This is a genomic window from Bradyrhizobium sp. UFLA06-06 (assembly GCF_054820065.1).
In genome coordinates this window covers 1-54,562 of record NZ_JADFUD010000021.1, presented here as the reverse complement: position 1 = coordinate 54,562, position 54,562 = coordinate 1, and the positions used below count along the sequence as shown (strand labels likewise).

Here is a 54,562-nt window from a genome sequence, read left to right as displayed (position 1 = left end):
ACATCCGCCACGAGGCCTCGATGATCAAGGTGTTCGCGACCGAGATGGCCTATGACGCCTGCGACCACGCCATGCAGACGCTCGGCGCGCTCGGCGTGACGCTGGAATTGCCGCTCAACGCGCTATGGCAGAAGGCGCGCCTGATGCGGGTGTACGAAGGGCCGAGCGAGGTGCATCGCCAGGCGATTGCCCGCCGCGTGCTCGGGTTGCGCGGCGGCTAGACGGTTCGTCAGGTCTCAAACCAACACCGTCATTGCGAGGAGCGACAGCGACGAAGCAATCCATGCCTCCACATGCGGCATGATGGATTGCTTCGCTTCGCTCGCAATGACGTAGCCAGTACCGTGGCCGTTCCGCGATCGCGGCGTGCCCTCGGCTACGCAGCCCGCACGTCGGACAGGAAGCGGTTGACCTGGCCGGCGAGGTCCTTGGACTGCGTCGAGAGCTGTTCGGCCGCGCCCAGCACCTGGTTCGCGGCGCCGCCGGTGTCGTCGGCGGCGCGCTGCACGCCGGAGATGTTGGAATTGACCTCCTGCGTGCCGCGCGCGGCTTCCTGAACGCTGCGCGAGATCTCCTTGGTCGCCGAGCCCTGTTCCTCGATCGCGGCGGCAATCGCGGTGCCGATCTGGTCGATCTCGGTGATGACGTCGATGACGCTCCGGATCGCCGTCACGGTCTCGTCGCTCGCGGTCTGGATCGCGGTGATTTGCTCGGAGATCTCCGTGGTTGCCTTCGCGGTCTGGCCGGCCAGCGACTTCACCTCGGACGCGACCACGGCAAAGCCGCGGCCGGCCTCGCCGGCGCGGGCCGCCTCGATGGTGGCGTTGAGCGCGAGCAGGTTGGTCTGTGCCGCGATGCTCTGGATCAGCGTCACGACGTCGCCGATCTTCTGCGCGCCCTCGGCCAGCGAGCGCGCGGTGTCGCCGGTGCGCCGGGCATGGTCGACCGCCCGCGCGGCGATCTCGGTCGAGGTCGCGACCTGACGGGCGATCTCCGAGATCGAGGAGGTCAGTTCCTCGGTCGCGCTCGCCACTGTCTGCACGTTGGTCGAGGTCTGATCGGATGCCGCGGCCACGACGGCGGCCTGGCGGTTGGTGGCGGCGGCGGTGTCCGACATCGATTGCGCCGTCTCCTCCATCACCGAGGATGCCGCGGACAATCCGCCGACCAGCTCGGTGACCTTGGCTTCGAAGGTGCGGGTCAGGTCGTCGAGCACGCGGGCGCGGCGCATCTTGACGTCGTTCTCGGCTTCCTTCTCGGCAGCGAGGCGGTCGGCCTCGATCTTGTTGTCCTTGAACACCTGCACGGCGGCGGCCATCGCGCCGATCTCGTCCTTGCGCGCGGCGCCCGGGATCGTCTCGGCGACTTCGCCCGCGGCAAGGCGCGACATCCGGCCGGTGAGGGCGGCGATCGGGTTGAGGATGCGGCGGCGGACCATGACGATCAGGCCGGCGCTGACGGCAACGACCGCGAGCAGCCCGATCAGCGCCACCACGAAGCTGAAGCGCGCCGACGAATAGGCGCTCGCAAGGCCTTGCTCGGCATTCTCGTAGAACGCGTCGCGCACGGTGATGATGGAGGCGAGGCCGATCTGGGATTCGGCATAGTAGGTCTCGACGTCCTGCTCATACTTGCCGGAGATCGCGCCTTCCTTGGCGAGCTTCAGGGCCTTGCCGAAACGCTCGACATAGTCGGCCTGCATCTTGCCCAGCGCCGTCAGGACATTGGCCGATGTCGCCGGATTGTTGCGCAACTCCTGCAGCGTCGAGAGGATCTGCTCGGTGCGGCCGGTGCTGCGGAACAGCTCCAGCTTTTCCTGTTCGGTCGCGACGCGCTTGGCGCCGACCAGCGCCTTGTGCAGGCTGGCATTGAGGCCGCCGGTGTCGCGCAGCGTCCAGGCGACGTTGGCGTAGCTGGCCTGGCGGTAGGCGTTGCCGTCAAGGCCGGCGAGGCGGCGCACCTGCTCGTCGAGCAGCACGGTGACGCCGGCGTTGAAGACGGAGTTGTCGGCGACGATCCTGGTTGCCGCCGGGCGGCGGGCGTCGACCGGACCTGCGATCGCCTTCTCGATGGCGTCGCGGAGCGCGGCGAACTTGGCCTTCAGCGCATCGATCGCGCTCGCAACCGCTACGCCGTCGTCGAGCGAGCCGGGCAGCGTGGCGCGGACCTGATTGACCTTGGCGAGCGCGCCGTCGGTCAGCTTGCGCAGCTTGTCGAGATCGGCGATCTGCTTCTGGTCGATCGCGCCGGTGCTGAACAAGAGGTTGGTGGACATGCCGCGCTCGGAGTTCATGTAGCGCGGGATATCGCCGACGGCGCGGACGATCTCGAGCCGGCTCTGCGCGGTCGAGACCTTGTCCATGGTCTGGTACTTGGTCACTGCGACATAGGCCGCCAGTCCGCCGCCGACCGCGGACAAGGAGACGATCGCGGCCGTCAGGAGAGTACCGATTTTCATGGGATGCGCGCCATTCTTGACGAGAGAGGGGAGGCCTCAACCGTAGCGGGCGTGCATTAAGCTTGGGTTTATGATGCGGGAGCCGCCGCAACGGTCCCGGCCGTTTGGTCCGAAAGTCGAAGGTGCCACGTCGCCCGGCCGCGCGTGGCGGCAGGGCGTGACACATCAGTGCTCGTCGTCGTCAGCGCCCTTGGCCGCGGGGCGATGTTGGGTGGCGCCGTTCGAGCCCGCTTCGCCGCAGGGGAGCTGGTTCCAGGTGCCATCGGCGGCCTGCTGATAGGCCTGGCAGCCGGACGACGTGGTGGTGGTGGATTTTTCGTCGGCCTTTTGCCGCTCGGTGCTCTTGCCCAGCGCAGGCGTGGCAACGGCAGCGATGGCTGCGAGCGAGCCTGCGAAAACCAGCTTTGCGATCCGCATGTCGGTTCCTCCTTCTCGAAGCGAAAACATATCCAGAAAACAAATCTGGCGATTTTTGGCCACGGCGAAGGGCCTGCGACGAATTGCTTAATGCCGGCGAAGCGGGCCGGAAGGCCGGTTAACGCTTGTGCGCGGCGGCTCGCCGCGCGCCGCACCGCAGGACGCTGCTGCCTCACCGTGCTAGGATCGGCTTGTCATGACCCACCGCATTCTCGTGTTCTACGGCTCCTATCGCTCGGATCGCATGGGCATCCGGCTGGCGCATTTCGTCGTCGACGGCCTTCGTGCGCGCGGCAACGATGTCGAGTTGATCGATGCCAAGGAGGTCGGCCTGCCGATGCTCGACCGGATGTACAAGGAACATCCCAAGGGGCAGGCGCCGGCCGTGCTCGAAACGCTCGCCGGAAAAATCCGCGACGCCGACGGCTTCCTGTTCGTCACCGGCGAATACAATTGGGGCATCCAGCCCGGGTTGAAGAACCTGACCGACCATTTCCTCGAGGAATGGTTCTGGCGTCCCGCGGCGATCGCAAGCTATTCGGCCGGGCGGTTCGCCGGCGTCCGCGCCGCGACCGCCTGGCACGGCACGCTGTCCGAGATGGGCATGGTGGTGATATCGAGCACGATCGGTGCGGGACCGATCGCGCAGACGCTGTCGGCCGAGGGCAAGCCGATCGGCGAGGCCGGCAAGGCGCTCGAACGCGCCTTTCCGCGTTTTGCCGACGACTTTTCCTGGTGGATCGAAGCCGCCAAGGCACAGCGGGCGCGCAAGGCGCCGCCATACTGAGCACAGGTCTGCCAATCCCGGGAGTTTCGCGATCATGAGCCTCTTCACATCGCCGTTCGATCCCGCGCGCGAGACAGCCCTGGTGACCGGCGCGGGCAACGGCATCGGCCGCGCCATTGCGCAGGCCCTGGTCGGCGAAGGTGTGCGGACGGTGTTTGCCGATCTGCATGAGGACAAGGTTCTGGCGGCGATCAAGGCCGCGCCGCGTCCCGAACTCGCGGTCGCGTGGGCCGGCGATCTCGCGCAGCGCGCGGCGTGCGACGCCCTGCTGGCGCAGGCGCAAGCCATAGTCGGGCAGGTGACCCATTTCGTCCACAGTGCCTCGCCGCCGCGCCGCGAAGTCGATCATGCGATGGCCGTCGATGACGAGACCTGGCGGCAGATGCATGCGGTCAATCTCGATGCCGGCTTTCATTTGTCGCGCGAACTGGCGCGCAGGCTGATCGCATCGAAGACGTCGGGCTCGTTCCTGCTGCTCACCTCGCTGCACGCCGGCACGCCGCGCAACCTGCCGCACTACTCGACCGCGAAGGCCGGCATGGCGATGCTGGTGAAGGAGCTTGCCAAGAGCTGGGGCCGCTATGGCATCCGCGTCAATGCGCTGGTGCCCGGCGCGATCGCGGCCGGCGGCTTCGTCGCTGATCCCGCGCTGGCAAAGCATATTCCGCTCGGACGGCTTGGCCAGGCGGACGATCTCGCGCCGATGGCGCTTGCCGTGCTCTCGCACAAGCTCTCCGGTTACGTTACCGGGGCGTCGATCGTGGTCGACGGCGGCCTGTCGCTGACCAACTGGTTCGCGCCGCCGGAGCTCGATTGAGGATTTTCGTCTGACGCGTTTTCTTCACGCGAACCGGTGCCCATCCCGCATCAAGTGCGGGACAGGCTTCGCTCGAAACGCTTTCTATTCCTTCGTCCTGATGTAGCCCGCGAGCCGCGTCTTCTGGTCCTGGCACCAGGTCGTCATGCTGCCGGCGCGGCGCTGATCGAGGTCGGTGGTCTGGGTCGCGATCGCGACTTCCGTCATCAGGTCGTCGGCCTGCTTCTCGCCCATCTTGCCGCCGGTATGCATGAAGGCGATCGCCTTGCGCACCTTCTCGGTGGTGCCGTCGGGCAGATGCATGTCCTGCGCCCGCTGCACGAGGTCCTGATAGACCAGATCGGTGCCGGGGCACTCGACCTTGGCGGCAAAGGCCTGCAGCACCATCGTGACATAGGCCGCGCGCGGATCGGCATGGGCAGGGGTTGCTGCGACAATCAGGCCGCCGATCAGCAGAGCGTAACGCATGAATTTCCTCCGGAGGTTTTGGACGTTTTTTGTGAGGCTAGCGTCCAAGGGAACCGAGTGCAACCGGCAGGACACACTCACGGAAAGAACCGATCAAACAGACGTGTTCCAACCTGCGCTGCCACGATTTAAGCACGATTTCGGCAGCATGTGGCACAAGTTGACGCAGGGGAGAATGATCGTGTCAAAGTTGGGGCTTGCTGCGGTGCTGGTGGGATCGCTTGCGCTTGGCGGGTGCATGCAGGCGACGCTGTCGCCGGCGACCGATGTCGCGATGACGTCGCGCGATCGGCAATTGCTGGCGCATCCGCCCTATGCGGACGCCAAGATCCCGCAGCAGTTCCAGCGGCACATTGTCGAGTATACCCGTCGGGAGCAGCCGGGATCGATCCTGGTCGATACAGACGCGCGCTACCTCTATTACGTGCTGCCCGGCGGCAAGGCGATCCGTTACGGCGTCGCCGTCGGCGAGGAGGCGATGGCCTTCTCCGGTGTCGCCACCGTAGGCCGCCTGGCCGAATGGCCGGATTGGGTTCCGACCCAGGATATCCAGGAGCGGCTCGGACCGTATCCGAAGCGTGTCGCCGGTGGACCGGCCAATCCGCTCGGTGCCCGCGGCATCTACCTCTACCAGGGCAACAAGGACACGCTGTATCGTATCCATGGCACCAACCAGCCCGAATATATCGGGCAGGCGATCTCGTCGGGCTGCATTCGCATGACCAATGGCGACGTGATCGACCTCTATCAGCGGGTCAAGCCGGGTGCGACCGTGGTCGTGCTGCCGCCGGGACAGAGCGCGTAGTTCCAATAGGAAGCGTATTGCGGCCGATCGCGTCATCGCGATCGGCCGCACGCTTTTTTACCGGTCAGTCAGGCTTCAGCGCAGCGGCATCGGCGGCCGAACCACCGGCCCGCCATCATCCGCGTCAACAACCGAGGACTGCTGCTGCACCGGCCGCGGTGCCGCAACCGCCTGCGGGGCGGCGGCGGGCGCCGGCAGCGGCGCTGCTGCTGTGGGCGGTGGAGGCGGCGGGATATAGGCCTGCGCCGGCCGGCGCACCGGCGGCGGCGCAACGGCGGCATGCGGCGCCGCCTGTGGCGTGACCGCGGCGCGCGGGCGCGGCGGAGCGACCGGCCGCGGCTCGACGGCCCTGGTCTCGGTCGTCTTCGCGACGCGCTGTGCCAATTGATCCTGACTGGCCTTGAGCTGATCGATGCTGGTCTTCAGCTGCTCGATCTGTTGTCCCATCGACGTGAGATCGCGCGCCATCGATTGCAGCAACGGCGTCTGGTCGGGTGCCGCTGCAGGCGCCGCCGGGACACTAGGTGCGACCGGCGCAGCCGCTGCGACCGGAGCTGCCGCGGCGGGGGCGGGCGCAGCTGCGGCGGGCGCGGCCGTGGCGACGTCCTGTGGCGGAGTGGCCGGTACGGCTTCAGCTGCCGGCTGATCGGTGGTCGCCACTTGCACGGCCGGCGCGCTCGCCTGGTCGGACGCGGACACGGACTTGCCCGGGATCAGCGAGGTCAGTGCAGCGATCTGGGGCGCCCACTCGGCGGCGATCTGCTTGGCGCGATCGCCGTAGTGCTGCCACGCCGCGGTGCCCATGGCGCCGGCGATCGCGAAGCAGAACCAGAAGGCGCGGATCGCCCATTTGCTGGTGGGGCGCGGCGCGCGGTCCAATCTGATGTCGTCCAGTCGGCCGTTATGGCTTGGCGCACTATAGGCCGGCTCGGTCGGCGGCTCCGGCGCCACTGACATGGGCGTGACCGGCGGCACCGAGGCGACGGCCGCGGCGGACGCAACCGGGGGCGCGGACGAAGGCGCGAGGCTCGGGCCGAAATAGGGCTCGCGCTGCCCCGGCGCTGCCCTTCCGGCAGGCGCAGCGGCGTTGTCCGGGCGTACCGGAGCGAAGCTGGGTTCGATCGCAAAAATATCGTGTGGATCTGCGTCTTTCAGTGTCGATTGCATGGCGGTCCCCGTTTCATTCCAAGGTCAACCGCAAATGGGCGGCCGGCAAATTTACGCTCTGTATTGACCCCTGACCCGGTCCCCACGACTCCAGTCCGGTTTGACCAAAGCAAGGCGAGAGGGTGGAGAGGTTGGGGTGTTTGGGGAACCCAAGCCGGGGACAAAGGGCACGAGCGTCCGCAGCCTCTCGCGCAGCGCCCCGAATTGCATTCCGGATGAAAGCTCCCTGGGTTGTGTGGCGCATCCACCACACCCGAGGGCAAATCGCATCGCGTACGACACGTCTGACCGCGCTCCGCCACCGTTCCGCCCCGATTGGATTCGGCTGATAGGGCGTTGGATTTTCGGCTTGGGCTGGGGCGCAAGTTGGGGGTGCAACAATGTCACGCGACGATGCAGTCATCTCGTACGTCGGCGTCAAACGCAGCGCGCATGGTGCTGCGGCCCCGATCCCGTTTGCGCATGCCCGAAAGCCGCTCCGGCTGCTTGCCGTGATGATCGGCGCGGCGTCGCTCGCGGCGTGTGCGCAGTCCTCCGTTGTCAGCCAGCGCTCGCAGGCGCTCGCGAGCCGGCCCGCATCGATCGAGCCGACACGAGCCGCGTCATCGGCCATGCGCACACGCATCGCCACGACGCGCAAGCATACGCCTTATGCCTCGCGCAGGACCGGCGACAGCAAGATCGCCTCGCATGGTGTCGCGAGCTTCTACAGCGAGGAGCAGCCGACCGCGAGCGGCGAGAAGTTCGACGGGCGCGAACTGACCGCCGCGCATCCGACATTGCCGTTCGGCACCAGGCTGCGCGTCACCGACGTCAAGAGCGGCCGTTCGGTCACGGTGCGCGTCAATGACCGCGGACCCTATGTCCCCGGGCGCATCGTCGACGTCTCGCATTCTGCCGCGCAATCGCTCGGCATGATCGGCAAGGGCATCACGAATGTCAGGCTCGACGTGGTGCAGTGAACAGCGTGGCGCAAGCCAGGTTCGGGATTTTTGCCGGTTCGATCGGGAAAAAGTCCCGGCGTTGCGCGCGCTTTAATCCTGTTGTCCGAACGACGGCGGCAAATAGAATTGTTGCCGCTACTTCCCCGCGCTCTCCATTTCCAGGCGCGTGGATTTCTACCCAATGAACCTTCCCCGCCCTGGTGTCCCTCCAGGGCGGGGTTTTTCTTGTGGCCGCCATGCGCGCCGCATGCGTTGACAGCGCGAGCCGTCGCCATAACCTCCGTTCTGCTTTCGGAGGGCGGCCATGCCAAACAACAATCAAGAAACTGACGGCTTCGCATTGGGTCGGCCGTCACGGCGCGGGGCATTGCAGCTGTTCCTGGGCGGCGCCGCAGTCATGCTGGCGCCCGATGGGCGGCTCGGCATGACGGAGGCCCGGGCAGCGGCCGCGTTTGCCGATGGACTGTCGCGCGGCCGGCCGGACGAGCAGGGCATCGCGCCGTCGGCGATCCTGGATTTCCTCGACGAGGTCGACCGCCAGGGCTACGAGCTGCACAGCTTCATGCTCTGGCGCAACGGCAAGGTGGTCGCGGAGGGCTGGTGGTCGCCGTACCGCGCCGATCGCAACCACATGATGCATTCGCTGACCAAGAGCGTCACCGCCTGCGCCGTCGGGCTTGCGATCGCCGACAAGCGCTTCGGCCTGCAGGACAAGGCGGTCTCGTTCTTCAAGGACAAGCTGCCGCCTGTCGTCGACGACAAGCTCGCGGCGATGACGGTCGAAGATCTCCTGACCATGCGCACCGGCCACGCGTCGATGACCTCGGGCTCGGCGTGGCGGCCGATCAAGACCAGCTGGGTCGCGGAGTTCTTCAAGATCCCGGTCGTCTACCAGCCCGGCACCAAATGGGTCTACACCTCGGCCGCGACCTATCTGCTGTCCGCGATCGTCACGAAGACGACCGGGGAGGCCGTGGCCGACTATCTGAAGCCGCGGGTCTTCGATCCTCTTGGAATTTCAGGCTATGAATGGCCGGTCGGGCCGGAGGGCATCTCGCCCGGGGCCAATGGCCTCAGCTGGAAGACGGTCGATTGCCTCAGGCTCGGCATCCTGCATGCGCAGAACGGCCTATGGGACGGCAAGCAGGTGCTGCCCGCCGACTGGGTGGCGGCAGTGCAGCAGCCCCACGTCAAGGACACCTACGGCTATCAATGGTGGATTGGCCCGGAGACGTTCTATGCCGACGGCCTGTTCGACCAGCTCAGCTTCGTGTTTCCCAAGCACAATGCGGTGCTGGCGATCACTGCCGGCATTCCGCAACGCAGCGGTTTCAACAAGCTGGTATTCCGTCATTTCCCGGCGATGTTCGCCGGTGCCGCGGCGAACAACGATGCCGACGCCGACAAGCTGAAGGCGCGGACGGCGGCCCTGCAATTGCTGCCGGTGCTGGTGCCGGGCTCGTCGCCGGTCGCAGCGCAGATTTCCGGCAAGACCTGGCACATGCCTGACAATGCCGACGCGATCAAATCGGTCAATCTCGGCTTCGCCGACAAGACCTGCACCTTCACGCTCGAGGACGGCAGAGGCACGCACCGGATCGAGGTCGGCCTCGATGCGCCGCGCGAAGGCACCACGACGATGACCGGCAACAAGCTGCATCACGAGTACCAGCCGGACGTGATGCGCGTGGTCGCGAGCGGCACCTGGCGCGACCTCCGCACCTTCGTGATGACCTGGACCTTCGTGGAATCGGCGTTTCGCGACACCGTGACCTGCACCTTCGAGGGACCGCAGATGCGGTTCGCGCGCAGCGTCAACGTCAACTCATTGGCGCTGGATATGCCGACCTTGATGGGAAAGCTCGCCTAGACTAGGCGCGACCGCAAATTGCGCGCTGCCGCATCTTGCGCTGGCGCTTCCACCAAATTGTCACAGTCCCAGCGAAATCCGGCCCAAAGCCGCTGCCAACAAACCGCCGGATGGACCAAGTCGGCGAGGGACAAGCGTTGACCTACAAGATGATCGCAGAACGCGAGAACGAAACGGTCAGGATCGAGCGCGAGAGCACCTTCATCATCATCGCCAAGGCCAAGGTCTGGGCGAGCGAGGGATGGCAGGTGGTGATCACCGACAAGGACGGGAAATCATACCCGCCCGAGGAGTTCGACAAGCTGCTCGCGGCCTAGCGTTGCGCTGACACCAGCAGCATCATCGGCCGTTCGAGCTCGTCGGCCAGCTCGGGCATCGCCTTGATCTGCTCACGTGTCGGGGAGAATTCCTCGACATGGCGAAGCGTGAAGCCGGCGCCGATCAACGCGTCGAGCGTGGTGCCGATGGTGCGGTGATATTTCAGCACGCCCTTCACATACCAGTCCGTCCGGCGTTCGCCTTCGATGAAGTAGCGGTTGACCGGCCATGTTTTGCGGCCGTCTTCGTCCCGCCCCCAGTCCGGATGGGCGGCCGCCATGTAGATCGGATGCTCGATGGTGAAGACCAGATGGCCCTCCGGGACCAGCGCGCGATACAGCATGCGCGCCAGGCGATCGAAGTCCCTGATGTAATGGAAGGTGAGGGCGGAGTAGGCGAGATCGAAGGTCGATTTCGGCAGCTCCAGCGTTTCGAGGTCGGCGATCTCGTAGGTGATCGCCGCATCCTGCGTCATGGCCGCGGCGCGGGCGATCATGTTCTGCGAGAGGTCGATGCCGAGCACGTCGGATGCGCCTTGCTCGCGCATCCAGCGCGACATCCAGCCGAAGCCGCAGCCGAGATCGACCACGCGCTTGCCCGCGACATCGGGCAGCATGGCGCGGATCGCCGGCCATTCGGGCGCGCCGAGCAGTCCTCGGACCTGCCGCGGCAACTGGCTGTAGCCGGCGAAGAAGCCGGGATCGTCGTAGATGTTCTGCGCCATGGCTCTTTCTGTAACCGCCGCCGCGCCGCGTGGGAACCGCTGATTGCGGCGCGCCCGGCGCGCTGCTGGAACCAGACACGGCGCTCAGTGGTTTCTGACGTCAGCAGTCGACAGCCGAGGAGAGCGCCATGTTAGCCGAGATGCAGATCCACACCATCGCGCGGCAGATGCTGTTGAAGCACGGCCCCGAGGCGATCGCCCAGGCCGCGCAGAACGCCGTGGCCTGCGAGAGCAAGGGCGAGACCGACGACGCGCGCGACTGGCGCCATATCGAGGACGCCCTGAAGATGATGCGCGGACCGCATCAGAGCTGACGGCGGGCAGAGCAGACGTCCCCGCCGTCGCGCAACAGCACACTGGGATCGCGCGAGCGCGATCGCCGCAGATCTAACCGACGGACGCTAGCCCGCCCTGCGCCACCGCGGCACGGGATCGAGCGGCGTGCGGTAGAGCTCACGCCGGTCGATGTCGGTGACGCGCACCGCGCAGCCGCGCGCCTTCAGCTCCGGCTTGACCTGCGACAGCTCGTTGGCGAGCTGGTCGGCGCGGTCGGAGGCGAGGCTGATGTCTTCGAGGATGATGGTTCCTTGATTACGGAACTCGTCCCCCACCACGAGATCGAAGGTGTAGTACGGCATTCCGAAGTCTCCGTTTCGGTTTGCATCACAGGGTAACACTGAGTCGAGCATTCCCTAAGATGCGTGGCGCACAATCGGCGTGCGATCGGCGCAAAAACGATGTGCAGCGCATCAAGCACGATGAACGAACAAGCCACGCCGCACGACGAAGGAATCCTAGGATCTAGCTCACCGCCATGCCGTTAAGATTTGATTAAAACAGTCGTCGCAAGCTCAAGACCAAGTAGAATCGCAGCGGAACCGGACTCCGGGAACCGGCAGCTGCAGGAGAAGGCCGGTGGCGTAACGCCCGCCGGCCTTTTCTCGTTGTCGATGCCGCGGAGCTATAGCGTTTTCGGGCGAAGTGGACGCCGGTTCGCGTGAAGAAAACGCGTCCAAACAACAAGCTAGAGCTTCGGTTCTGATTCAATCAGAACCGAAAATGCTCTAGTCGCGCAGTGCGGCTTGCCGCCGGGCGCGGCATTTCGGGCCTGGTCCGCGCATGTAGTACAGTTCGGGGCGATAGGGATTGATGACGCCATCGAACAGCGCCACGCAGCGCGCGATGAGGTGGACGAGGTGGCGCCGCAGCGGCCGCAGGGCAAGTTCCATCGCATTCATGGCATGCCCTCAGTGCAGCTCGCCGAGGATGGCGGTGAACGGCAGCTCGAAGATCTCGGTTCCGATGTCGTCGGTGACGTGGACCGCCCAGTTGCGCCAGTCTTCCACGCTCGGTGTCATCACGTAGCTGCGCGCCAGCTGCTCCGCATAAAGGCGCGCCTCCGCCAGATCCATCGCGGCGCCGGTGCGATCCAGGATGACGTGCTTGTCGTCGGAGCAGTGAAAGAAAACTGCAGACATCTTCCGATTCCCATGCCGAAGCGATTCTCGTGCGCTGAAATAGCAGCGCGCGCGGGCACTGAGAATCCGGGTGATCCCCCATCGGTAAACTACGGGGAATCCAGACGATTTGAATCACGCGGCTGTGATCGGGGCGGCCTCAGAAGATCGGCTCACCGAGCGCAACCTCGCTGCGCGGACCGAGCAGGATCACGTTGCCGCCGGCGTCCTTGGCGCCGAGGATCAGCAGTTCCGAGGTGAAACCCGCGATGTTCTTCGGCCCGAGATTGCAGATGCATACGACCGGCGAGCCGACCAGCGCCACCGGCTCGTAATTCGTGATCTGTGCGCTCGACCACATGATCCGCCCGGCGCCGACATCGACGCCGACCTTGTACGACGGACTGCGGGCGCGCGGAAACGGCTGCACCTCGACGACCTTGCCGATCCGGATATCGAGGCGGGCGAAGTCGTCATACGTGGCTTGCGGCTTGAGCGGGGACATCAGCGCTCCTGAAACGCCAGACGAATGCCGAGCGCGATGTAGATCGTGCCGACCACGCGGCCCTGCCACCGCCCGATGCGGCGATGCCGCCGGATCCACGGGCTGATTTGGCCGGCGGCGAGCGCCAGCAGCGAGGTGTAGACCGCGCTCATCACGACGAAGATCAGGCCGAGGGTCGCGAACTGCGCGACCGCCGAGCCGTGGCCGGGGTGCACGAACTGCGGGAGGAAGGCGAGGAAGAACAGCGTGGTCTTCGGATTGAGCATTTCCGCCCAGATCGCCTGCCGGAACGCACGCCGCGGATCGACCGGCTGCGCCGCCGGCAAATCCAGATCGTCGTTCTTCTCGAACAGAGCGCGGACGCCGAGCACGATCAGGTAGATCACGCCGGCATATTTCACGACCGAGAACGCCAGCGCCGAGGTCATCAGCACGGCCGACAGGCCGAATGTCGCCATCGCGGTGTGGACGAGATCGCCGAGCGCGATGCCGAAGCCGGTCGCGACGCCGACGCGCGCTCCGCCGGTGACCGAACGCGCGAGCACCAGCAGCACCGCCGGCCCGGGGATCAGGAACAGGCCGAGCACGACGGCGGCGTAGGTGAGGAGGGTGGTGATGTCGATCATGAAGACCTGTCCCGGATGTCAGGATGCGGCGACGGCGACCGCCGCGAAGCGCGGCTTCGGATCAAGCATCACGCCGGCGCTTTCGACAATGCGCATTTCCTCGGTTCCTCTCTGCGCCGTGCGCTCCAGCACGCCGTGGATGCCTGACGCGGCGTGGCTGAGCGCATCCGGCGTCGCCAGGCCGCGCGCGCGAGCGGCGACGAACAGCGCGGCGAACAGGTCGCCGGTACCGGACGGGCTGATCGGAACCCGCGGCGTGCGCACGCGCCAGGCATAGGTCTTGTCGGATTGCGTGCGCTCGATCGCCAGCGTCTCGATCTCACTCTGCGGCGTGCCGGCCAGCTCGGCGCTGGTGATGACGACGGTCGCAGGTCCCCGCGCCATCAGTGCGCTCGCCTGCGCGATGACGTCATCGATCGTCGTCACGCGTGCGCCGCAGAGGAATTCGAACTCGAAATGATTGGGCGTGATGATGTCGGCGAGCGGGCAGAGCTCGTCGCGCACCAGCGGCGGAATGTCCGATCGCACGAACATGCCGCGGTCGCGGTCGCCGAGCACGGGATCGCAGCAATAGAGCAGGGCCGGGTTTTCCGCTTTGGCGCGGGCGACGAAGTCGGCGACATCCATCGCGATGTCGGCCGAGCCGAGATAGCCCGACAGGATCAGCCGCGCGGCCTCGACCGCGCCGCGCTCCTCGATGCCGCGCAGCAGATCGGCGACCAGCTGCACGTCGAGCACCCGGCCGCGGATGGTCGGATAGCCCGGCCGGTTGCTGAGCAGCGTGGTCGGCACGGCGACGACGTCGATGCCATGCAACTGGATCGGAAAGGTGGCGGCGCTGTTGCCGACATGGCCCCAGGCGACCTGTGACTGAATCGAGATGACGGTCATGTGTTCCGCTTCACCCGAACAGCGCGGCGTAGATCACGTAGAACCAGCCCAGGATACCGTGAATGATCGCCCACAGGATCGAATGGTTCTTGGTGTAGGAGATCGCGATCGCCAGCGCCGAGCCGAACCCCACGCCGTATTTCGCGCCCTCGACGCGGACGCCATAATATCGATTGCCGTTCATGGGGATCCTTCCAGCGGGAGGGCGTCAGGTCGGAGGCAGCGTAACCTGCTAGTTGCCGTCAGTTCAACGGTGGACACGGCTGCTGCGCGGCTTCCTCAGCACGACGGTGATAGTCCGAGCCCGCGTTTTTCCACATCGTCGTCCCGGCGAAGGCCGGGACCCATAACCACAGGATTGGGTTGGTGAGGAAAGCTGTGGCCGCAGCGTCGCGCAACAATCACCTTCGGTGGTTATGGGTCCCGGCCTGCGCCGGGACGACACCGAATGTGTGGCGCGGCCAGTGAGTCCTACATCCGCATTCTCGCGACATGTTTTGCCCGAGCTTTGCTCTTCGTTCCGCCCCCTTTCGAACAGAGGGCGCAGGAAAAGCCGGGTGCCGATCGCACCCATGGGTCAGCAATAGGAATATTTTCTTATTCTGAGATTGACAGGTTTTGCTGAGTTGCCCGTCGGGCTTTTTTGTCGCAGGCCGCCATCCGGGTTTGATTTGCGGGTTTGCGTCGCAACCTCGCCTGTCACGCAACGATCAACCGAACGTGTCGGATCGACGTGGAAGAAGATGCGCGGGTGGACTGTCCTGCATCCAAACGCTTGCCTCATGGCGTCGGAATAAGACGGCAGAGCGATCGATCATGATGTGAGCGCGAACCGATCGGCGGGCGGCGAACAATGCGCCGGCGTGCCGAATCCAACAGGAGCAACTAATGTCCAGGATCAAACAGGTTGCGGCCGCGCTGACCGCGCTCGCCATGCTGACGGCGTCGGCTATGGCACACGAAGTGCCGGCGGCGGGCCCATCCGCGCTCGTGAAGAGCCATGCCGCCGCCGGCCGCTGGAGCGGTGGTCCGCCGCGCATGGCAGTCCCGCGTTTCGGCGAGTCCGAGGCGCTGCCGCGGGACCAGCCCGGCGGCGTCTGCGATCACGGCGACAATGCCATGATCTGCTGAGCCGGATCGTGCATGGCGGTGATCTCCGGCGAAAGTTGCGCTAGCCTTGCTGGTCGTCTCCCTCCAGCTCGCGAGCGCCGCCGCCATGCACATCCTCCGTCCCCAGTTTCGCATCGAGCAAGGCCGCGCGCTCGCCTTTGCGGCGGCGCGCGGCTTCGGCGCCATCGTCGCCGCCGATGCGCGCGGCCCGCGCGCGTCCCATGTGCCGTTCGTGATCGAGCGCCGCGACGAGCGCGTGATCGTGCAGATCCATCTCACTGCGAAGAATCCGCTGGTCGAGCTCGCGGACGGCACGCGGCGCTTCCTCCTGATCATTTCCGGCGACGACGCCTACATCTCGAACGACTGGTATGTCTCACCCGACAACGTCTCGACCTGGCTCTACGAGGCGGTGCATTTGTCCGGCATCGCGCATCTGCGCCAGCACGACGTGAACCGCGGCCACGGCGACGCGCTGCTCGCGGTCTCCGAGGCGCGGCTGCAAAAGCAGCCCTGGGACCTCACGCAGATGGAGCCCGGCAAGCGCGACGCGATGCTGGCGGGGATCAGGGTGATCGACATCGTCGTCGACGAGATCGAGGGCCAGTCAAAGCTCAACCAGCACAAGAGCGATGCGGACTATGTCGCGCTGGTCAATCGGCTGGCGCATGCGGAGGAGACGTCAAGCCACAGGCTTGCGGACAAGATGCGCGCGCTGCGGCCGGAGCTTGAATATGAGGGGATCGCGAGGGCGGGTTAGCCAACGGGTCCGCCCAACGGGCGGCCCGACGACAAGCTCAGCGTAACCCGCCGCTGTCTCAACGCGGCCGATGGCGGATTACGCCTGCGCTAATCCGCCCTACGGAGCCGATCGGAATCAGATCTGCAACGCGTTGTTAAGACTCGATTCGCGCCGATTTGTTCGATTCCGATTCGTTCTTTGCGAACAAAATGGAGTCGGATGGAGAACATGTGGTGCGTGATCCCGTAGCCCGCATGAGTGAAGCGATATGCGGGGCCCGATCGTGTTCTCTTATAGCGGTCCCGGATGTCGCTTCGCCCATCCGGGCTACGCAGTCATGTGGCGGAGAGCGCCAGGAATCTCACGACCTCTCGGTTGAATCGATCCGCCTGCTCGATATTGAGAATGTGAACGCCGGGCAGCAGAACGAGCTTGGCATCGGTGATCGTCGCGGCGATATCAGCGCTGTGACTGGCCCGCGTGACGGTGTCGCTCTCGCCGCCGATGACGAGCGTCGGCGCCGCAACCAGCGAGATGACGCGGCGGAGATCGACGTCGCGCAGTGCCGCGTAACATCCGGCGAGACCGCGCGGCGGCGTGGTCAGCACCATGTTGCGGAATTCGTCGACAATGTGGTTCGGTGCAGCCAGCATCGCCGCCGGAAACCAGTTGCGCATGAAGCCGTCTGCGATTCCATTCATGTCCGTGGCCGCGAGCACCGCGCGGATCTGGTCGTCGAACGGCAGCTCGGACGCCAGATAGGACGCGGTGTTCGAGAGGATCAGGCGATCGATGCGTTCGGGCGCGAAGATGCCGAGCCATTGTCCGATAAAGCCGCCGAGCGACAGACCGAGGAAATGCGCGCGATCGATCGCCAGATGGTCGAGCAGTTCGACCACGTCGCGGCCGAGCCGGTCCATCGAGTAGGCGCCCGCCGGCGCGTCCGACCCGCCGTGACCGCGGGTGTCGTAGCGGAGCACGCGAAACGACTGGCTGAGGGCCGGCATCGAACGATCCCACATGTGCAGGTTGGTGGCGATCGAGTTCGACAGCGCGAGCATCGGCCGATCGTCGGGACCGTCGATACGGTACGCAATCCGGCAGCCATCCGCCGTGGTGAAGTATCGATCGGCGCTCATCCCGTCAGTCCCTTGTGCTGGTGGAAGCCGGCAGGCTTCGCGTCGAGCCAGGCTAGGACTCGCGCCCTCGAAGAAAAATTACTAAGATTGATCAATCTCTGTAGGTTTTATGAATAATGGATCGGATCAAGCTCCACGATTTGCGCTGCTTCGACGCCGTCGCGACCAAGGGAAGCTTTCAGGCCGCCGGCACAGCGCTGAACCGGTCGCACCCGTCGGTGTTTGCGGCGGTCGCCCGGCTCGAGCAGCAGCTCGGCCTCACGCTGTTCGATCGCAGCGGATACCGCATCGGGCTGACGGATGCCGGCCGGACGTTTCACGCACGCGCGCAGGTGACGCTGCGCGAGCTCGAACAGCTGCAGGGCTATGCGGAGCAGCTTGCCGGCGGAGAAGAGGTCGTCCTGCGCATCGTCATCGGCGACCTGTGCCCGCGGCCGCCGGTGCTGCAGATGCTGTCGGCGTTCTTTGCCCGCTATCCCAACACACGCCTGCACCTGGAATATGAGGCGGTCGGCGGACCGCTCGAGCGCCTGATCGATGATAACGCCGATCTGGCGTTTCATCGCGCGGACCCGTCCGATCCGCGCTTCGAACAGATCAAGCTATCGACCACGGCCATGGTTCCGGTTGTCGCTCCCGGCTTTCTGCCGTTTGCGTGGACGAAGAAGGTCACGCCGGAGCAGATGCGCCCCTTCACGCAGTGCGTGATCCGCGACACGGCGCGGCGACCGTCGTCGGAAAACTTCTTCCTGATCGAAGGTGCGCATCAGTGCAGCGTGCCGGACCAGATGATGAAGAAGGAGTTGATCCTGCATCGTCTCGCCTGGGGCCATCTGCCCGCATGGCTGATCGAGGACGAGCTGCGGGACGGCGGGCTGATCAGCATCGCCGGAACGAATTTTCCGGGCCGCGAGGAAAATCTGGCGGCCGTCCGCCATCGTCAACACTCGCGCGGACCGGTCGCCGAAGCGCTCTGGCTTCACCTCAAAGGCTGGCGGCTCACTCAGCGTGCAGGGAGGGCAACCCGACCGGTTCGCGCGAAGCGCGGCCGATAATTGGTGCGGCGTAATCCGCCGCAGTGATGTCGTCGATGGATGCCGATTACGCTTGCGCTCATCCGCCGTACAAACTGCCGCGGCATCGAAGTCATGCGAACGTCTTGTTAAGAATCGCTTCGCGCCGATTTTTCGATTCCGATTCGTTCCTCGCGAACAAACTGGAGTCGGATCGGGAACGTGGCCGTGGTGCGACTCATCGCTCGACCAGTGATGCAGGAGAACGCAGTGCGCCTGAAATGCGCCGCGATGTTCCGCGCCGAGAGCAATAATCCCATCATGATACAACATCGATTGTTTGGATGCGGTCGATGTATATGCGTTGTTAACGTCTGGATCGCGCCGATTTTCTCGATTCCGATTCGTTCCTCGCGAACAAATTGGAGTCAGATGCAGAACGTCGCTGTGGCGCGCGATGCGTTTCTCTGCTCCACTCGCTGCGCACCAGAGAGCGGATCGATGGCCAAGAAGGCAGGCAAGAAGACCAGCAAGAAAATGAAACGGCCCGCGTCGCACCGCACCGTGCTGGCGATCGACGTCGGCGGTACGCATGTGAAGGTCATGACCGACAAGGAGCGCGTCAAGCGCGAATTCGAGTCGGGTCCAACGCTGTCCGCGACCGAGATGGTGCGGCAGGTCAAGTTGCTGACCAAGGACTGGTCCTATGATGTGATCTCGGTCGGCTATCCCGGACCCGTCGTTCACAATCGTCCGCTGACCGAGCCGCACAATCTCGGCCGCGGCTGGGCCGGCTTCGATTTTCACCATGCGTTCGGCCGCCCGACCAGGGTCGTCAATGATGCGCTGATGCAGGCGATCGGCAGCTATCAGGGTGGCCGGATGCTGTTTCTCGGCCTCGGTACCGGCCTCGGCTCCGCGATGATCGTGGACGGTGTTTACGAGCCGATGGAGCTTGGTCATTTGCCGTACCGCAAGGGCGCGACGTTCGAGGATTATGTCGGCGCCGCGGGTCTCGAGCGCCGCGGCCGGAAGAAATGGCGCAAGAGCGTCGACGACGTCATCGCGCGGCTGTCCGCCGCGCTGGAGCCCGAGTACATCGTGCTCGGCGGCGGCAATGCCGACAAGGTCGACAACCCGCCGCCCAAGGTGAGGTTCGGCGACAACGCCAACGCGTTCGAGGGCGGATTTCGAATGTGGAAGAAGAGAGCGCGCAAGGCGAGCAGCGCGCGTCGATGAAACCGGAACCGCCACCAAATTGCCGCAACTGCTGAAGTTTCGCGCTGCTTCGTCACCCCTGTTGTCGGAACTGATTGGGTGCGCCGCTCGTTTTATGCGGCATAACATCCCGTTCCATGAGGAGTGAGCCATGCGAAGTTTCATTATTCCCGCGATCGCGGCCCTGGCGATCGGCGCAGCGACGCCGGCGATGGCCTACGATTCCGGCAGCCAGATCTCGATGGAGGCCGCGCTCGACGTCGCGACCAATCTCGGCATCGTGACGGTGTCGAACACCCAGTTCCTCGGGGACGAGTGGGAGGTCGAGGGGCGTGACCGCCTCGGCCGCTGGATGCAGGTCGATGTCGATGCGCGGACCGGCGAGGTGCGCAACGTGGATCGCGGCTGGTAGCCAGCGTCTTCACCACTGCGTGACATTCGGAACGGCCGGCGGAGCAGGGCGCACGCCGGCCGTTCGTTATCCAGAACTGTCTGATGCCGTGCTTTGGCTGAATGGCATAAAGCTGGGGTATGCTGGTCCCATCATTCCGGGAATCGCCGCCAGCGCGGCGGCCCGTGAACAGGAGACCGGCCATGACAAAACCGTTTCCGTCCAAAACTCATATCGGGAATCACCTGCTGCATCCGGAAACCCAGATGCTGAACTACGGCTACGATCCGCAGCTGTCGGAGGGCGCCGTCAAGCCGCCCGTGTTCCTGACCTCGACCTTCGTGTTCCGCACCGCCGAGGACGGCAAGGACTTTTTCGACTTTGTCGCAGGCCGGCGCGAGCCTCCGGAAGGCATGGGGGCCGGGCTGGTCTATTCGCGCTTCAATCATCCGAACAGCGAGATCGTCGAGGACCGGCTTGCGATCTATGAGCGCACCGAGAGCTGCGCGCTGTTCTCCTCCGGCATGTCGGCGATCTCGACCACGGTGCTGGCCTTCGCGCGGCCCGGCGACGTGATCCTGCATTCGCAGCCGCTCTATGGCGGCACCGAGACGCTGTTCACGAGGACGCTGGCGGGCTTCTCGATTCACGCCGTGGGCTTTGCCGACGGCCTCGACGAGAGTGTCATCCGCGCCGCTGCCGACGAGGCGATGAAGAAGGGCCGTGTCGCGATGATCTTCATCGAGACGCCGGCCAATCCGACCAACGGCCTGGTCGATATCGCGCTGACGCGGCGCATCGCCGACGCGATCGGCAAGGCCCAGGGCCATACGCCGATCATCGCCTGCGACAACACGCTGCTCGGGCCGGTGTTTCAGCGGCCGATCGAGCACGGCGCCGATCTCTCGCTGTACTCGCTGACGAAATATGTCGGCGGCCATTCCGACCTGATCGCGGGCGCGGCGCTCGGCTCGAAGAAGCTGATGAAGGATGTCAAGGCGCTGCGCGGCGCGATCGGCACCCAGCTCGATCCGCATTCCTGCTGGATGATCAGCCGTTCGCTGGAGACGCTCAGCCTGCGCATGGAGAAGGCCGACCGCAACGCGCGGATCGTCGCCGACTATCTGCGCGATCACCCCAAGGTGGCGCAGGTGCATTACCTCGGCCATCACGATCCGGCGTCCCCCGCGGGGCGCGTGTTCGCGAGCCAAAGCAGCGGCGCCGGTTCGACCTTCTCGTTCGACATCGTCGGCGGGCAGCAAGCGGCGGAGAAATTCCTCAACGCGCTGCAGATCTTCAAGCTCGCGGTCAGTCTCGGCGGCACCGAGTCGCTCGCGAGCCTGCCGGCCACCATGACGCATTCCGGCGTGCCGGCCGATATCCGCAAGCGGATCGGCGTGCTGGATTCGACGATCCGGCTCTCGATCGGGATCGAGCATCCGTCCGACCTGGTGGCCGACATCGCGCAGGCATTGAGCAGGGTGTGAGCGAGTCAAAAGCGTGTAGGATGGGTCGAGCGAACGGGCTACCAATTCCGGAGAGAGTGCATGCTAGCGATTACGGCGATCATCCGCGCGAAGAAGGGCCACGAGGCGGCGATGCGTCAGGCATTGCTCGATGTCGTCGAGCATGTCCGCGCCAACGAGCCGTCCACCGTCGGCTACTACGTCTCGCAGGATGTCGACAGTCCCCGGATATTTTCGACGTATGAGCGATACTTGGATCAGGCAGCCATGGACCGGCACAACAATTCGCCGGCCGTGGCGCGGTTCTTTGAGATCGCAAAGCCGATCCTCGACGGCGAGGTGATCGTGGTCTTGGCGAACGAGATTGCGAGCAAGCGGGAGTAGGTGCTGGCCGCCGGGTCACAAATAATAGCCTGCTCCGGAAAGGCTTCACCGCAGCGCATTCATTCTCCGATTTTGGTCGTTCGGAGCATTGCGGACCGGCGGGGTCGGCGATTTGAGGACAAACCCATCGCGATGGTGCTGCGCTCGAAGCGAGCGTAAACCCGGACAACGTTGACGCGGAGGCGGCGCGCCGTTATTGGCGGCGCGGAAAATTCCGACGCAACGATACGGGATGGTCTCGATGCAAGTGACTTTGATGAAGGGCAAGATTCATCGCGCGCACGTCACCGAAGCGGACTTGCATTACGAGGGGTCGATTTCGATCGACCGCAATTTGATCGAGGCCGCCGGTTTCCTCATCAATGAACGCGTCGACATCTACAACATCGACACCGGCGCGCGCTTCTCGACCTACGTGATCGAGGCGCCGGCGGGATCGGGCACCATCGGCCTCAACGGCGCGGCCGCGCGGCTCGCCATGGCCGGCGACAAGGTCATCATCGTCGCCTATGCCAGCTTCGATGCCGACGAGGCGCGCAAGTTTCATCCGCGGGTCGTGCTGGTCGACGACAAGAACCGGCACCTTGCGAAGGCTGCCGCCTCAACGGCGAAAGCCCTGGCGGACGCGCAAGCCGGGCTGCGCTAGGCCTTCTTGACGAACTCCGATTTCAGATTCATCGCGCCGATGCCGTCGATCTTGCAGGCGATGTTGTGTCCGTCGCTGCCCTCGGTGAGGCGGATGTTCCTGACCTTGGTGCCGCCCTTGACGACCGACGACGAGCCCTTGACCTTGAGGTCCTTGATCACGATGACGCTGTCGCCGTCCGTCAGCGGGTTGCCGTGCGCATCGCGCACGCCCGCTTGCTGCGCGGTCTCGGCGGCCGCGGCCGCATCGCTGCTCCACTCATGGGCACATTCCGGGCAAACCCAGAGAACGCCGTCCTGATAGGCATGCTCGGAATTGCACTTCGGGCAGTTCATTGCGGCGTCCATGGTCGAGATCGTCTCCGTCGTTGCGGGCGCACCGTAGGGGCGCAGGCGGGCAAAGCAAGCGAAAACCCGGCGATTTGATGCGCAAAAGGGCGCAAAGGTGGCGAGCCGCCCGTCCACCGCGGACGCCGATGGAACGGTCTGGCCCTCCATCCGTTGCCGTTCGTCGCTCGGCATTGCGGCCCTGTGCTTGCGGGGAACGGTTCACTGATCGTCGCGTCCGGGCCGGCAACTCATCCAGAAGCAATCGGCTGATCCCAAACATGGACGCGGAAGATGAATCACAGAAACCCGGCTTTCGTCAGCCTTCGCACGTCGCTCGTCACCGCCGCCTTCACGTCGGCGTTGCTGGTGAGCGCAAGCCTTGTAAGCGCAAGTCTCGTAGGCGTAAGTCTTGCCCACGCAGAGCCGGTGAATTCGCGCGCGGATCATGGCAATGGTGGTCCCGGCGAGTTCGCCGACCTTGCCGAGAAGGTCGGGCCGGCCGTGATTGGCGTCAACGCCAAGGTGGCTGCGGCGGATGACGACGACTCTTCTCCCAGCCAGTCTCCCGGCGACTCTTCCGGGCCGGACGGCTCGCCCGATCAGGACACGCCGGGGAGGGCTGTTCCGAATCCCGGCAGGCGCGGACCTGGCAATCCGCCGAAGTTGGGTGAGATGACATCGATCGGTTCGGGCTTCTTCATCTCGGCGGACGGCTATGCGGTGACGAACAATCACGTCCTCGGAGGCAGCGACCGCGCCGATGTCCGCACCAGCGACAACAAGGTCTACAAGGCGAAGGTCCTGGGCAAGGATCCGGTCAGCGACCTCGCCCTGCTCAAGGTCGATGGCCGGACCGACTTCAGCTATGTCAAGCTCGCGGATCAACCGCCGCGCACCGGCGATTGGGTGCTCGCGGCCGGCAATTCATTCGGCCTCGGAAACACCGTCACCGCGGGGATCGTCTCGGCGCGTGCGCGCGACCTGGAGACCGGGTCTTCGGAGGATTTCGTCCAGATCGACGCGCGGATCAACCGCGGCGATTCCGGCGGGCCGAGCTTCAACACGCATGGCGATGTGATCGGCGTGAACAGCCTGATCTTCTCGCCCTCCGGCGGCTCGGTCGGTGTCGCGTTTGCGATACCCGCCGATACCGTGAAGACGGTGATCCCGCAGCTGAAGGACAAGGGCACGGTCACGCGCGGCTGGATGGGCGCGCAGATTCAATCGATCACCCCCGGCATTGCCGAAAGCTTAGGTGCGAACAACCTGCACGGCGCGGTCGTGGTCGGCGTGCAGACCGGCGGCCCGGCCGCGAAGGCCGGATTGAGGCGAGGGGACGTGATCACCTCGGTCAATGACGAGCCGATCAAGAGCGCCAACGAGCTGACCAAGAAGGTTTATGCGGGAGCGCCGGGCAGTTCGGTCAAGCTTTCGATGCTGCGGGACAATGCGCCGAATTCGCTGAGCGTCACGCTCGGCCAGCTCGCGCAGTCGCAGGCGCCTGCCGGCCTGCTCAAGTGATCCCGCCGGCCTTGATACCGCCGGCCTCGGCGATCAGCTCGAACGATCGCAGCCGCTTCTGGTGATCGTAGACGTCGGACACGATCATCAGCTCGTCGGCGCCGGTCTCCGCGACCAGCGCGTCGATGCCGGCGCGCACCGTCGCGGGCGAGCCGATGATGGAGCGCGCGAGCATCCGCATCGCCTGCACCTTCTCCGCCGGCGACCAGTAACTCTCGATGTCGTCGATCGGCGGCTGGCTGAGGCCGCGCGCGCCGCGGAAGATGTTGGTGAACGACATCTGCTGCGTGGTCGCCAACCGCCGCGCCTCCTCGTCGGTGTCGGCGGCGACGATGTTGACGCCGACCATGGTGTAGGGGCGGTCGAGCTGATCCGACGGCTTGAAGCGGGCGCGATAGATCTGCAGCGCCTGGATCAGCAGCTCGGGGGCAAAGTGCGAGGCGAAGGCGTAGGGCAGGCCGAGCTCGCCGGCCAGCATCGCGCCAAAATTGCTCGAGCCGAGAATCCACAGCGGCACGTCGGTGCCCGCGGCCGGCACCGCCTGGATGCGCTGGTTGGGACCGGCCGCGGCGAGGAAGGCCTGGACCTCGAGCACATCCTGCGGAAAGTTCTCGGCGGATTCAGGCGTGCGGCGCAGCGCGCGCAGCGTGAGCTGATCGGTGCCCGGCGCGCGGCCGAGGCCAAGGTCGATACGGTCCGGGAACAGCCGCGCCAGCGTGCCGAACTGCTCGGCGATGACATAGGGCGCGTGGTTCGGCAGCATGATGCCGCCGGCGCCGACGCGGATGGTCTTGGTGCCCGCGGCGATGTGCCCGATCACGACCGACGTCGCGGCGCTGGCGATGCCCGCCATGTTGTGATGCTCCGCCACCCAGATGCGGCGATAGCCGAGCGCCTCCGCATGCACGGCGACATCGCGCGCATTATAGAGCGCGCCGCGCGCGTCGGTTTCCTCGGTGACGCGGACGAGATCGAGAATGGAGAGGGCGGCCACGGCGACTCCGGAACGTTAGGGACGGGGAGCCGATGGTATTTGGCTGTGTCCAGGTGGATGCGAAACGGCGGGGAGCAGCCGGTTCATGCAGATGCATATGGATGCGGTCGCCATGCCGGTCAATCCGTCTGAAGCGATCGACGAAGCAGGGCTGCCCATCCAAAATATCGAAAACAACCCCATGCAAAGGTGCAATGGCCGCGGGACCCGCAAAAGCGCCTTGACGCGTCGGGCAAATCAGCGGTACTTTTCCATTATTCCGAAATAGTGAAGATGGCGTAGGATGGGTAGAGCGAAGCGAAACCCATCATGTCTCCGTGCGGATAGAAGGTTGATGGGTTTCGCTTCGCTCTACCCATCCTACAGACTACAGACCTGATCCGTACGCTCGATCGCTATCGGAGAACCGACGCGTCAGTCCCCAGACGATTGCGGCCGTGGCGGCCGTCGCGAGCAGATGTTTCAAGGGTGTCCGCTGACGACGCCGAGCCAAAAATCAAAGGTAGTGCAAAAATAAACACTCTACTTCCAATTGACTCTTTTCGATGCCACCGATACACCGCTCTGGTTAAGCACGATCGAGGGCAGAGAATGTCGCTTACCTTTCCTGACAATGACAATCGCGCCGCGCGAATCCGCGAATTGGCGGTACAGACGCAAGATGATCTCCACGACGCCGAAAGCGACTACAAGACGTTCCAGGCGATGGTGAAGGCGACCAACCCCAAGATCGCCGCCGTGTATCAGGGAGCCGGCCTGACGGCGCCGGCCACCACCAGCATCGATATTCTGAAGCTGCAGAACCAGGCCGTCGATGGCGCCTCCGCGCCGGTGGAAATCGTCAAGATCCTTGTCGATATCGCGGGCTTCGCCGGCACCCTGAAATATCTGGCGCCCGGCGCCACCCGGTTTCTGGTCTCCGCGGGCGCGATGTCCGCTGAAACAGCTGCGCGCGTGCTGGTCGAATTCACCATCCCGGTGATTGGCCGCGAGGTCAGCATCACCGCCGGCGACATCGCGGGCGGCATACTCGGCGGGATCGTCGGCGGCATCGCGATCGCCGGCATCGACATCGGCATCGACGGCATCGAAGGCCGGATCGCCCGCGACAAGATGCAATCGGCGATCCATCAACTGTTCCCGATCCGGCTTTCCACCCGCGTCGTGCGCGAGCGCGCCTCCAAGCTGGTGCTGTCGATCCAGAGCGTCCAGACGACGATGGATGCAATCACCGATGCCGGCCTGCCGCTCACCGACAAAATCCTGCAGAACCTCATTACCAAGGACGTCCAGCCTGCGATCCTGAGCGAGCAACAGATCACACCAGAGACGGTGGCGGCCGAACTCGCCAAGCTCGACCGCGACAGCAACTCGTGGACTAACGAGGACACGTAGTCGATTCTCCGAACGATCCGGTCCTGCAACGGTCTCCGGGCGCGCCCGAGGGAGGCGAACGATGTCGGTTTTCTTTCCGGACAACGGCAAGCGGCAGGTCCGCATGTCGGAATTGGCAACGGATGCCGGGCATTACCTGCAGCTGGCGCAACAGGAGTACACCACTTTCACCACGGTGATCGCCGAACTTAATGCGCAGATCGCCGCGCTCTATCGGCAGGCCGGCGTCGCCGCACCGGCGGAATCCAATCTGGATATTCTGGCCGCCGCCGATATCGCCGTTCCAGGCGCGGCAGGCACGGCGGTGATCAAGGTGAGTGAGTCGATCCTGGGCGTGACGGCGTTCAGCGTCACGACGCGCTATCTTGCCCCCGGCGTGCTGTCGCGGATCGTCGCTACCGGCGCGCTTTCCGAGGAGGCCGTTGCTGCGACGTTCGTGACCGCATGGGGCGGCGAATTGACTGTCGGAGTCCTGATTACGGGGATCGCGACCGCGGTGGTGGCCGGCTTGATCATCACGGCGATCGGGCTTGCATTCGACCTCTTCGAAGGCGCGTCGCTGCGGGACGAATTGCGCCACGGCATCGCCAAGCTTTGCCAGATCCGTGCCGACATCTGCCTGAACTGGCTGCGCGCGAAGAAACTGGTGGATGGCATGCAGTCGGTGCGGAACAGCTTGTTGAACCTCGCGCAGCAGGGCCTGCTGACCCCCGCAGCGATTGAGAACGCCATTCAACGCGATGTTCTGCCGGTCGTCGCTGAGGTCGAGGGCATGTCGATGGCCGATGCCCAGGCCGAATTGAGCGGGTTGGATCGCGAGCGCGGGGCTTGGACCAATGAGGACACCTTGCCAGTGGCGCCGGTTGCACCATCGCCGCCAAATTCCAAGCCGACTTTCGCCGTGGCCCTGGTGCGGCCGACGCCGCCCCTGATGCCGGGCGGCTTGATCCTTTGCCCCTCCGTTCCCGGGGTCTGGACGCCGCCGACCGAACGTTATCCCAGTATCCGAAAGGGTGATCTGACGGTGTGGCCGTTCAGCTTCAGCGATCACCGCAACGCGATCAATGTGACGATCTTCGACAAGGCGGGCGCAATCGTAAACCAGTGGATTCTCAACGGCATCAGCACGGTGACGAAAATTCATGCTGATCCGGACACCAACATGGTCTGCTTCACGGGAGATGGTGGCGCGATCGTTCACATGACCTGGTCGCAGATCGCGCCCGCGCCGCCGCAGCAGCCGGTGCATGGCGACGTCCGCGACATGTTGGAATTGCTGCCCGCAACGGCCGATTTCGGCGTGGTCGGCATTGAGCCGGTGTTTCGGCCCGTGATGGTCCGCAACAAAAGCAGTCATCCGCTTCGGGTCCGGTTACAGATCATATCGGCGCTCGCCGCGGATCCAAACGATCCCCAGCATGGATCTGATCCGAAGCCGGCCGTGGCATGGATCAATCTCGGACTGAAGGTCCTCGAGCTCGAGGTGCCACCGAATTCGACCACCGAAGTCAGCACTGTGTCGCAATACCGGCTGCCGAGATGGTGGGATGTCTACAGCCCCTCCGACTTCGAGGGCGGAGTTGGCGCCCAGGCCATGGACCTGACGACCGGCGCGCTGTGCGGTGGTGCGGTCACCACCTGGTTCCGGGGCGGCATGGACGGCGGCAAGATCAAGCCGGGCGTCGGCGGCCATGTGCCGCTCAGTCCCCGGGACCGACCTCACTTTGCGTTTCGTTCCTGAGAGAGCCGCATCAAATGCGGGTGCGGCGTGGCGAGCGAATGCATCGGTTCGGATGTCGCGGCGCTTTCCTGTGTTCTGCCACTCCGCGCCTTAGGTTCGACGGCCGCCGGAGACGCGTCGCGTCAGCCCCCAGACGATTGCGGCCGTGGCTGAAGTCGCGAGCAGATGCTTCAAGGTGTGTCCGCTGACGAACCCGAGCGTGTTCGCGATCTCGTGATCGAGCACCTCGGCGATCTTGGCCACAACGTACAACATCATCGCGGCGGCGAACGCGACGCGGTCGGCGCGCGGCGCGCGATAGATCGACTGCCAGAGCGGGATGAGGACGAGCGGGAGGACCTGCAGCAGCAGATACGGTCGCAGGTCGCCCGCACCATATCGGTCGGTATGGACCCACCATGCGACGCTGGCGGTGGCGTAAAGCCCGAGAATGATCGCTTCGATGTTCGTCTTCGATCCCGGCCGGGTGTCGCCGCGGACGCCGACCAGCAAGCCGGCGCCGGCAAGTGCGATCGGCAGCATGTCCCAGGTCAGCCGGCCATTGCCGGGGGCAAGGTGAAAGAAGGCGGACCCGAACGCGGTCAGGAACAGTCCGATCAGGAACAGGCGGTAGCCCGGCCATCCGGCGCGAAGCTGATCGCTCTTGCGGTGGGGCCTAAGCGCCAACCAGCCCCAGATCGCGACCAGGGCGAAGCCGATGTTCGACAAGACATCGCCTGCGTGGGGGATGCCTGACAGGGCCGAGTGGTCGGCGAAATTGTTGTAGCCCGCCGGCTGCGCGATGCGTCCGTGCACCGCGAATGCTGCAATGATGCCGATCGTGATGATCGTCGGGGCGACTTTCATCCACGGTTTCACGGGTCGTTCGGACCCGGTCAATCCGTCCATGCGGAAGGTCGTGTGCATCGCTTGTTCCGACTAAAATGAACAATGTTCAACATTTGGCATGAAAATGAGCGACGTTCAAGTTCATTTTTCGGGAGGGGCCGATGATGCTGATGGGGAAGGTGCCAGGAGACCTCCGCCGAGGCGTCAACGCGGCCTTCGGCTTGCGCTCCACAGCAACGCGCAGCCCGTAGCCCGCATGAGCGGGGGCCGGTGGTGTGTTCTTGCGAGGTGGATCCCGGATGTCGCTTCGCTCATCCGGGCTACGGGACAAAAGCGCAAGGCGTTTCAGCGGCGCGCAACTTGCCGAAAATGTGCTGATGATGGCGGCTTACGCCTGCGCCCGATCCACCCTACCTTCGCTGGGCGCGAACCGCACAGCCCACCGATCCGATCCGGAGCGAACCAATTCCCCAGCTCATATTCGGCCTGACCAGCCTGCTGATCCTGGCCCGCTTCATCTGGCCGCTCGACTGGCCGCTTCCGGCAAAGATCGTCGCCGCATTGCTGGTGCTGGTCGCCTTGCAGTTTCACCGCTGGAACAGGCTGTCGTCGGGATCGGAATTCTCGCCGGAGTTTCCGCGTCCGGTGGTCGTCCTGTTCAACTGGGCGTTCGGCGCGATCATGCTGCTGGCGCTGCTGCAACTGGCGCTCGATGCAGGCCTCCTGGTGGCCGCGCTGATCCACGGCGGCTTCGTCGGCGCGCCTGACGGCGTCCGCTACGCACTTGCGGCGGTGGCGGCCGCAGCCGCCGCGATCGGCGTCCATCAGGCGATGCGCATTCCGCCGCTCAGGGATGTCGAGGTCGGCATCCGCGGACTTCCGCTTCAGTTCGACGGCTATACCATCCTGCAACTGACCGATCTTCACATCAGCCGGCTGTTTCCCGCGCCGTGGGCGCGCGCCGTGGTCGAGCGATCGAACAAGCTCGGCGCGGACCTGATCGCGATCACCGGCGATCTGATCGACGGCACCATTGATGCGCGGCGGGGCGACATTGCGCCGTTGCGCGACCTGATGGCCGCCGATGGCGTCTACGTGATCTCGGGCAATCACGAATATATCTTCGGCTATGACGGCTGGATGGCGCACTACGAAGCGCTCGGCCTGCGCTCGCTCGAGAACAGGCACATCGTGCTCGAACGCGGCGGCGGCCGCCTGGTGATCGCTGGGATTACCGACCGCGCCTCGCGCCACCGGGGGCATTCCATCCGCGACCTTGCCGCGGTTCTCGACGGCGCCCCCAAAGGCGCGCCCGTCGTCCTGCTCGATCACCAGCCGAGCGACGCACGAAAGGCCGCCCGGCTCGGCGTCGCGCTGCAACTCTCCGGACACACCCATGGCGGATTGATCGTGGGGATCGATCGCCTCGCCGCGCGCGCCAATGCCGGCTTCGTCTCGGGCCGCTACGACGTCGACGGGATGACGCTCTACGTCAACAACGGCACCGCGCTCTGGCCGGGTTTTGCCTTGCGGCTCGGCCGCCCGTCCGAATTGACGCGGATCACGTTGCGTGTGGCTGGCGATGCTTGAGTGATTTGTTGCGCATGCGATGATGCGAGCGCGGTGTTATCGCATTGGCGCGGGAGCCCGAATACGCTCGGTGCACGTTTGCGGTCTGCTTCTCGGCCTAGGTGGCAGCAGTAGCCCGCATGAGCGAAGCGATATGCGGGGCCGGTCGTGCGTCTAGTGACGTTGGTCCCGGATATCGCTTCGCTCATCCGGGCTACGCTTGCTGGGTCGCAGCAGATTCGTAGGATGGGTAGAGCGAAGCGAAACCCATCATTGGCGCCGCGGGTAAAAAATCGATGGGTTTCGCTGCGCTCTACCCATCCTACGCGAGCTTCACACCAATACCTCGCTACGCTTGCTGGCTTTTGTTTCGGGCACTCCTGTGCGACGATGGTTGTCCGGAGATGCGGGTAGGGTGATTTGGATGTGGTCATGCTTTCGCGAAGACTAGTCATTGTTGCAGCTGCGCTCGTGCTCGGGACTTGGTCGGTGCTCGCGCAGCAAAGCACCGAGTATGATGCGTGCATGGACAAGGCCGAAGGGGCGTCAACGAAGATGCTCGCGTGCGGCAAGACCGCAATCGAGAAGTGGGACGTCAGGCTCAACACCGCTTATCAAGCGCTTCTCGCAAAGTCGAAGGGCGAGGCGCACGCGCAATTGCAGACCGAGCAGCGGGCCTGGCTGAAGCATCATCTGGGTGAAACCCATCGCCTCGCCGCGGACCCCAACAACGGGTCCGTCGCGTTCCTCGACTCCCAGGCGTTCGAATTGAAGGATATCACCGACCGCACGCTGCTTCTTGAAAAGCGTGCCGGCCAGTAGCCCGCATGAGCGAAGCGATATGCGGGACTGATCTTGCGTCCCGGATGTCGCGGAGCCGGTCATCGGGCGCGTGTTCGCGCGACCCGTTGGCTCTCCGGGCTACGCTTGCTGAGGTTTGCCGTCCCCGCTGAACCCGTCGAAATGACCCTCCGCTGACCTTTGATGCTCAGCGACATGCCGTTGTGACCTGCTATCATGGCAGCTCACCTCAGTGATTCAGCAACGGTCGCTCGCAACTTTACGAGGAACAATGTCCCAGTCTTTCAAGGTCGGCGATCTTGTCAGGAAGCGTGCCGGTTATGAGTATCCTGGCATCATCGTTTCAGTTTTCACGACGCGCGCCGGTGCAGTGCGTTACGTCGTGGAGGCCGATCATCCCGGATTTGCGGGAATGCTCCATATTTTCAATGGCGAGCAACTGGAGCCTCGAACCTAACTTTGCAGATCAAACGTGCCGTCCGTGCCTGGTTCGAATGGTTGGACGGCTACAACGGCACTTGCGTTGAGAGGACCATAAATATGCGGGTACAGTTTGCCGTTACCCGCGTCTTCGTACCGTATGGGCGGGATCACGCGCGCCGGATCGATGGCGAGCAAGATCAGGCCTCGTTGACCCCGGAAGAGGTAATTCGCGACTTCAACGAGTTGCTCGGCCGTCGAGCAATGAATGAACCCCTCGCTGTCGAATGAAGCAGAGCGGTATTCGCCGTTGTTCGCTGCTGCCCACGCGGCAGACGAACAGATGTGATAAATCACTGAAGGCTGCAAGTTCATCTCCATATTCGCCTTTTCACGTCGAGGGCGCGGCGTGCCTGTCGGGATTGACAACAGGCCGGTCGAGCCCAATGATGGTGTCGGGTTGATACACCCGCTGCTTGCGCCCTTTGTGGATAGTGAACGTATCAAAATCCGCCACACCCTCGTTATTGGCGAGCGGGTCGGCAAGGCAAGCACCGATCTCCTCCGTTCGCCGATAGGGGTGCACCCATGCGCGATTTTCGCGATGCGAAGGCTATGGCGCGGTCTCTGCGCAACGCCTTGAATGCCAAGGCGATACAAACCACTCACAGCGAATCTCTGGAACTGATCGCGAAGGCGTTCGGCTGCGAGACCTGGAATATCCTGTCTGCCAGGATCGATGCCGCCGGCGCTCAGAAGTAGGCCGCCCAGGGCGGTCTGCTGTACTGCTCATTCTGCGGCAAGAACCAGCACGACGTGAGCAAATTGGTGGCAGGTCCTGCCGTCTTCATTTGCGACGAATGCATCGACCTGTGCACCGATATCGTCGACGAGAACCTAAACCGGCTGATTGCAGGAAGCGAGGAGGGCGCCCGCGCTCTGTCGACCGATCGATTGCTGCACTACGTCGAGCTCGCGCGCAAGATCGTGGAGCGTCATCGTTTGATGCTGCAGCGTATTGACCGGATGATCGCGCTTCGATCGAACCCATCGTCGACGGACGAGGAGGTGCCACAATCGGCCATCTTCGCTCAGCTCAAGGCCAAGACCTCAGATGAATTGCTGGCCATGAAGAAAAGCTCGCAAGATCAAATCAGTCGCTATGAGCGGGTGCAACGGACGGCGACGCCCATCATCAACGAGCGGGCGCAATAGCGCGTAGCAAGCAGGACGGCGAAGCGTAACCCGCCGCGATTTTTGCCGGCGAAGCGGCGGATTACGCCTTCCGTCCTCGCTCGCTATGTCAGACGTGGTCGGCTGATCCGCCCTACGCTTGCCGACATCACCATTCCCGGCAGAAAAATTCGTTCCTTCGTCGAGCGGATCGAGAACCTCGACACTGAAATGCAGGAGCTCGGCGAGCAGAAGGAAGTCTCTTCGGAGGTAAAGGGCGAAGATTTCGACGTGAAGATCCGCAAGGAGATCGTCAAGCCGCGCAAGCGGGACCAGGACGAGCGTGAAAGCTTGCTCGATCTCTATGTGCGCGTCATGGAAACGGCACCGGCGGGCGAGGCCACGAAGGCGGCGTGAGGTTTTGCCTACGGCTAGTCCGGCTTACACCTGCTAAGTTGCCTGCAAAAGTGGCCAACATCATTCGATTGGAAAGCTCCGGGTCTTGTCTCTTTCTTGCCGTTCGCGAATGCGCTGAAGCCGTTGATGAATTGCGGACTGAGCGCTTTGCAACATTCGTGGCCCTACGTTTTGCAGTTCTTTCTCAAGAGTGCTGAGGTTTCCGCTGACGCGCTCAATGAAGAAATTAACTGCTCGGTCGAGGTTTTGATCGTCTGGCAATGATATCCGGAGTCCATTTTCGTGCGTAATCATCGCAGGAATGTCGATCACGTTACAGTGGCTCGGCGCAATCTGGAAGCTCTTAGGATACCCGTCAAACGGAATGATAACGTCGATGATATCAACATCAATGGTTACGTCGCGGCCATAGTCGCTAATTTTGCGTTTTTCCGTTCGTCGCTTTCCCTTTCGCTCGTCAGGCTTGAGTTTCGCGACGTCGAATTGGAAGTGAGCAATCTTCGTAAGCTCTTCCGCGAGCTTGTCGCTTGTTAGGCTTTCCTCCGGGAGCCGTTCGGCCCACATCTTTGCCTCATAAAGCTTCTGCTCGATCAGGGCGGATATTGGTTCCTGAAAAAGGGTGCCATTCATTCGCTGTGCCTTCATTTTTTCGGGTGTGGTAGTCGAAACTCTGTGAGCATGAAATGCCCGGCTTTTGCCGTGTCCCTGATCCACAACTGCCAGGAGAGGAATGTCCATAGTCCTCTTGGAAGCTCTCCGGCGTATACTGATCCATCTCGGACGTTGACCAGCCTGAGGTAGGCGTAAAAATCATCGTAAGGCGCGGCCCGAATAAATAATTCATCGCCAATGGCAACAATGACGCCAGCCGTTTCCCAAACATTGTGGCCACTAGGGTCAATATCATCGTCCGCCATTCCGAGCTCAAAACGCGCCTCGCAAGTGTACTGCAGGACAGGGGAATCATTCTGCCAATTCTCGGCGAATATGACCGGTGCCCTGTTCTTAAATCCTGGATTGAGCCAAACAAATGATCGAGTGCCGTTTACGACATGATTGGTCACAAGGGCTATTTTGCAGCCGTCATATCGGCCTATTCTTACAATCGAGCCAGGAAGCGCATCCTTGAGCGGGAGAACTGTGAAGCTCGGAAATACGTCGCTCATTTGTCCCCTGCTAACGTGAACTTTATGGTCGCTTCTGTTCTCGAGCTGCGCGCTCGCTCGCAATTACGGGAATGAGATCTCTTGTCGTAGTTTAAGCAATACGGAGCGTGCTTACTCATGGTCGATCCCGGCATGACCTGTGAATTCTCTCCACAAGGAATCGGATACTTGCTCTGCGGTGAGAGGTGCTTCTCTCGTTCGATTACCCGAGAAGTTGCTCAACTGCAGATATAGTTCGTATTCGTTTTCTCGTACGTAAATGAACCCGTTGGCAGTATTTGACGCCGCCCGACGTGAAAAAGCGTACGATATGTCTTCACCGAAGTGCTCTGTGTCAGCGCGAACGGTTATGTGGGCTTCGCCTCCGTTCGCCTTGTTAAGAACGGTGCAGGAGAAGGCGAGATTACTAATCTTCTCGTATCGCGCTCTAATGAGCTCCGAGATCTGATTCAACTCGTCGACCGAGCTACGAAAGAAGGTCTCTATCGCCAGGAAGGCCTTATGGCGAAAGTCGTCACGATCGAAGGAATCAAATTCTTTCTTAATGCGATATCTTCTGCCTTCGCGTGCTGGGGCAGTCGACTTTTGACCGGGCTCGTATTGCTGAGCAGGTGGCTGGTCAGAGGCAATCCGCCTCAACTCCATAGCCACGTCCAGGTAAGCAATGTTTTCGTTCGTCCAAGTGGAGATTGGTTTTCCATCCTTTGGAAGGGCTTTTAGCTTGCCTAGAGGAGTAGATTTCCAGTCGCATGGTTCGATCACTATGGGGACGACTCGCAAAGTCCCTTGCGCATGGCGTTCTAGGGCTTTGCTCACTTCCTGATCGTAGCAGTAGCTGGATGCTAGGAAGTCCGGACTGACCAATGCGAGGAATATTTCGCTCTTGGAAAGCGCTGCGTCGATCTCGATATCGAAATCGTCGCCAGCGAGAATCTCTCGATCGTACCAAGCCGAAATTGCACCTTCACGGCGCAATGTGGCGAGGTGGATATGAAGTCGCTCCAACGCTTTTTCGTCGCGATGAGAGTAAGAAATAAAGGCGGTTGCCATTGCCTGTTTTGGCCACAGTGGAGTGTACGAATGTACTCTATATAGGCCTTATTTGTTCTAATAAATCAAGGTCTGCGCGTAGGTCTTTGATGTGCAACTGTGGATTGGGTTCCTGGCGCATAAGAAAAGGGCGGCTTTTCGGCCGCCCTCTGTGGAGCCTGGGTCAAGCCCGGGCATGACGATTGTCGTGATTTACCGCCTCACGAACACCCCGTCGTGGACCCGCACGTATCGCACTTCATACAAGTCCCATTCCGCACCAGCGTGAAGTTGCCGCACTCCGAGCACATCTCGCCTTCGTAGCCCTTGGCTTTGGCTTCGGCGCGACGCTCCGCTTTCGACGGGGCGGCGGCTGCGGCGGTGCCGGGCTTGCTCCAGTTCAGGGCCTCGAGCTTCTCGGTCGGCGAGAGGTCGTGGCTGACTTCCTGCTTCAGGGCGACCGCGCCTTCGACGGTGTCGGAGGCGCCGCGCGAGGTTGCGCCGTGGGAGGCGAGCGCGGTGACGCGGCTGCCGGCGGGCGCGTTGTCGGCGCCCTGGCTCACCGCGGCCGAGCCGCCGCGCATGACGACGAGGTTGTCGGTGCGCGACCGGGTCAGCCCCTTCGACAGATACTTGGTCGCCTGGTGCTGGGCGGGAGCCTCATCCGGCTCCTTGCCTTCCTCGACGCCCTTGCCGAGCGCGTCGAAGCCGCTCTCGTTCGGGTCGACATGGGCGAGATCGAAGCGCGCCATGTAGCTCACCGCGAGCTCGCGGAACACATAGTCGAGGATCGAGGTCGCGTACTTGATGGAGTCGTTGCCCTGCACGGGGCCCGCGGGCTCGAAGCGGGTGAAGGTGAAGGCGTCGACATATTCTTCCAGCGGCACGCCATATTGCAGACCCAGGGACACTGCGATCGCAAAATTGTTGATGAAGGAGCGCAGCGCCGCGCCTTCCTTGTGCATGTCGATGAAGATCTCGCCGAGACGGCCGTCGTCATATTCGCCGGTGCGCAGGTACACCTTGTGGCCGCCGACAACCGCCTTCTGGGTGTAGCCCTTGCGGCGATCGGGCATCTTCTCGCGCTCGCGCATCACGACGATGCGCTCGACCAGCTTCTCGACGATCTTCTCCGAGACTTGGGCGGCACGCGCCGCCATCGGCTTCTCGTAGAGCGCTTCCACCGCATCGTCCTCGTCCTCATCGTCGGAGATGAGCTGCGAGTTCAGCGGCTGCGACAGTTTCGAGCCGTCGCGATACAGCGCGTTGGCCTTCAGCGCCAGCTTCCACGACAACAGATAGGCGGACTTGCAATCCTCCACCGTGGCGTCGTTCGGCATGTTGATGGTCTTGGAGATCGCGCCCGAGATGAACGGCTGCGAGGCCGCCATCATCCTTATGTGGCTCTCGACCGAGAGGTAACGCTTGCCGATCTTGCCGCAGGGATTGGCGCAGTCGAACACCGCATAATCGTCTGCCTTGAGGTGCGGAGCTCCCTCGACCGTCATCGCGCCGCAGATGTGCACGTTGGCGGCTTCGATCTCGCGCTTGGTGAAGCCGACCGCCGAGAGCAGGTCGAAGCCGGGGGCTGCGATCGCTTCCGCGCCGATGCCGAGCTGGTCGCGGATGAAATCCTCGCCAAAGGTCCACTTGTTGAAGGCGAACTTGATGTCGAACGCGGTCGGCAGCGCCTTTTCCACCTTGGCAATGGCTTCATCGGTGAAGCCCTTGGCCTTCAGAGTAGAGGCGTTGATGCCGGGCGCATTCGACAACGAGCCGTGGCCGACGGCATAGGCTTCGATCTCCGCGATCTCGCTCTCGCGATAGCCGAGCGCGCGCAGCGCGGACGGCACCGCCTGGTTGATGATCTTGAAGTAGCCGCCGCCGGCGAGCTTCTTGAACTTCACCAGCGCGAAGTCGGGCTCGATGCCGGTGGTGTCGCAATCCATCACGAGGCCGATGGTGCCGGTCGGCGCCACCACCGTGGTCTGGGCGTTGCGATAGCCGTTGACCTCGCCGAGCGCCAGCGCGTCGTCCCAGGCCAGCCTGGCATGGGTGACGATGTCGGCTTGCGGGCAGGAGGCGTGATCGAGCGGCACCGGGTTGACCGACAGCGCCTCGTAACCGGTGGCGTTGCCGTGGGCGGCGCGGCGGTGGTTGCGGATCACGCGCAGCATGTGGGCGGCGTTCTTCTTGTAGCCCGGGAAGGTGCCGAGCTCGGCCGCCATCTCGGCCGAGGTCTTGTAGGAGATGCCGGTCATGACCGCAGTCAGCGCGCCGCAGAGCGAACGGCCTTCCTTCGAGTCATAGGGCAGGCCCATGGTCATCAGCAGGCCGCCGATATTTGCAAATCCGAGGCCGAGCGTGCGGAATTCGTAGGACAGTTCGGCGATCGCCTTCGACGGGAACTGGGCCATCATGACCGAGATTTCGAGCACGATGGTCCAGAGCCGGCAGAGATGCTCGTAGGACTCGATGTCGAACCGCTTGGTGGTGGTGCTGTAGAACGTCAGCAGGTTGGCCGAGGCGAGGTTGCACGCCGTGTCGTCCAGGAACATGTATTCCGAGCACGGATTGGACGCGCGGATGTCGCCGGACGCCTTGCAGGTGTGCCAGTCGTTCATCGTGGTGTTGAAGTGCAGGCCGGGATCGGCGCTCGCCCAGGCGGCGTAACCGATCTTCTCCCAGAGGTCGCGCGCCTTCAGCGTTTTTGTGACTTTCTTGGTGGTGCGGCCGACGAGATTCCAATCACCGTCCGTTTCCACCGCGCGCAGGAAGTCATCCTTCAGCGACACCGAGTTGTTGGAGTTCTGGCCGGAGACAGTGAGGTACGCCTCGGAATCCCAGTCGGTGTCGTAGGTGTCGAACGAGATGTCCTTGTAGCCCTGCCTGGCGAACTGGATAACGCGCTTGATGTAGTTGTCCGGCACGAGGTTGCGGCGGGCGAGCTTGATCTCGCGGCGGAGCGCCGGGTTCTTCTCGGGATCGAAGCAGTCGTCGCCACTGCCTTCGCAGTTCACGCAGGCCTTCATCACGGCCTTGAGGTGCTTCTGGTTGATCTTGGAGCCGGTGACGAGCGCCGCGACCTTCTGCTCCTCCTTCACCTTCCAGTCGATATAGGTCTCGATATCGGGGTGATCGGCATCGACCACGACCATCTTGGCGGCGCGGCGCGTGGTGCCGCCCGACTTGATCGCGCCCGCAGCGCGGTCGCCGATCTTGAGGAAGCTCATCAGGCCGGAGGAGCGGCCGCCGCCGGACAACTTTTCGCCTTCGCCGCGCAGGCTCGAGAAGTTGGAGCCGGTGCCGGAGCCGTACTTGAACAGGCGCGCCTCGCGCACCCAGAGGTCCATGATGCCGCCCTCGTTGACGAGGTCGTCGCCGACGCCCTGGATGAAGCAGGCATGCGGCTGCGGATGCTCATAGGCCGACTTCGACTTGGTGAGCTTGCCGGTCTTCCAGTCGACATAATAGTGGCCCTGGCCGGGACCATCGACGCCATAGGCCCAATGAAGCCCGGTGTTGAACCACTGCGGCGAGTTCGGCGCGACCATCTGTTTTGCCAGCTGGAAGCGGAGCTCGTCGAAGAAGGCGAGGGCGTCTTCTTCCGTGGAGAAGTAGCCGCCCTTCCAGCCCCAATAGGTCCAGCAGCCGGCGAGGCGATCGAACACCTGCTTGGCCGAGGTCTCGCCGACAATGCGCTCGTTCTCCGGCAGGAGGCCAAGCGCCTCGGTGTCGGGCACCGAACGCCACAGCCACGACGGCACGGTCTCTTCCTCGATCTTCTTCAGGCGCGCGGCAACGCCGGCCTTGCGGAAATACTTCTGCGCCAGCACGTCGGAGGCGACCTGCGACCAGAACTCCGGAACCTCGACGTTCTCGGCGCGGAACACGACCGAGCCGTCCGGATTGCGGATCTCTGATGTGGTCAGGCGGAAATTGATCCCGGCATAGGGAGATTGTCCGCTGGTGGTGTTGCGTCGTTCGATTCGCATGGTCGAGCCCCGTCTCTTCTTCTGCCCGGCCCCACGTTTCCCCGCAGGTTACCGGAATGTTGTCTGTTCGCGGACTTGAGGGAACACGCGTCAGCACGCCTCCCGTCATCCGCAGCTCAGCCGGTGGATCCGGCCTGTTTTCTCTCATCCGCTGGGCGCCGGTATGACCGGCCCTGCGGCGGCATCGTCCCGGCGCGGCGCCCGACTGGTCGGGTGCTCCGGGTCATGCATTCAACGCCCCAAAACGCTTCACGCGACACGTCACGCGTACGCTTCTTCCGGGCCGGTTACGGCCTCTGTTTCCGGGTCCTTCGCGGCCCGTTTGTCGTCCCGACGGTGACCCAAAATCAGGGCAGAGAAGCCCTTCACCCGCGGCCCGAAGGCCTGGCGGAGTGGTCATTTTGGAACCCTTGTGGGAGCGACCGGCGGGGACCCAAACACACTCGCGCCGAACAGGTTGAAAGCTAGGCCATGTCCGTCACGCCCGTCAAGGACTAGTACGAGTTTCTGAATCAAACACTAAATATGGTGGAAAGAGGGGGATAACAGGGGTCGGTGCCGCGCCTGTGATCGGGCCAACTATCGGTGAGTCCTCAGGGATTCCCAAGCCAAAAAAATTCCTATCGCCTGTGGATCGGAGCTTCGCCCCGCTGTTCACAGGCGAAGTTTTTATTCGCGGTCCCGGATTGAATTTTGGGGACTCACGTAGGCCTACGGGCAAAGTACGGATCAGGCATGTCAGAGCCGTGATGGTCGGGCGACAAAATCGCGGGCAAGGTGAGGCCGACTCACATCCCCGCCGGGTTCCATGACAGTCCAGAAGCCTTCCGCGCGGCCGCGCCTTGCGCCCGCCGGCCTGATGTTCCTCGCCATCACCTCGGTGGGCTGGGGGTTCAACTGGCCGTCCACCAAGTTCCTGCTCAGCGAGCTCCCGCCGCTGACCTTGCGCGGCACCACCGGGGTGATTGGCGCGGTGCTGCTCGCGGTGCTGGCGCTGATCCGCGCCCAGAGCCTGCATGTCGAGAGCCGGCTGTGGCCGCGGCTCGCGCTCTATGCGGCGCTCAACGTCACCGGCTGGATGGTGCTGATGGGGCTGGCGCTGCTCTGGCTGCCGGCGAGCGAGGCCGCGCTGATCGCCTACACGATGCCGGTATGGGCCTCGCTGCTGGCCTGGCCGGTGCTCGGCGAACGGCCGACGCTGCTGCGGACCATTGCGCTGGTGATGGCCTTTGCAGGGCTCGCCGCGATCATGGGCGGCAGCGGCATCACCGCAAGCAAAGAGAAGCTGCCGGGAATCATCATGGCGCTCGGCGGCGCCTTCGGCTTTGCGCTCGGCACGGTGCTGGCGAAGAAATATCCGCTGGTGATGCCGCCGATCCCGGCCGCCGCCTGGCAGATCGGCCTCGGCTGCGTGCCGATCGCGATCGTCGGCCTGCTGATCGAGACCACGCATGTCGACCGCATCACGACGGTCGGCTGGTGGCTGCTGGTCTATTCGACGCTGATCCAGTTCTGCGTCGCCTATGTCGCGTGGTTCGCCGCGCTCGCGCGCTTGCCGGCCTCTGTGGCGGCGATCGGCACCATGGCGGTGCCTGTGATCGGCGTGGTGGCCTCCGCTATCGCGCTGCACGAGCCGCTGGGGCCAAGCCAGATCGTCGCGCTGCTGTTCACGCTCGCCGGCGTCGCGCTGGCGACGAGGTAGCTCACATCACTCGCCGAGCGCCTGCTGCAGCATGCCGGCGAGCTGCGCCTTGCGATAGGGCTTGGCCAGCAGCAGCACGCCTTCGTCGAGGCGGCCGTGATGCACGATCGCGTTCTCGGTATAGCCCGAGGTGTAGAGCACCTTGATGCCGGGGCGGCGTTTTTGCACCTCGTCGGCGAGCTGGCGGCCGTTCATGCCGCCGGGCATGATCACGTCGGTGAACAGGAGGTCGAACTTCTCGCCCTTGTCGACCAGCGCCAGCGCGGCGCGGGCGTCGGGCACGGCGATGGTCTTGTAGCCGAGGTTCGTCAGCTGCGTGACGACGTAGTTGCGCACCAGCTGGTCGTCTTCCACCACCAGGATGATTTCGCTGCCGCGCCGCACCGGCTCCGGCGGAGGCGCCTCCACCTCGACCTGGCCGCGGGCAGGCGGCAGATAGAGCTTGATCGTGGTGCCGTGGCCTTCCTCGCTGTAGATCTTGATGTGGCCGCCGGACTGCTTGACGAAGCCGTAGACCATGCTCATGCCGAGGCCGGAGCCCTTGCCGACGTCCTTGGTGGTGAAGAACGGCTCGAACACCTTGTCCTGCACCGCATGCGACATACCGGTGCCGGTGTCGCTGACCGCGAGCAGCACGTAGCGGCCCGGCGTGATGTCGGGATTAACAGCCGCATACGCGTCGTCGAGCACGATGTTGCTGGTCTCGAACAGCAGCTTGCCGCCGTTCGGCATCGCGTCGCGGGCGTTGATCGCCATGTTGAGCAGCGAGTTGGCAAGCTGCGACGGATCGATATGAACGCTGGCGACATCGGACGCCAGCACCGAATTGATCTCGATCTGCTCGCCGAGCGTCGGCCGCAGCAGCTTGGCGATGTCGACCACGGTGCCGTTGATGTCAACGGTGCGCGGCTCGAGCGGCTGGCGGCGCGCGAAGGCGAGCAGATGCTGGATCAGCTCGCGGCAGCGCTCGGCGGCGCGGTCGATCAGCTCGGCGGTTTTCGCGAGTTGCGGCTGGGCGCGCAGGCTGTCGACCAGCGTCTCGGTGGTGCCGGTGATGACCGTCAGCATGTTGTTGAAGTCGTGCGCGACGCCGCCGGTCAGCTTGCCGATGGCGTCGAGCTTCTGCGCCTGCTGCAGCTTGTGCTCGGTTTCCCGCGAGGCGGTGATGTCGTGATAGATCAGCGCAGCGCCGGTGATCGCGTCGTCGCCATCGCGCAGCGGCCGGCCCGACACCACGAGGTGAATCTCCGGCGCGCCGCGCACCGGCTTGGCGACGAATTCCAGCCCGTCGAATTCCTCGCCGCGCAGCGCCTTGGCCGACGGCATGTCGTCGGCCTGCATCGGCGTGACGCCGTCCGACTGGAACACGTTGCTCATGGCGCGCAGCTGCCGGACCGTCATGCCCGGCTTGTAGCGCAGCATCTTCTCGGCGGCCGGGTTCGACAGCAGCACGGTGCCGGCGCCGTCGATCACCAGCACCGCCTCCGCCATGGTGCGGAAGGTGGTTTCCATCACCGAGGTGGAACGGCGGAGCTCCTCGAGCGCGGCGCCGAGATCCTTGGTGCGTTCGGCGACCTTGCCCTCGAGCGACAGATTGGTCGCCTTGGTCGCGCTGAGCGCGCCCTGCAGCTCGCGGCTGGCGCGCCGGGCCGCCAGCGTCAGCGCGATCGCGAGCAGCAGGATCATCGCGACGCCGGCGAGGTCGATCGCCAGCAGCAGGCGTCCGTAGGTTTTCGACTGTCCGGTACGAAGCCCGAGCACGCGGCGCTCTTCGGTGACGAGCCGCTCGAGCGCCGCGCCGACCTTGTCCATCAACGCGCGGCTCTCGCCTGCGGACATCAGCGCCGCGGCGCCGGCCGTGTCGCCCGCGCTGCGCAATCTGATCAGCTCGGCGCCGAGCGCAATGCCGCGGTCGACCTGAGTCTTGGCGCCCGCGAGCAGCTGCGCCTCCTCGGGCGCCGTCTTCACCGCCGCCATCAAGCTGTCGAAAGCGGCGGTGAGGGCGGCGCTCTGCTCACGGAATTCGTCGGCGAAGGAGGCGTCGCCTGTCAGCGCGAATGCGCGCGCCGCGCTTTCGACACCCCGCGGCAACGGCCGGGTGTCGGAAATCCGCTTGAGGATCCCGAGCGTGCGATCCGCCGAATCAATCTCGTTGCGCGACTTAACGTCCAATCCGATCGACGCCGCGCTGATGACGAGGAGGATCGCAAGGCCGCTGCCGAGAATGAGACGCTGGGAAGCCATCAACGATTAGTACGGGCAATTACTTAGAAAGACGAGCGGAAGGTGCATACTTCGCAAGACATTCGTTAACGGCGGCAATCAGCGCCTGCGGGGTAAACGGCTTGCGCAGGCAGGCGGAGGCGCCGAGCTCGATCGTCATCCGCAGGAAGTCCGGCGCGCGGTCGGCGTTGGCGAAGGCATAGCCGGACATCGCGATCACGGGAATATCGGGCGCACGCTCGTGGAAGACGCGGATCGCCTCGAACCCGCGCATATGCGGCATGAAGACGTCGACCAGCATGACGTCGAAGGTGGCCTGCTCCAGCGCGCGCATGCCGGCTTCACCGCCATCGGCGACGGTGACCTCGAAGCCCTGGCGTTGCAAGCACACCTCGATGGCAACGCACACCATCGGGTCGTCATCAACCACGAGAACGCTCGGCACGATGCATCCTCTTTTTCTAACGGCCTCGCGTGCCGGCGACTCGCTTGGCCTGTTCGTCGATTAAGGCGGAACCTAGACGGAAAGTCTGTATCATAGAATGCATATGCTGTTTGCTGACAAGCGGATTTCCAGCTAGCCGTGACACATCACCTGTATTTGTCCATCCCCTTTACGACAGGTCCATGACCGCAGTTCCCATCGCCGGCCGCGCCCCGCTGTCACCGCTCGGCCTCGCATTCCTGGTGGTCGCCTCGACCGGCTGGGGACTCAACTTCCCCATCATGAAGTTCCTGCTCACGGAGTGGCCGCCGCTGTCGTCGCGCGGGCTGTGTGGCGTGGTCGGCGCGGTTGCGCTCGGCCTGGTCGCGCTGGTGCGGAGACAGACGCTGCGCGTGCCCGACGGCATGTGGTTGCGGCTTGCTTTGGTGTCGACGCTGTCGATCGGCGGCTGGGTCGCGTCCATGGGCCTCGCGCTGATCTGGCTGCGGGCCAGCGAGGCGGCCGTGCTCGGGATAACGATTCCGGTGTGGGTCGCGCTGGTGGCCTGGCCGGTGCTCGGCGAGCGCGTGTCGCTGCCGCGTGCGCTTGCGCTTGCGGTGGCGCTCGCCGGGATCGCGGCGCTGATCGGCGGCGGCGGTGTCGACGCGAGCCTCGGCAAGCTGCCGGGGATTCTGTTCGCGCTCGCCGGCGCGATCTGCGTCGGGCTCGGCACGGTGCTGACCAAATCGTTCAAGCTCGCGATGCCGCCGCTGTCGCTCGCGGCCTGGCAGCTTGCGATCGGCTGCGTGCCGATCGCGATCATCGGCGTCTTGATCGAGCAGCCGCAGCTCGCCGCGCTGTCGCAGTTCGGCTGGGCGTCGATGATCTACATGACGCTGATCCAGTTCTGCCTTTGCTATGTCTGCTGGTTTGCGGCGCTCGAGCGATTGCCGGCGGCGACCGCGTCGATCGGGACGCTGCTGGTCCCCGTCGTCGGCGTGCTCGCCGCAGCGGCGATGCTGCGCGAGCCGCTCAGCACGAGTGATATCGCAGCGCTGTTGGTGACCTTCGCGGCCGTCGCGGTCGCCTTGCGTACATGAGACGACTTGCGCACAAGAAAAAGGGCGGCGCTGGCGCCGCCCTTTGCAACTAGGAATTCAGGCTCTCTTACGGGCAGGGGTGCCGCCGGCCGTCATAGCCGAGATAGGTGCCCGAAGCAGGATCGTAGGACCTGTAGCGCTGCGCGCAGTAGCTGGCGCCGCCGCCACTCGGCACCTCCACGGCGACAGACGGTTCATCGTAATAGCCGTAGCTGTCGTCATAATAGCCGGGGCCGTAGCCATAGCCGGAGCCGTAATACGCGCCCGAGGCGAGGGCGCCGCCGACGACCGCACCGGCCACCGCGCCGGGCCAGAATCCGCCGCCACGATGGTAACCGCCGTGCCAGCCGCCGCCACCGCCGCCCATCGCGCCCATCTGTGCGGCAGACTGGGCGAACGAAACGGTCGGCGCCACAGCCAACGGCAGCGCAAGCGCCAGAGCCGTGGCGGTGCTCAGAACCTTCATATTGATCATTTTGGACTCCATCAAAACGGTGAATGTCTAACCATCTCTGCGGTCGGACGTTCCCGTGCTCCACATTGATTGTGGGTCATCTTCGCGTAGCCGGCGGCTCATGTATGGCAGCTGAACAAAACTCCTCGTGAGCGCGTCATTTGGTCGCCAAACGGGCGCATAAACCGGGGGCTGTCCGAGGGGTGCGGGGCTACCTTGGCGGCGGCTGGACATTTGGGGAATGAGGTGGCATCAGAGCCGCATAGCCTCGAACCGACGACCGGCCACGCATGAAACAATTCCTGCTGAAATTCTTCACCTGGTGGAATGGCCAGACCTTTGGCACGCAATTGTGGACCTCGCGATTCGGCGAACTGGTCGGCGAGGACGAACAGGGCAACCGCTATTACCGCACCAAGGGCGGTGAGATCGATCCGACGCTGCATTTCGAGCGCCGCTGGGTGGTCTACAACGGCTACGCCGAAGCCTCGCGCATTCCGGCCGGCTGGCACGGCTGGCTGCATCACACGGTCGATGTGCCCCCGACCGAGCAGAACTACCAGGCGCGGGAATGGGAAAAGCCGCATCTGCCGAACTTCACCGGCACCGCGCAGGCCTACCGTCCGTCCGGCTCGACGCTGGCGAGCGGCCGCCGCCCCAAGGCGACCGGCGACTATCACGCCTGGACGCCGGGAAGCTGACTTTCACGCATTGTTGTTCTGACGTGCACGTGCGCAACGCCGCGCGTGCATCGCACGTGCCCGGCAGCGCAAGCGCGCGCCTGTGGACAACGGTAACAGCGGGGACAGATGGGCCGCAGCCGATGCTGCCCGCTTGCGCCGCGGACGGGTTCGCGGCTCAATAGGGTCATCTTACGGAGATGGGAAACCATCGCGTCGGATCGGGCTCCAGATCGCGACTGTCCCGATGTGCAGCGGCCTCCGAGTTGGATGCGGCCGGGAGATAGGCCCCCGGTACAGACGTCCTGAAATCGCCCGCAAATGTGAGGCTACCGTGAGACAGGAAGGGCCGCTCGGGAAACCGGGCGGCCTTTTTCTTTGCTGCGATCAGGTCAGGGCAGGCGTGCCGCGGCACGGCCCATCAAGTCGGCACGGCGCGCCTGCGACGGCGCGATCCGCTCTTTCATGAAAGCGAGGATCTCGGCCGGTGCGGTATCCGGCGAGCCCGCGTTGAACGGTGGGGCCGGGTTGTATTCGAGCCTGAGCTGGATCGCTTCCGCGGTCTTGCGGTCGACGAGCTCCGACACCAGCGTCAGCGCGAAGTCGATGCCCGCCGTGACGCCGCCGCCGGTGAAGCGATTGCGGTCGACGCAGACGCGCGTCCTGGTCGGAATGGCCCCGAAGCCCGACAGGAAATCAATCGAGCTCCAATGCGTGGTCGCGCGATAGCCCTTGAGCAGGCCGGCTGCGCCGAGCACCAGCGATCCCGTGCAGACCGACGTGACGTATTTCGCACCCTCGGCCTGCTTGCGCAGGAAGGCCAGCATCTCCTCGTCGCCGACCATGTCGTCGGTGCCGAAGCCGCCGGGCACGCAGATCACGTCGAGCTGCGGGCAATCGGCAAAGGTCGTGGTCGGCGTCAGGACCATGACGGAATCAGTCGAAACGGGTTCGATGCGTTTCCAGATCAGATGCACCTTGGCGCCGGGGACCGAGGAGAACACCTGCAGCGGACCGGTCAGGTCGAGCTGGGTCACCTTCGGGAAGACGAGCAATCCAATCTGCAGGGGTTCGGTCATTGGGGCCTCCAAATAGCGCTTGACGGAACCACGATGGCATGATGGCCTCTCGTCCAAAATGGCGTATTTCCCTCATTTTCGGACGCAAGTCTCCTTAAGAGAAGCAAGTCTCCTGAGACAAGGCTCCTGAGAGACGCAAGGCTCCTGAGACAAGTCTCCTGAGAGAGGGCCGCCAGGAAAGCAACGTCACCCGCGAGGATTTGGCGATGATCGGCATCCTGATCTTTCCCGACTTCCAGCTGCTCGACGCGGCCGGCCCGATCGCGGCCTTCGAGATCGCGGCGCGCTTTGCCAACAACGCGCCGGCGATCAGGACGATTGCGGTGAAGGCGGGACCGGTGCGCTCTTCGTCCGGTGTCGAGATGCTTGCGCGCGGCCTCAAGCCGTCGGCGGCGATCACGACGCTGATCATTGCGGGCGGCAACGGCGTGCGCACGCCGGCGACCTGTCCAACCACATTGTCATTCGTGCGGCGGATGGCGGGCCGCGGCATTCGCGTCGCCAGCGTCTGCTCGGGCGCCTATGTGCTGGCCGAGGCGGGCCTGCTCGACGGCCGCCGCGCCACCACGCATTGGCAGCGCACGCCGCATTTCGTGAAGACCTATCCGAAGATCAAGCTCGAGCCGGACCAGATCTTCGTCCGCGACGGCAATATCTGGAGTTCGGCCGGCATCACCGCCGGCATCGACCTCGCGCTCGCGATGATCACCGAGGACTATGGCGACGAGATCGCGCAGAGCACCGCGCGGCAACTCGTGCTGTACCATCGGCGCAGCGGCGGGCAGTCGCAGTTTTCCTCGCTGCTGGAATTGAAGACGCCGAACGGAAGGTTCGGGCCGCTGCTCGCCTGGGCCCGCGAGCATCTCGATGCGCCGCTGACAGTCGAGGACCTCGCCGACAAGGCCGGGATGAGTTCGCGGCATTTCACCCGCGCCTTCATCGCCGAGACCGGCACCACACCGTCGAAAGCGGTCGAGCGGCTACGGATCGAAGTCGCGCGGCAGCGCGTGCAGTCGTCGGGCGAGGCGATCGAGCGCGTCGCCGAGATCACCGGCTTCCGCGATCCCGAGCGGATGCGCCGCGCCTTCATCCGCGCCTTCGGCCAGCCGCCGCAATCGCTGCGGCGCGCCGCGCGGGCGGGGTAGGCGCGTTTGGGACAAGCTCGTTGTCCGATTTCACGCGATCGATGCCGTCTTTGCAGTGATGAACCTGGCGAGGGTTCCCGTGACCCACGTTAAGTGGGCATTGGGGACCCGAGGAGGTTCTAATGACAAAGCATCGAACGATTACCGGGTTCGTGGCTGTCGCCCTGCTGGCTGTCACCGCAACCGCCGCCACCATTAAGTCGCACGCGCCCCGGACCGACGGCGTTGCCGTCGCCGGCACGGACGCGCTCCCGGCCAAGGATTTCAGCGACCGCTGGTCCGCGATATCCGATTTGCCTCCGGCAACGGGCATCGCCGGGCGTGCGGCTGACGCGCATTAAGGTCATGGACCGAGGTCCGGCCCGTTCGAGGGCGCGACCCGCGCAGGGATTATTCGTCTCGCAACAAAAAATGCCCCGCCGAAGCGGGGCAAGATGTTGAGCGACTTAGTCTTGAGCGAATTGGTCTTGAATAGAACTAACGGTTTCGCCGCGCCGGAATAGCGCAGTCATTCACCAATACAGGATCAGCCCACGATCGCAGAGATCCACGGATGCGCTGATCACGAAACGTGCTTCAACCGAAAAATCACTGGCCCAATGTATCGGTCGCGATCTTCTTCTTGAGTGCTTCGCAGGTATCCCTGACCTCCGCGGTCATCAACGAGACGGCTTCGATCTGCAGGAAGAAGCGCTTGCCCTGATCGCGGTAACCGGCAGCGAACTCCTTGATCTCCGCGATCATGTCGTGGACGCCTGCGACCATGACCTCGCAGTTCTTGGCGGCCAGTTGCAGTTCCGAGCCAAGGGCCTCGATTTCCTTCACCGCCGCTTCATATTCGCGCACGACCGCCTCGGCCGACAGCTTGCCCACCTCGTTGACGCCGTTGCGATGCTCGACGTAGTCCGGCATCGGCGAGAGGGGCCGGATGTTGCTGCGTGGTCGATGCGAAGTCACCGTGTTGATTTCGTCCTCCATCTGCTCCGACGGAGCGCGGGCGAGGACTTCTGCACTAACACTCATGCGGACTCTCCATAACTTGTTACGGCAAATGGAGTTTAGCAATGTCAACGGATTTGTCTCGATTTTCCACAGTTTTGAGGTAAGTGCAATTGTGCACTGCAGCATTGTGTTGCGTCAATGTGGCGCGTCGGGGTGCCAGCCAAGCAAGGCGAGCATCACAAAGAAGCCGACGACATAGGCCGCCATGATCGGCCAGCCCTGGGTGATCCAGCGGACCACCGATTTGGCTTCCGGATACATGTTGGACACCGCAACGCCTGCCGACGAGCCGAACCAGACCATCGATCCGCCGAATCCGACCGCATAGGCGAGAAAGCCCCAGTCATAGCCACCCTGCTTCAGCGCCAGCGCGGTCAGGGGAATATTGTCGAACACCGCCGAGACGAAGCCGAGCCCGAGCGCGGTCTGCCACGATGCGGCGGGCAATTTCTCCACCGGCATCATCGAGGCCGCCGTCACCAGCGCGAGCAGGAACACGGTGCCCTTCAGCGTCTCGGGCATCACCGACCAGTCCGGCCGCCGCAGCAATGAGGTGACCAGGATCGCGGCCCAGACCGCGAGCCCGAGCACGGGCAGCGCATCGAGCAGCGCGGGGAACTTCAGATTGGCCGTCACATTGGCCGTCAGCGCGGCCAGCAGGATCACGGCCACGATCGCAACCCGCGCCCAGTCGATTCTAAGGCCGGACGGTGCGTCCTTCACGATCGGGGAAAAGCGGTGCTGTTGCAGCGAGGCCGGCACCGCAAACACCAGCATCGCGACGATGGCTGCGACATAGGCCTCCACCACCGTGAGCGGGCTGATGCCGTCGATCCACATCATCGTCGTCGTGGTGTCGCCGACGACGCTGCCGGCGCCGCCGGCATTCGATGCGGCGACGATGGCCGCGAGATAGCCGATATGGACACGGCCTCGGAACACGTGGCGGGCCACGGTGCCGCCGATCAGCGCGGCCGCGATATTGTCGAGGAAGGCCGACAGCACGAACACGATAATCAGCAGGATCAGTCCGCCCTTCCAGTCATCGGGCAGCAGCGCCGGCATCTCGTCGGGAATGCGGCTCTCCTCGAAGTGGCGCGACAGCAGCGCAAAGCCCATCAGGAGCAGGAACAGGTTGGCGAGCGTGACCCACTCATGCTCCATGTGATGCGCGAGACCGGGCAGGCCCGCGCCGAATTTCGCAAAGCCCGCGAACAGCAGCTTGTAGGCGACGATCGCGGCAAGGCCCGTCAGCGCCACCGCGAGCGTGTGGTGATGGAAGATCGCGACGCCGAGCAGCGTCAGCGCGAACAGGATGAAATCGAGCGGGATACCGTAGACGAGGAGTGGCGTGAGCAAGACGATCTCGATGGCTGGAGTGCCCGGCGGCGTGAGGCGCTGACGGCGGCACTATCGCGCGGCGTCGGGAACTTCAAGGCGCGCTAACGCCGCAACAGGCTCGCGATGCGCTCGCGAGCCCGATCGGGGACGACGCCGGGCACGTCGCCGCCGATCCGATTGCTCAGCCCAGCGTCTTCAGCCAGGCGCTGATCTCGGTCACCGCGATATTGGCCTGATTGAGCAGCTTGCCCATGGTGAAGAAGCCGTGGAACTGGCCGGGGAAATGCCGATAGGTCACCGGCACGCCGGCGTCCTTGAGGAATTTCGCATACTCGTCGCCTTCGTCGCGCAACGGATCGGCGCCGGCGGTCAGCACATAGGCCGGCGGCAATGCGGCAAAGTCCTTTGCCCGCGCCGGCGAGGCGCGCCAGTCGTTGTTGTCGGCGTCACCGAGATAATGGTTGGCGAACCAGCCGATCACCGAATGCGTCAGGAGGATGCTGGTCTCGGGCTCGCGATGCGAGGGATGCTTCCGCGAAAAATCGGTCGCGGGATAGATCAGCAGCTGGGCGGCGAGCTTCGGCCCGCCGTCGCGGGCGGTGAGGGCAACCACGGCCGCGAGGTTGCCGCCGGCGCTGTCGCCGCCGACGATCAGGCGCGAGGCGTCGATGCCGAGATCCCTGGCATTGGCGGCGACCCATCGGGTCGCGGTCACGGCGTCGTCGACCGCGGCAGGGAAACGATGCTCGGGCGCGAGGCGATAATCGACCGAGATCACGATCAGCCCGCCCTCATGGGCCAGCTTCTGGCAAACCACCTCATGGGTATCGAGATCGCCGATCACCCAGCCGCCGCCGTGGAAGAACACCAGGCAGGGCGCGAGCCCGTCTTTCTTGTGCAGCGCGTTCGGGGTGTAGATACGGGCAGGGATCGTGCCGTGCGGCGCCGGGATCGCGAGCGGCTTGCTGGATTCCAGCGCGGGCGGCTCGGGATTGGAGACGATGCGGGCGGCCCGATAATAGTCGCGTGCTTCCGGCGCGGTCAGCGTCTCATAGGCGGGACGGCCGGCCTCCTGGAACGCCTTGTAGACGGCAGCGGCATCGGGATCGAGAACGACGGGCATATTGTTTGTGACCTATGATGTTCGGTTTTCATTGATGTCATTCCGGGGCGGTCCGTAGGACCGAACCCGGAATCTCGAGATTCTCGGTGCGCAATTGCGCACCTGAGGGTTCGATGCTCCGCATCGCCCCGGAATGACGGTCGTGTCAGGCGGCGGTGCGGCCGCCGTCGACGGTGTAGGCGGAGCCGGAGACGTAGCTCGCCTCGTCGGAAGCAAGAAAAGCGACGATGGAGGCGACCTCGCTTGCGAGGCCAAGACGGCGCGCCGGGATGCGGTCGACGATCTTCTCGATCGGCGGCGCCGCGTTGCCGCCGGAGCGGCCCTGCAGGATCGTGCTCAGCATCCGGCTCTCGATCATGCCGGGGCAGACGCAATTGACGCGCACGCCGGTGCCGGTGCATTCCCAGGCCGCGCTCTTGGTCAGCCCGATCACCGCGTGCTTGCTGGCGCTGTAGACCGCGATCATCGGCGATCCCATCAGGCCCGCGATCGAGGCGGTGTTGATGATGCTGCCCTTGTTCTGCTTCAGCATGACGGGCAGCACATGCTTCATTCCCAGGAAGACGCCGACGACGTTGACGTCGAGCACGCGGCGAAAGCTCTCCAGCGAATATTCAGGGATCGGCCTGATGTCGCCCTCGACGCCGGCGTTGTTGTAGAAGGCATCGATGGTGCCGAAGCGGTCGACGGCGGCGCGGACATAGTCCTTGACCTCGTCCTCGTCGGTGACGTCGGCTTCGATCGCGAAGGCCTCGGCCGAGGCGGGCAGGTCCTTGGTGGCGGCCTTGAGGTCGGCCCCCTTGCGGTCGACTGCGACAATCCGCGCACCCCGTTCGGCGAGCAGTTGGAGCGTGGCGGTTCCGATGACGCCGGCAGCCCCGGTGACGACGGCGACCCTGCCGTCGAGCCTGATGCGATCTGGCATGGTGGGTTTCCTCTGGCTGGTCCGGTTCGATCCGGATTTTCCTGGTTTTCACGCGTGGCCGCGTGCCTTCAGCGTGAGGACTATCACACGTGTTCCCAGGAGTGACCAGAGGCTGACCAGAGGGTTACCCGTGGGCCGGGGAGAGGTGGCCGGGTGCCCTTTCCCCGCCGTATTCGGCGTGTTAACCGGTGACCTGCGAGCGGCCGATATCAAGGTAGACTGTCGCGAGCCCGATTCGCCCTTTAAAGCCGCGCGAGATGCTTCGAACCGTTGCCCTGACTGGCTTTGCGGCCCTGGTTGCCGCCTCAACCATCTCGCTTGCGCCGCCCGCGCGCTCGCAGATCGGAACGATTTTCTCCGATCCCGCGCCGCGTCCGCCCGGCTCGATCCCGCGTGGTCAGCCGGCTCCTCCCAGCGACGACGACGAGGAAGTACCGGAATTGCCGCGCGGCCGTCTGCTGCCGACACAGCCGCGGGCGCTGCCGCCAGGCCAGGCGGTGCCGCCGCCCGGCAGCGTGCAGTCGCAGCCGCTGGCGCCGCCGCCCGGCTCGACGGTGGCTCCGCAGGGCACCCAGCCCGGTGTCGCCGTGCAGCCGCCGCAACCCGGCGGTCCCGCCGTTGCCAATACACCGCCCGGTACCAATCCGCTGCCGCCGGGGCAGCGTCCCAAGGGCGCGCCGCAGGGCGCGCCGCAAGGCACCCCGCCGCAGACGCCTGCCACGTTGCAGCCGGGCGACGAGGTCGTGCAGGAGCCGCCGTCGACCAAGATCACCAACAAGAAGGCGAGCTTCTCCGGACTCGACAAGATCACCGGACGCATCATCAATTTCGACGAGGATATTGGCGAGACCGTGCAGTTCGGCGCGCTGCGGGTGAAGACCGATGCCTGTTACACGAGGCCGTCGACGGAAGCCGCCAACACCGACGCCTTTGTCGAGGTTGACGAGATCACGCTGCAGGGTGAGGTGAAGCGGATCTTCTCGGGCTGGATGTTCGCGGCGAGCCCCGGCCTGCACGGCGTCGAGCATCCGATCTACGACATCTGGCTGACCGACTGCAAAGGACCGGACCAGACCATCGTGACCGCCGCGCCCGATCCGCCGAAGGCGCCGACGCCCCCACCGCCGCCGGCCCAGAAGCGCACGCCGCAGAAGCAGGCCGCGCCGCGTCCGCCGCCGCAGCCGTTGCCGCAATACCAGCAGCAGCCGCCACCTCCGCCGCCCCAGCAACAGCAGCGGCCGGGCGGGCTGTTCGGCGGATTGTTCGGGAATTGATGGGCACTTCGTAGCCCGGATGAAGCGCAGCGAAATCCGGGTTTCTCTCCGCGGAGACACTTGTCCCGGATTGCGCTTCGCTGCATCCGGGCTACGGCATAGGCTTAATTCAATTGCGCTCGGCGATGATCGCCAGCGCGTCGGCGCCCTTGACCGGCTGGGTGGCGTCGAGCTTGCGGAAATCCGCCGGCGCGCCTGATATCGCCTTGTCGAGCAGCGTGCGATAGCGGCGCCGCGAGATCTCGATCGCGCCGAACGTCCTCAGGTGCTCCGTCACATATTGCGTGTCGAGCAGCTCGAACCCGCCCGCGATCAGCCGCGCCATCAGATGCACCAGCGCGACCTTCGA

The 54,562-nt window shown here is 64.2% G+C and carries 60 protein-coding genes and 3 pseudogenes (1 of these 63 cut by a window edge); 33 read left to right on the top strand and 30 right to left on the bottom strand.

Features of this window, described 5'->3' with window-relative positions; genetic code table 11:
* Positions 1-221 carry the final stretch of an acyl-CoA dehydrogenase family protein gene (locus IF803_RS19450; protein ID WP_461193140.1) on the top strand. 943 nt of this gene lie to the left of the window's left edge, so 221 of the gene's 1,164 nt are visible here — the last part of the coding sequence; the start codon falls outside the window, past its left edge; it ends in the stop codon at positions 219-221.
* Between the two features lie 155 nt (positions 222-376).
* On the opposite strand, the gene IF803_RS19445 is transcribed toward IF803_RS19450, so the two are convergent.
* Positions 377-2,458, bottom strand: coding sequence for a methyl-accepting chemotaxis protein (locus IF803_RS19445; RefSeq protein ID WP_461193139.1), 2,082 nt, complete (start codon positions 2,456-2,458; stop codon positions 377-379).
* 165 nt (positions 2,459-2,623) lie between these two features.
* Complete coding sequence (locus IF803_RS19440) at positions 2,624-2,875, bottom strand: hypothetical protein (protein ID WP_038383778.1); 252 nt, start codon at positions 2,873-2,875, stop codon at positions 2,624-2,626.
* Between the two features lie 196 nt (positions 2,876-3,071).
* Here IF803_RS19440 and IF803_RS19435 point away from each other — a divergent pair, with 196 nt between their 5' ends.
* Together IF803_RS19435 and IF803_RS19430 are read left to right on the top strand one after the other, a co-directional pair.
* Positions 3,072-3,662, top strand: a complete 591-nt coding sequence (locus tag IF803_RS19435) for an NADPH-dependent FMN reductase (protein ID WP_018271357.1) — start codon at positions 3,072-3,074, stop codon at positions 3,660-3,662.
* Positions 3,663-3,696: 34 nt separating this feature from the next.
* Positions 3,697-4,479: an SDR family NAD(P)-dependent oxidoreductase gene (locus IF803_RS19430; RefSeq protein WP_461193138.1), complete on the top strand. Its 783-nt coding sequence runs from the start codon at positions 3,697-3,699 to the stop codon at positions 4,477-4,479.
* Between the two features lie 84 nt (positions 4,480-4,563).
* Here IF803_RS19430 and IF803_RS19425 read toward each other — a convergent pair whose 3' ends face one another.
* Positions 4,564-4,947, bottom strand: coding sequence for a hypothetical protein (locus tag IF803_RS19425; RefSeq protein WP_016843931.1), 384 nt, complete (start codon positions 4,945-4,947; stop codon positions 4,564-4,566).
* Positions 4,948-5,122: 175 nt separating this feature from the next.
* On the opposite strand from IF803_RS19425, the gene IF803_RS19420 reads away from it, so the two are divergent.
* Complete coding sequence (locus IF803_RS19420; RefSeq protein WP_016843930.1) at positions 5,123-5,752, top strand: L,D-transpeptidase; 630 nt, start codon at positions 5,123-5,125, stop codon at positions 5,750-5,752.
* 75 nt (positions 5,753-5,827) lie between these two features.
* Here IF803_RS19420 and IF803_RS19415 read toward each other — a convergent pair whose 3' ends face one another.
* Positions 5,828-6,919 carry a hypothetical protein gene (locus IF803_RS19415; RefSeq protein WP_461193137.1) on the bottom strand — a complete coding sequence of 364 codons (1,092 nt, stop codon included), beginning with the start codon at positions 6,917-6,919 and terminating at the stop codon, positions 5,828-5,830.
* Positions 6,920-7,299: 380 nt separating this feature from the next.
* On the opposite strand from IF803_RS19415, the gene IF803_RS19410 reads away from it, so the two are divergent.
* The 3 genes from IF803_RS19410 (at position 7,300) to IF803_RS19400 (ending at position 10,050) form a co-directional block, all read left to right on the top strand.
* On the top strand, positions 7,300-7,881 hold the full coding sequence (locus IF803_RS19410) for a septal ring lytic transglycosylase RlpA family protein (RefSeq protein ID WP_461193136.1): 582 nt from the start codon (positions 7,300-7,302) through the stop codon (positions 7,879-7,881).
* A gap of 286 nt (positions 7,882-8,167) precedes the next feature.
* Positions 8,168-9,733, top strand: coding sequence for a serine hydrolase domain-containing protein (locus IF803_RS19405; RefSeq protein WP_461193135.1), 1,566 nt, complete (start codon positions 8,168-8,170; stop codon positions 9,731-9,733).
* 110 nt (positions 9,734-9,843) lie between these two features.
* Positions 9,844-10,050 carry a hypothetical protein gene (locus IF803_RS19400; RefSeq protein WP_304500020.1) on the top strand — a complete coding sequence of 69 codons (207 nt, stop codon included), beginning with the start codon at positions 9,844-9,846 and terminating at the stop codon, positions 10,048-10,050.
* On the opposite strand, the gene IF803_RS19395 is transcribed toward IF803_RS19400, so the two are convergent.
* The gene (locus tag IF803_RS19395) at positions 10,047-10,775 is read right to left on the bottom strand and encodes a class I SAM-dependent methyltransferase (protein ID WP_304500021.1); all 729 of its coding nucleotides are present in this window, start codon (positions 10,773-10,775) and stop codon (positions 10,047-10,049) included. The two genes, IF803_RS19400 and IF803_RS19395, sit on opposite strands and share 4 nt — an antisense overlap.
* Positions 10,776-10,903: 128 nt before the next feature.
* On the opposite strand from IF803_RS19395, the gene IF803_RS19390 reads away from it, so the two are divergent.
* Positions 10,904-11,089, top strand: coding sequence for a hypothetical protein (locus IF803_RS19390; RefSeq protein ID WP_016840754.1), 186 nt, complete (start codon positions 10,904-10,906; stop codon positions 11,087-11,089).
* 87 nt (positions 11,090-11,176) lie between these two features.
* On the opposite strand, the gene IF803_RS19385 is transcribed toward IF803_RS19390, so the two are convergent.
* From IF803_RS19385 to IF803_RS19355, 7 genes are all read right to left on the bottom strand, one after another.
* Positions 11,177-11,413, bottom strand: coding sequence for a hypothetical protein (locus tag IF803_RS19385; protein ID WP_016840755.1), 237 nt, complete (start codon positions 11,411-11,413; stop codon positions 11,177-11,179).
* A 426-nt stretch (positions 11,414-11,839) separates the two neighbouring features.
* Positions 11,840-12,013, bottom strand: a complete 174-nt coding sequence (locus IF803_RS19380; RefSeq protein WP_461193134.1) for a hypothetical protein — start codon at positions 12,011-12,013, stop codon at positions 11,840-11,842.
* 9 nt (positions 12,014-12,022) lie between these two features.
* On the bottom strand, positions 12,023-12,253 hold the full coding sequence (locus IF803_RS19375) for a DUF6894 family protein (protein ID WP_016840757.1): 231 nt from the start codon (positions 12,251-12,253) through the stop codon (positions 12,023-12,025).
* Between the two features lie 139 nt (positions 12,254-12,392).
* The gene (locus IF803_RS19370) at positions 12,393-12,737 is read right to left on the bottom strand and encodes a tRNA-binding protein (protein WP_461193133.1); all 345 of its coding nucleotides are present in this window, start codon (positions 12,735-12,737) and stop codon (positions 12,393-12,395) included.
* A complete protein-coding gene (locus IF803_RS19365; protein ID WP_461193132.1) occupies positions 12,737-13,363 on the bottom strand; it encodes a LysE family translocator in 627 nt (208 codons plus the stop codon). Before IF803_RS19365 ends, IF803_RS19370 begins: the two co-directional genes overlap by 1 nt.
* Before the next feature lie 18 nt (positions 13,364-13,381).
* A complete protein-coding gene (gene pdxY / locus IF803_RS19360) occupies positions 13,382-14,254 on the bottom strand; it encodes a pyridoxal kinase PdxY (protein ID WP_461193131.1) in 873 nt (290 codons plus the stop codon).
* 10 nt (positions 14,255-14,264) lie between these two features.
* Positions 14,265-14,438: a hypothetical protein gene (locus IF803_RS19355; protein WP_172628199.1), complete on the bottom strand. Its 174-nt coding sequence runs from the start codon at positions 14,436-14,438 to the stop codon at positions 14,265-14,267.
* 704 nt (positions 14,439-15,142) lie between these two features.
* Between IF803_RS19355 and IF803_RS19350 the strand changes: the two genes are divergently transcribed.
* Together IF803_RS19350 and IF803_RS19345 are read left to right on the top strand one after the other, a co-directional pair.
* A complete protein-coding gene (locus tag IF803_RS19350) occupies positions 15,143-15,385 on the top strand; it encodes a hypothetical protein (protein ID WP_028344884.1) in 243 nt (80 codons plus the stop codon).
* Positions 15,386-15,470: 85 nt separating this feature from the next.
* A complete protein-coding gene (locus IF803_RS19345; protein ID WP_461193190.1) occupies positions 15,471-16,124 on the top strand; it encodes an FMN-binding negative transcriptional regulator in 654 nt (217 codons plus the stop codon).
* A gap of 317 nt (positions 16,125-16,441) precedes the next feature.
* On the opposite strand, the gene IF803_RS19340 is transcribed toward IF803_RS19345, so the two are convergent.
* Positions 16,442-17,245: an alpha/beta fold hydrolase gene (locus tag IF803_RS19340; RefSeq protein ID WP_461193130.1), complete on the bottom strand. Its 804-nt coding sequence runs from the start codon at positions 17,243-17,245 to the stop codon at positions 16,442-16,444.
* A gap of 116 nt (positions 17,246-17,361) precedes the next feature.
* Between IF803_RS19340 and IF803_RS19335 the strand changes: the two are divergent.
* The 7 genes and pseudogenes from IF803_RS19335 to panD all read left to right on the top strand — a co-directional run.
* A pseudogene (locus IF803_RS19335) lies at positions 17,362-17,496 on the top strand (helix-turn-helix domain-containing protein); the annotation flags it as partial.
* A gap of 81 nt (positions 17,497-17,577) precedes the next feature.
* Positions 17,578-18,300: a substrate-binding domain-containing protein gene (locus IF803_RS19330; RefSeq protein ID WP_461193189.1), complete on the top strand. Its 723-nt coding sequence runs from the start codon at positions 17,578-17,580 to the stop codon at positions 18,298-18,300.
* Positions 18,301-18,759: 459 nt separating this feature from the next.
* Positions 18,760-19,497 (top strand): ROK family protein, encoded by a 738-nt coding sequence (locus tag IF803_RS19325; RefSeq protein ID WP_461193129.1) that lies wholly within the window; start codon positions 18,760-18,762, stop codon positions 19,495-19,497.
* A gap of 130 nt (positions 19,498-19,627) precedes the next feature.
* Positions 19,628-19,888 carry a PepSY domain-containing protein gene (locus IF803_RS19320; protein WP_016842771.1) on the top strand — a complete coding sequence of 87 codons (261 nt, stop codon included), beginning with the start codon at positions 19,628-19,630 and terminating at the stop codon, positions 19,886-19,888.
* 182 nt (positions 19,889-20,070) lie between these two features.
* On the top strand, positions 20,071-21,354 hold the full coding sequence (locus IF803_RS19315; protein ID WP_018271374.1) for a cystathionine gamma-synthase family protein: 1,284 nt from the start codon (positions 20,071-20,073) through the stop codon (positions 21,352-21,354).
* Positions 21,355-21,414: 60 nt separating this feature from the next.
* Complete coding sequence (locus IF803_RS19310; RefSeq protein ID WP_461193128.1) at positions 21,415-21,717, top strand: putative quinol monooxygenase; 303 nt, start codon at positions 21,415-21,417, stop codon at positions 21,715-21,717.
* A gap of 241 nt (positions 21,718-21,958) precedes the next feature.
* Positions 21,959-22,363, top strand: coding sequence for an aspartate 1-decarboxylase (gene panD / locus IF803_RS19305; protein WP_461193127.1), 405 nt, complete (start codon positions 21,959-21,961; stop codon positions 22,361-22,363).
* Here the strand turns inward: panD and IF803_RS19300 are convergent.
* A complete protein-coding gene (locus IF803_RS19300) occupies positions 22,360-22,710 on the bottom strand; it encodes a zinc ribbon domain-containing protein YjdM (RefSeq protein WP_076832150.1) in 351 nt (116 codons plus the stop codon). The genes panD and IF803_RS19300 overlap by 4 nt on opposite strands.
* 273 nt (positions 22,711-22,983) lie before the next feature.
* Between IF803_RS19300 and IF803_RS19295 the strand changes: the two genes are divergently transcribed.
* The gene (locus IF803_RS19295) at positions 22,984-24,213 is read left to right on the top strand and encodes a S1C family serine protease (protein ID WP_461193126.1); all 1,230 of its coding nucleotides are present in this window, start codon (positions 22,984-22,986) and stop codon (positions 24,211-24,213) included.
* Here the strand turns inward: IF803_RS19295 and IF803_RS19290 are convergent.
* Entirely contained in the window at positions 24,206-25,207 is a 1,002-nt protein-coding gene (locus IF803_RS19290) for an LLM class flavin-dependent oxidoreductase (RefSeq protein WP_461193125.1), read from the bottom strand. The two genes, IF803_RS19295 and IF803_RS19290, sit on opposite strands and share 8 nt — an antisense overlap.
* A gap of 85 nt (positions 25,208-25,292) precedes the next feature.
* On the opposite strand from IF803_RS19290, the gene IF803_RS19285 reads away from it, so the two are divergent.
* The 3 genes from IF803_RS19285 to IF803_RS19275 all read left to right on the top strand — a co-directional run bounded on the left by IF803_RS19285 (position 25,293) and on the right by IF803_RS19275 (position 28,343).
* Positions 25,293-25,475, top strand: a complete 183-nt coding sequence (locus tag IF803_RS19285; protein WP_461193124.1) for a hypothetical protein — start codon at positions 25,293-25,295, stop codon at positions 25,473-25,475.
* Positions 25,476-25,675: 200 nt separating this feature from the next.
* Entirely contained in the window at positions 25,676-26,602 is a 927-nt protein-coding gene (locus IF803_RS19280; protein WP_461193123.1) for a hypothetical protein, read from the top strand.
* Positions 26,603-26,663: 61 nt separating this feature from the next.
* Positions 26,664-28,343: a hypothetical protein gene (locus IF803_RS19275; RefSeq protein ID WP_453946031.1), complete on the top strand. Its 1,680-nt coding sequence runs from the start codon at positions 26,664-26,666 to the stop codon at positions 28,341-28,343.
* Between the two features lie 90 nt (positions 28,344-28,433).
* On the opposite strand, the gene IF803_RS19270 is transcribed toward IF803_RS19275, so the two are convergent.
* Positions 28,434-29,189: a hypothetical protein gene (locus tag IF803_RS19270; protein ID WP_461193122.1), complete on the bottom strand. Its 756-nt coding sequence runs from the start codon at positions 29,187-29,189 to the stop codon at positions 28,434-28,436.
* 447 nt (positions 29,190-29,636) lie between these two features.
* Here IF803_RS19270 and IF803_RS19265 point away from each other — a divergent pair, with 447 nt between their 5' ends.
* From IF803_RS19265 to IF803_RS19255, 3 genes are all read left to right on the top strand, one after another.
* Positions 29,637-30,761 (top strand): metallophosphoesterase, encoded by a 1,125-nt coding sequence (locus IF803_RS19265; protein ID WP_461193188.1) that lies wholly within the window; start codon positions 29,637-29,639, stop codon positions 30,759-30,761.
* A 504-nt stretch (positions 30,762-31,265) separates the two neighbouring features.
* The gene (locus IF803_RS19260) at positions 31,266-31,562 is read left to right on the top strand and encodes a lysozyme inhibitor LprI family protein (protein ID WP_461193121.1); all 297 of its coding nucleotides are present in this window, start codon (positions 31,266-31,268) and stop codon (positions 31,560-31,562) included.
* A gap of 250 nt (positions 31,563-31,812) precedes the next feature.
* Positions 31,813-31,998 (top strand): hypothetical protein, encoded by a 186-nt coding sequence (locus IF803_RS19255; protein ID WP_283061740.1) that lies wholly within the window; start codon positions 31,813-31,815, stop codon positions 31,996-31,998.
* Here the strand turns inward: IF803_RS19255 and IF803_RS19250 are convergent.
* Positions 31,995-32,336 carry a DUF952 domain-containing protein gene (locus IF803_RS19250; protein WP_461193120.1) on the bottom strand — a complete coding sequence of 114 codons (342 nt, stop codon included), beginning with the start codon at positions 32,334-32,336 and terminating at the stop codon, positions 31,995-31,997. The two genes, IF803_RS19255 and IF803_RS19250, sit on opposite strands and share 4 nt — an antisense overlap.
* Before the next feature lie 213 nt (positions 32,337-32,549).
* On the opposite strand from IF803_RS19250, the gene IF803_RS19245 reads away from it, so the two are divergent.
* From IF803_RS19245 to IF803_RS19235, 3 genes and pseudogenes are all read left to right on the top strand, one after another.
* Positions 32,550-32,723: a glyoxalase superfamily protein gene (locus IF803_RS19245; protein ID WP_461193119.1), complete on the top strand. Its 174-nt coding sequence runs from the start codon at positions 32,550-32,552 to the stop codon at positions 32,721-32,723.
* A 15-nt stretch (positions 32,724-32,738) separates the two neighbouring features.
* A pseudogene (locus IF803_RS19240) lies at positions 32,739-32,891 on the top strand (ClpX C4-type zinc finger protein); the annotation flags it as partial.
* A gap of 390 nt (positions 32,892-33,281) precedes the next feature.
* Positions 33,282-33,551 carry a GapR family DNA-binding domain-containing protein gene (locus tag IF803_RS19235; RefSeq protein WP_461193187.1) on the top strand — a complete coding sequence of 90 codons (270 nt, stop codon included), beginning with the start codon at positions 33,282-33,284 and terminating at the stop codon, positions 33,549-33,551.
* Between the two features lie 60 nt (positions 33,552-33,611).
* Here IF803_RS19235 and IF803_RS19230 read toward each other — a convergent pair whose 3' ends face one another.
* The 4 genes from IF803_RS19230 to IF803_RS19215 form a co-directional block, all read right to left on the bottom strand.
* Positions 33,612-34,181: a hypothetical protein gene (locus IF803_RS19230; RefSeq protein ID WP_461193118.1), complete on the bottom strand. Its 570-nt coding sequence runs from the start codon at positions 34,179-34,181 to the stop codon at positions 33,612-33,614.
* 11 nt (positions 34,182-34,192) lie between these two features.
* On the bottom strand, positions 34,193-34,717 hold the full coding sequence (locus IF803_RS19225; RefSeq protein ID WP_461193117.1) for a hypothetical protein: 525 nt from the start codon (positions 34,715-34,717) through the stop codon (positions 34,193-34,195).
* Between the two features lie 111 nt (positions 34,718-34,828).
* Positions 34,829-35,767 carry a toll/interleukin-1 receptor domain-containing protein gene (locus tag IF803_RS19220; protein ID WP_461193116.1) on the bottom strand — a complete coding sequence of 313 codons (939 nt, stop codon included), beginning with the start codon at positions 35,765-35,767 and terminating at the stop codon, positions 34,829-34,831.
* Between the two features lie 200 nt (positions 35,768-35,967).
* Positions 35,968-39,741: a vitamin B12-dependent ribonucleotide reductase gene (locus IF803_RS19215; RefSeq protein WP_461193115.1), complete on the bottom strand. Its 3,774-nt coding sequence runs from the start codon at positions 39,739-39,741 to the stop codon at positions 35,968-35,970.
* An 808-nt stretch (positions 39,742-40,549) separates the two neighbouring features.
* Here IF803_RS19215 and IF803_RS19210 point away from each other — a divergent pair.
* The gene (locus IF803_RS19210; RefSeq protein WP_461193114.1) at positions 40,550-41,443 is read left to right on the top strand and encodes a DMT family transporter; all 894 of its coding nucleotides are present in this window, start codon (positions 40,550-40,552) and stop codon (positions 41,441-41,443) included.
* Between the two features lie 6 nt (positions 41,444-41,449).
* Here IF803_RS19210 and IF803_RS19205 read toward each other — a convergent pair whose 3' ends face one another.
* Positions 41,450-43,687: a CHASE3 domain-containing protein gene (locus IF803_RS19205; protein WP_461193113.1), complete on the bottom strand. Its 2,238-nt coding sequence runs from the start codon at positions 43,685-43,687 to the stop codon at positions 41,450-41,452.
* Between the two features lie 19 nt (positions 43,688-43,706).
* Positions 43,707-44,111, bottom strand: coding sequence for a response regulator (locus IF803_RS19200; RefSeq protein ID WP_026192708.1), 405 nt, complete (start codon positions 44,109-44,111; stop codon positions 43,707-43,709).
* Positions 44,112-44,293: 182 nt separating this feature from the next.
* On the opposite strand from IF803_RS19200, the gene IF803_RS19195 reads away from it, so the two are divergent.
* Positions 44,294-45,190 carry a DMT family transporter gene (locus IF803_RS19195; protein WP_028344914.1) on the top strand — a complete coding sequence of 299 codons (897 nt, stop codon included), beginning with the start codon at positions 44,294-44,296 and terminating at the stop codon, positions 45,188-45,190.
* Between the two features lie 67 nt (positions 45,191-45,257).
* On the opposite strand, the gene IF803_RS19190 is transcribed toward IF803_RS19195, so the two are convergent.
* A complete protein-coding gene (locus IF803_RS19190) occupies positions 45,258-45,665 on the bottom strand; it encodes a BA14K family protein (protein WP_461193112.1) in 408 nt (135 codons plus the stop codon).
* 269 nt (positions 45,666-45,934) lie between these two features.
* On the opposite strand from IF803_RS19190, the gene IF803_RS19185 reads away from it, so the two are divergent.
* The gene (locus tag IF803_RS19185; protein ID WP_461193111.1) at positions 45,935-46,345 is read left to right on the top strand and encodes an NADH:ubiquinone oxidoreductase subunit NDUFA12; all 411 of its coding nucleotides are present in this window, start codon (positions 45,935-45,937) and stop codon (positions 46,343-46,345) included.
* 371 nt (positions 46,346-46,716) lie between these two features.
* Here the strand turns inward: IF803_RS19185 and IF803_RS19180 are convergent, their stop codons facing one another.
* The gene (locus IF803_RS19180) at positions 46,717-47,403 is read right to left on the bottom strand and encodes a DJ-1/PfpI family protein (protein ID WP_461193110.1); all 687 of its coding nucleotides are present in this window, start codon (positions 47,401-47,403) and stop codon (positions 46,717-46,719) included.
* A 206-nt stretch (positions 47,404-47,609) separates the two neighbouring features.
* On the opposite strand from IF803_RS19180, the gene IF803_RS19175 reads away from it, so the two are divergent.
* Positions 47,610-48,548 (top strand): GlxA family transcriptional regulator, encoded by a 939-nt coding sequence (locus tag IF803_RS19175; RefSeq protein WP_461193109.1) that lies wholly within the window; start codon positions 47,610-47,612, stop codon positions 48,546-48,548.
* A 122-nt stretch (positions 48,549-48,670) separates the two neighbouring features.
* Complete coding sequence (locus tag IF803_RS19170; protein WP_461193108.1) at positions 48,671-48,889, top strand: hypothetical protein; 219 nt, start codon at positions 48,671-48,673, stop codon at positions 48,887-48,889.
* 247 nt (positions 48,890-49,136) lie between these two features.
* Here the strand turns inward: IF803_RS19170 and IF803_RS19165 are convergent, their stop codons facing one another.
* The 4 genes from IF803_RS19165 to IF803_RS19150 all read right to left on the bottom strand — a co-directional run bounded on the left by IF803_RS19165 (position 49,137) and on the right by IF803_RS19150 (position 52,939).
* Complete coding sequence (locus tag IF803_RS19165) at positions 49,137-49,571, bottom strand: hypothetical protein (RefSeq protein WP_229193149.1); 435 nt, start codon at positions 49,569-49,571, stop codon at positions 49,137-49,139.
* 114 nt (positions 49,572-49,685) lie between these two features.
* Positions 49,686-50,909 (bottom strand): SLC13 family permease, encoded by a 1,224-nt coding sequence (locus IF803_RS19160; RefSeq protein ID WP_461193107.1) that lies wholly within the window; start codon positions 50,907-50,909, stop codon positions 49,686-49,688.
* Between the two features lie 163 nt (positions 50,910-51,072).
* Positions 51,073-52,014 (bottom strand): alpha/beta hydrolase, encoded by a 942-nt coding sequence (locus tag IF803_RS19155; protein ID WP_461193106.1) that lies wholly within the window; start codon positions 52,012-52,014, stop codon positions 51,073-51,075.
* Between the two features lie 145 nt (positions 52,015-52,159).
* Positions 52,160-52,939, bottom strand: coding sequence for an SDR family NAD(P)-dependent oxidoreductase (locus IF803_RS19150; RefSeq protein ID WP_461193105.1), 780 nt, complete (start codon positions 52,937-52,939; stop codon positions 52,160-52,162).
* Between the two features lie 257 nt (positions 52,940-53,196).
* Here IF803_RS19150 and IF803_RS19145 point away from each other — a divergent pair, with 257 nt between their 5' ends.
* Positions 53,197-54,213, top strand: coding sequence for a DUF2155 domain-containing protein (locus IF803_RS19145; RefSeq protein WP_461193104.1), 1,017 nt, complete (start codon positions 53,197-53,199; stop codon positions 54,211-54,213).
* 109 nt (positions 54,214-54,322) lie between these two features.
* On the opposite strand, the pseudogene IF803_RS19140 reads toward IF803_RS19145, so the two are convergent.
* A pseudogene (locus tag IF803_RS19140) lies at positions 54,323-54,562 on the bottom strand (leucyl/phenylalanyl-tRNA--protein transferase); the annotation flags it as partial.

Coding starts and splice junctions, on each gene's coding strand:
- IF803_RS19295 (WP_461193126.1), top strand. CDS start 22,984: ATGAATCACAGAAACCCGGCTTTCGTCAGCCTTCGCACGTCGCTCGTC.
- IF803_RS19285 (WP_461193124.1), top strand. CDS start 25,293: ATGCAGATGCATATGGATGCGGTCGCCATGCCGGTCAATCCGTCTGAA.
- IF803_RS19250 (WP_461193120.1), bottom strand. CDS start 32,336: ATGAACTTGCAGCCTTCAGTGATTTATCACATCTGTTCGTCTGCCGCG.
- IF803_RS19180 (WP_461193110.1), bottom strand. CDS start 47,403: ATGACCGAACCCCTGCAGATTGGATTGCTCGTCTTCCCGAAGGTGACC.
- IF803_RS19340 (WP_461193130.1), bottom strand. CDS start 17,245: ATGAGCGCCGATCGATACTTCACCACGGCGGATGGCTGCCGGATTGCG.
- IF803_RS19205 (WP_461193113.1), bottom strand. CDS start 43,687: ATGGCTTCCCAGCGTCTCATTCTCGGCAGCGGCCTTGCGATCCTCCTC.
- pdxY (WP_461193131.1), bottom strand. CDS start 14,254: ATGACCGTCATCTCGATTCAGTCACAGGTCGCCTGGGGCCATGTCGGC.
- IF803_RS19195 (WP_028344914.1), top strand. CDS start 44,294: ATGACCGCAGTTCCCATCGCCGGCCGCGCCCCGCTGTCACCGCTCGGC.
- IF803_RS19385 (WP_016840755.1), bottom strand. CDS start 11,413: ATGCCGTACTACACCTTCGATCTCGTGGTGGGGGACGAGTTCCGTAAT.
- IF803_RS19380 (WP_461193134.1), bottom strand. CDS start 12,013: ATGAATGCGATGGAACTTGCCCTGCGGCCGCTGCGGCGCCACCTCGTC.
- IF803_RS19425 (WP_016843931.1), bottom strand. CDS start 4,947: ATGCGTTACGCTCTGCTGATCGGCGGCCTGATTGTCGCAGCAACCCCT.
- IF803_RS19215 (WP_461193115.1), bottom strand. CDS start 39,741: ATGCGAATCGAACGACGCAACACCACCAGCGGACAATCTCCCTATGCC.
- IF803_RS19375 (WP_016840757.1), bottom strand. CDS start 12,253: ATGTCTGCAGTTTTCTTTCACTGCTCCGACGACAAGCACGTCATCCTG.
- IF803_RS19320 (WP_016842771.1), top strand. CDS start 19,628: ATGCGAAGTTTCATTATTCCCGCGATCGCGGCCCTGGCGATCGGCGCA.
- IF803_RS19165 (WP_229193149.1), bottom strand. CDS start 49,571: ATGAGTGTTAGTGCAGAAGTCCTCGCCCGCGCTCCGTCGGAGCAGATG.
- IF803_RS19145 (WP_461193104.1), top strand. CDS start 53,197: ATGCTTCGAACCGTTGCCCTGACTGGCTTTGCGGCCCTGGTTGCCGCC.
- IF803_RS19300 (WP_076832150.1), bottom strand. CDS start 22,710: ATGGACGCCGCAATGAACTGCCCGAAGTGCAATTCCGAGCATGCCTAT.
- IF803_RS19190 (WP_461193112.1), bottom strand. CDS start 45,665: ATGATCAATATGAAGGTTCTGAGCACCGCCACGGCTCTGGCGCTTGCG.
- IF803_RS19325 (WP_461193129.1), top strand. CDS start 18,760: ATGGCCAAGAAGGCAGGCAAGAAGACCAGCAAGAAAATGAAACGGCCC.
- IF803_RS19175 (WP_461193109.1), top strand. CDS start 47,610: ATGATCGGCATCCTGATCTTTCCCGACTTCCAGCTGCTCGACGCGGCC.
- IF803_RS19345 (WP_461193190.1), top strand. CDS start 15,471: ATGCACATCCTCCGTCCCCAGTTTCGCATCGAGCAAGGCCGCGCGCTC.
- IF803_RS19225 (WP_461193117.1), bottom strand. CDS start 34,717: ATGAGCGACGTATTTCCGAGCTTCACAGTTCTCCCGCTCAAGGATGCG.
- IF803_RS19220 (WP_461193116.1), bottom strand. CDS start 35,767: ATGGCAACCGCCTTTATTTCTTACTCTCATCGCGACGAAAAAGCGTTG.
- IF803_RS19260 (WP_461193121.1), top strand. CDS start 31,266: ATGGACAAGGCCGAAGGGGCGTCAACGAAGATGCTCGCGTGCGGCAAG.
- IF803_RS19210 (WP_461193114.1), top strand. CDS start 40,550: ATGACAGTCCAGAAGCCTTCCGCGCGGCCGCGCCTTGCGCCCGCCGGC.
- IF803_RS19170 (WP_461193108.1), top strand. CDS start 48,671: ATGACAAAGCATCGAACGATTACCGGGTTCGTGGCTGTCGCCCTGCTG.
- IF803_RS19435 (WP_018271357.1), top strand. CDS start 3,072: ATGACCCACCGCATTCTCGTGTTCTACGGCTCCTATCGCTCGGATCGC.
- IF803_RS19350 (WP_028344884.1), top strand. CDS start 15,143: ATGTCCAGGATCAAACAGGTTGCGGCCGCGCTGACCGCGCTCGCCATG.
- IF803_RS19255 (WP_283061740.1), top strand. CDS start 31,813: ATGTCCCAGTCTTTCAAGGTCGGCGATCTTGTCAGGAAGCGTGCCGGT.
- IF803_RS19415 (WP_461193137.1), bottom strand. CDS start 6,919: ATGCAATCGACACTGAAAGACGCAGATCCACACGATATTTTTGCGATC.
- IF803_RS19315 (WP_018271374.1), top strand. CDS start 20,071: ATGACAAAACCGTTTCCGTCCAAAACTCATATCGGGAATCACCTGCTG.
- IF803_RS19245 (WP_461193119.1), top strand. CDS start 32,550: ATGCGCGATTTTCGCGATGCGAAGGCTATGGCGCGGTCTCTGCGCAAC.
- IF803_RS19355 (WP_172628199.1), bottom strand. CDS start 14,438: ATGAACGGCAATCGATATTATGGCGTCCGCGTCGAGGGCGCGAAATAC.
- IF803_RS19185 (WP_461193111.1), top strand. CDS start 45,935: ATGAAACAATTCCTGCTGAAATTCTTCACCTGGTGGAATGGCCAGACC.
- IF803_RS19275 (WP_453946031.1), top strand. CDS start 26,664: ATGTCGGTTTTCTTTCCGGACAACGGCAAGCGGCAGGTCCGCATGTCG.
- IF803_RS19150 (WP_461193105.1), bottom strand. CDS start 52,939: ATGCCAGATCGCATCAGGCTCGACGGCAGGGTCGCCGTCGTCACCGGG.
- IF803_RS19370 (WP_461193133.1), bottom strand. CDS start 12,737: ATGTCCCCGCTCAAGCCGCAAGCCACGTATGACGACTTCGCCCGCCTC.
- IF803_RS19270 (WP_461193122.1), bottom strand. CDS start 29,189: ATGAAAGTCGCCCCGACGATCATCACGATCGGCATCATTGCAGCATTC.
- IF803_RS19390 (WP_016840754.1), top strand. CDS start 10,904: ATGTTAGCCGAGATGCAGATCCACACCATCGCGCGGCAGATGCTGTTG.
- IF803_RS19310 (WP_461193128.1), top strand. CDS start 21,415: ATGCTAGCGATTACGGCGATCATCCGCGCGAAGAAGGGCCACGAGGCG.
- IF803_RS19400 (WP_304500020.1), top strand. CDS start 9,844: ATGGACCAAGTCGGCGAGGGACAAGCGTTGACCTACAAGATGATCGCA.
- IF803_RS19420 (WP_016843930.1), top strand. CDS start 5,123: ATGATCGTGTCAAAGTTGGGGCTTGCTGCGGTGCTGGTGGGATCGCTT.
- panD (WP_461193127.1), top strand. CDS start 21,959: ATGCAAGTGACTTTGATGAAGGGCAAGATTCATCGCGCGCACGTCACC.
- IF803_RS19365 (WP_461193132.1), bottom strand. CDS start 13,363: ATGATCGACATCACCACCCTCCTCACCTACGCCGCCGTCGTGCTCGGC.
- IF803_RS19395 (WP_304500021.1), bottom strand. CDS start 10,775: ATGGCGCAGAACATCTACGACGATCCCGGCTTCTTCGCCGGCTACAGC.
- IF803_RS19430 (WP_461193138.1), top strand. CDS start 3,697: ATGAGCCTCTTCACATCGCCGTTCGATCCCGCGCGCGAGACAGCCCTG.
- IF803_RS19405 (WP_461193135.1), top strand. CDS start 8,168: ATGCCAAACAACAATCAAGAAACTGACGGCTTCGCATTGGGTCGGCCG.
- IF803_RS19155 (WP_461193106.1), bottom strand. CDS start 52,014: ATGCCCGTCGTTCTCGATCCCGATGCCGCTGCCGTCTACAAGGCGTTC.
- IF803_RS19230 (WP_461193118.1), bottom strand. CDS start 34,181: ATGAATGGCACCCTTTTTCAGGAACCAATATCCGCCCTGATCGAGCAG.
- IF803_RS19410 (WP_461193136.1), top strand. CDS start 7,300: ATGTCACGCGACGATGCAGTCATCTCGTACGTCGGCGTCAAACGCAGC.
- IF803_RS19440 (WP_038383778.1), bottom strand. CDS start 2,875: ATGCGGATCGCAAAGCTGGTTTTCGCAGGCTCGCTCGCAGCCATCGCT.
- IF803_RS19445 (WP_461193139.1), bottom strand. CDS start 2,458: ATGAAAATCGGTACTCTCCTGACGGCCGCGATCGTCTCCTTGTCCGCG.